The 56788-nt window shown below is 66.1% G+C and carries 50 protein-coding genes (1 of these 50 only partly in view); 17 read left to right on the top strand and 33 right to left on the bottom strand.

What is annotated here, in order from left to right:
• Positions 1–13: 13 nt before the first annotated feature.
• Together ACIGJB_RS02310 and ACIGJB_RS02305 are read right to left on the bottom strand one after the other, a co-directional pair.
• The gene (locus ACIGJB_RS02310) at positions 14–3988 is read right to left on the bottom strand and encodes a DUF3683 domain-containing protein (RefSeq protein WP_483731213.1); all 3975 of its coding nucleotides are present in this window, start codon (positions 3986–3988) and stop codon (positions 14–16) included.
• A gap of 160 nt (positions 3989–4148) precedes the next feature.
• Positions 4149–4727, bottom strand: a complete 579-nt coding sequence (locus tag ACIGJB_RS02305) for a YqaA family protein (protein ID WP_483731212.1) — start codon at positions 4725–4727, stop codon at positions 4149–4151.
• Positions 4728–5043: 316 nt separating this feature from the next.
• Here ACIGJB_RS02305 and ACIGJB_RS02300 point away from each other — a divergent pair, with 316 nt between their 5' ends.
• The 8 genes from ACIGJB_RS02300 (at position 5044) to ACIGJB_RS02265 (ending at position 13286) form a co-directional block, all read left to right on the top strand.
• Complete coding sequence (locus tag ACIGJB_RS02300) at positions 5044–5550, top strand: (2Fe-2S)-binding protein (protein ID WP_483731211.1); 507 nt, start codon at positions 5044–5046, stop codon at positions 5548–5550.
• A gap of 12 nt (positions 5551–5562) precedes the next feature.
• A complete protein-coding gene (locus tag ACIGJB_RS02295) occupies positions 5563–7938 on the top strand; it encodes a xanthine dehydrogenase family protein molybdopterin-binding subunit (protein WP_483731210.1) in 2376 nt (791 codons plus the stop codon).
• Positions 7939–7968: 30 nt separating this feature from the next.
• The gene (locus tag ACIGJB_RS02290; RefSeq protein ID WP_483731209.1) at positions 7969–8763 is read left to right on the top strand and encodes an FAD binding domain-containing protein; all 795 of its coding nucleotides are present in this window, start codon (positions 7969–7971) and stop codon (positions 8761–8763) included.
• 194 nt (positions 8764–8957) lie between these two features.
• The gene (locus ACIGJB_RS02285; RefSeq protein ID WP_483731208.1) at positions 8958–9854 is read left to right on the top strand and encodes an AAA family ATPase; all 897 of its coding nucleotides are present in this window, start codon (positions 8958–8960) and stop codon (positions 9852–9854) included.
• A 3-nt stretch (positions 9855–9857) separates the two neighbouring features.
• The gene (locus tag ACIGJB_RS02280) at positions 9858–11210 is read left to right on the top strand and encodes a vWA domain-containing protein (RefSeq protein WP_483731207.1); all 1353 of its coding nucleotides are present in this window, start codon (positions 9858–9860) and stop codon (positions 11208–11210) included.
• Positions 11110–11676 carry an SRPBCC family protein gene (locus tag ACIGJB_RS02275; protein ID WP_483731206.1) on the top strand — a complete coding sequence of 189 codons (567 nt, stop codon included), beginning with the start codon at positions 11110–11112 and terminating at the stop codon, positions 11674–11676. Before ACIGJB_RS02280 ends, ACIGJB_RS02275 begins: the two co-directional genes overlap by 101 nt.
• Positions 11649–12671: an XdhC family protein gene (locus ACIGJB_RS02270; protein WP_483731205.1), complete on the top strand. Its 1023-nt coding sequence runs from the start codon at positions 11649–11651 to the stop codon at positions 12669–12671. The genes ACIGJB_RS02275 and ACIGJB_RS02270 overlap by 28 nt, the downstream gene beginning before the upstream one ends.
• Before the next feature lie 9 nt (positions 12672–12680).
• Positions 12681–13286 (top strand): nucleotidyltransferase family protein, encoded by a 606-nt coding sequence (locus ACIGJB_RS02265; RefSeq protein ID WP_483731204.1) that lies wholly within the window; start codon positions 12681–12683, stop codon positions 13284–13286.
• Positions 13287–13412: 126 nt separating this feature from the next.
• Here the strand turns inward: ACIGJB_RS02265 and ACIGJB_RS02260 are convergent, their stop codons facing one another.
• From ACIGJB_RS02260 to otsB, 4 genes are all read right to left on the bottom strand, one after another.
• Complete coding sequence (locus tag ACIGJB_RS02260) at positions 13413–13766, bottom strand: 4a-hydroxytetrahydrobiopterin dehydratase (protein ID WP_483731203.1); 354 nt, start codon at positions 13764–13766, stop codon at positions 13413–13415.
• A gap of 32 nt (positions 13767–13798) precedes the next feature.
• The gene (otsA, locus tag ACIGJB_RS02255) at positions 13799–15190 is read right to left on the bottom strand and encodes an alpha,alpha-trehalose-phosphate synthase (UDP-forming) (protein WP_483731202.1); all 1392 of its coding nucleotides are present in this window, start codon (positions 15188–15190) and stop codon (positions 13799–13801) included.
• Positions 15191–15224: 34 nt separating this feature from the next.
• Positions 15225–16982 (bottom strand): glycoside hydrolase family 15 protein, encoded by a 1758-nt coding sequence (locus tag ACIGJB_RS02250; protein ID WP_483732238.1) that lies wholly within the window; start codon positions 16980–16982, stop codon positions 15225–15227.
• Between the two features lie 113 nt (positions 16983–17095).
• Positions 17096–17893 (bottom strand): trehalose-phosphatase, encoded by a 798-nt coding sequence (gene otsB, locus ACIGJB_RS02245; protein ID WP_483731201.1) that lies wholly within the window; start codon positions 17891–17893, stop codon positions 17096–17098.
• Between the two features lie 280 nt (positions 17894–18173).
• On the opposite strand from otsB, the gene ilvA reads away from it, so the two are divergent.
• Both ilvA and queF read left to right on the top strand, forming a co-directional pair.
• Positions 18174–19733 (top strand): threonine ammonia-lyase, biosynthetic, encoded by a 1560-nt coding sequence (ilvA, locus tag ACIGJB_RS02240; RefSeq protein WP_483731200.1) that lies wholly within the window; start codon positions 18174–18176, stop codon positions 19731–19733.
• Positions 19730–20563 (top strand): NADPH-dependent 7-cyano-7-deazaguanine reductase QueF, encoded by an 834-nt coding sequence (gene queF / locus ACIGJB_RS02235; protein ID WP_483731199.1) that lies wholly within the window; start codon positions 19730–19732, stop codon positions 20561–20563. The genes ilvA and queF overlap by 4 nt, the downstream gene beginning before the upstream one ends.
• A 364-nt stretch (positions 20564–20927) precedes the next feature.
• Here the strand turns inward: queF and ACIGJB_RS02230 are convergent, their stop codons facing one another.
• On the bottom strand, positions 20928–22301 hold the full coding sequence (locus tag ACIGJB_RS02230; RefSeq protein ID WP_483731198.1) for a carbohydrate porin: 1374 nt from the start codon (positions 22299–22301) through the stop codon (positions 20928–20930).
• Positions 22302–22517: 216 nt separating this feature from the next.
• On the opposite strand from ACIGJB_RS02230, the gene ACIGJB_RS02225 reads away from it, so the two are divergent.
• Genes ACIGJB_RS02225 through ACIGJB_RS02205 form a run of 5 tightly spaced genes read left to right on the top strand, consistent with a single transcriptional unit; the run spans position 22518 to position 27920 of the window.
• Positions 22518–23216, top strand: coding sequence for a TetR/AcrR family transcriptional regulator (locus ACIGJB_RS02225; protein WP_483731197.1), 699 nt, complete (start codon positions 22518–22520; stop codon positions 23214–23216).
• A 28-nt stretch (positions 23217–23244) separates the two neighbouring features.
• On the top strand, positions 23245–24234 hold the full coding sequence (locus ACIGJB_RS02220; RefSeq protein ID WP_483731196.1) for an HlyD family secretion protein: 990 nt from the start codon (positions 23245–23247) through the stop codon (positions 24232–24234).
• A complete protein-coding gene (locus tag ACIGJB_RS02215) occupies positions 24231–25259 on the top strand; it encodes an ABC transporter ATP-binding protein (RefSeq protein WP_483731195.1) in 1029 nt (342 codons plus the stop codon). Before ACIGJB_RS02220 ends, ACIGJB_RS02215 begins: the two co-directional genes overlap by 4 nt.
• Positions 25256–26404, top strand: a complete 1149-nt coding sequence (locus ACIGJB_RS02210) for an ABC transporter permease (RefSeq protein ID WP_483731194.1) — start codon at positions 25256–25258, stop codon at positions 26402–26404. The genes ACIGJB_RS02215 and ACIGJB_RS02210 overlap by 4 nt, the downstream gene beginning before the upstream one ends.
• 13 nt (positions 26405–26417) lie before the next feature.
• The gene (locus tag ACIGJB_RS02205) at positions 26418–27920 is read left to right on the top strand and encodes an efflux transporter outer membrane subunit (protein ID WP_483731193.1); all 1503 of its coding nucleotides are present in this window, start codon (positions 26418–26420) and stop codon (positions 27918–27920) included.
• A gap of 13 nt (positions 27921–27933) precedes the next feature.
• On the opposite strand, the gene ACIGJB_RS02200 is transcribed toward ACIGJB_RS02205, so the two are convergent.
• The 8 genes from ACIGJB_RS02200 to ACIGJB_RS02165 all read right to left on the bottom strand — a co-directional run bounded on the left by ACIGJB_RS02200 (position 27934) and on the right by ACIGJB_RS02165 (position 37675).
• On the bottom strand, positions 27934–29154 hold the full coding sequence (locus ACIGJB_RS02200) for a pyridoxal phosphate-dependent aminotransferase (protein ID WP_483731192.1): 1221 nt from the start codon (positions 29152–29154) through the stop codon (positions 27934–27936).
• Between the two features lie 423 nt (positions 29155–29577).
• Complete coding sequence (locus ACIGJB_RS02195; RefSeq protein ID WP_483731191.1) at positions 29578–32841, bottom strand: pilus assembly protein; 3264 nt, start codon at positions 32839–32841, stop codon at positions 29578–29580.
• An 80-nt stretch (positions 32842–32921) separates the two neighbouring features.
• Positions 32922–33467, bottom strand: a complete 546-nt coding sequence (locus tag ACIGJB_RS02190) for a pilus assembly PilX N-terminal domain-containing protein (protein ID WP_483731190.1) — start codon at positions 33465–33467, stop codon at positions 32922–32924.
• A complete protein-coding gene (locus ACIGJB_RS02185; RefSeq protein WP_483731189.1) occupies positions 33468–34511 on the bottom strand; it encodes a PilW family protein in 1044 nt (347 codons plus the stop codon).
• Entirely contained in the window at positions 34508–35110 is a 603-nt protein-coding gene (gene pilV / locus ACIGJB_RS02180) for a type IV pilus modification protein PilV (RefSeq protein ID WP_483731188.1), read from the bottom strand. Before pilV ends, ACIGJB_RS02185 begins: the two co-directional genes overlap by 4 nt.
• The gene (locus ACIGJB_RS02175) at positions 35107–35640 is read right to left on the bottom strand and encodes a GspH/FimT family pseudopilin (RefSeq protein ID WP_483731187.1); all 534 of its coding nucleotides are present in this window, start codon (positions 35638–35640) and stop codon (positions 35107–35109) included. Before ACIGJB_RS02175 ends, pilV begins: the two co-directional genes overlap by 4 nt.
• A gap of 2 nt (positions 35641–35642) precedes the next feature.
• The gene (locus ACIGJB_RS02170) at positions 35643–36083 is read right to left on the bottom strand and encodes a type IV pilin protein (protein WP_483731186.1); all 441 of its coding nucleotides are present in this window, start codon (positions 36081–36083) and stop codon (positions 35643–35645) included.
• Positions 36084–36349: 266 nt separating this feature from the next.
• Positions 36350–37675 carry an aspartate aminotransferase family protein gene (locus ACIGJB_RS02165; protein WP_483731185.1) on the bottom strand — a complete coding sequence of 442 codons (1326 nt, stop codon included), beginning with the start codon at positions 37673–37675 and terminating at the stop codon, positions 36350–36352.
• 313 nt (positions 37676–37988) lie between these two features.
• Between ACIGJB_RS02165 and ACIGJB_RS02160 the strand changes: the two genes are divergently transcribed.
• Positions 37989–38882, top strand: coding sequence for a MurR/RpiR family transcriptional regulator (locus ACIGJB_RS02160; RefSeq protein ID WP_483731184.1), 894 nt, complete (start codon positions 37989–37991; stop codon positions 38880–38882).
• 19 nt (positions 38883–38901) lie between these two features.
• On the opposite strand, the gene ACIGJB_RS02155 is transcribed toward ACIGJB_RS02160, so the two are convergent.
• The 3 genes from ACIGJB_RS02155 to ACIGJB_RS02145 all read right to left on the bottom strand — a co-directional run bounded on the left by ACIGJB_RS02155 (position 38902) and on the right by ACIGJB_RS02145 (position 40847).
• Complete coding sequence (locus ACIGJB_RS02155) at positions 38902–39801, bottom strand: glutamate/aspartate ABC transporter substrate-binding protein (protein ID WP_483732237.1); 900 nt, start codon at positions 39799–39801, stop codon at positions 38902–38904.
• A gap of 165 nt (positions 39802–39966) precedes the next feature.
• Complete coding sequence (locus ACIGJB_RS02150; protein ID WP_483731183.1) at positions 39967–40311, bottom strand: hypothetical protein; 345 nt, start codon at positions 40309–40311, stop codon at positions 39967–39969.
• A gap of 59 nt (positions 40312–40370) precedes the next feature.
• Positions 40371–40847, bottom strand: a complete 477-nt coding sequence (locus tag ACIGJB_RS02145) for an ion channel (protein WP_483731182.1) — start codon at positions 40845–40847, stop codon at positions 40371–40373.
• A 162-nt stretch (positions 40848–41009) separates the two neighbouring features.
• Between ACIGJB_RS02145 and ACIGJB_RS02140 the strand changes: the two genes are divergently transcribed.
• Complete coding sequence (locus ACIGJB_RS02140) at positions 41010–41258, top strand: hypothetical protein (RefSeq protein WP_483731181.1); 249 nt, start codon at positions 41010–41012, stop codon at positions 41256–41258.
• Positions 41259–41350: 92 nt separating this feature from the next.
• Here ACIGJB_RS02140 and ACIGJB_RS02135 read toward each other — a convergent pair whose 3' ends face one another.
• The 15 genes from ACIGJB_RS02135 to ACIGJB_RS02065 all read right to left on the bottom strand — a co-directional run.
• Complete coding sequence (locus tag ACIGJB_RS02135; protein WP_483731180.1) at positions 41351–41686, bottom strand: RcnB family protein; 336 nt, start codon at positions 41684–41686, stop codon at positions 41351–41353.
• Between the two features lie 154 nt (positions 41687–41840).
• Positions 41841–42605 (bottom strand): DUF4410 domain-containing protein, encoded by a 765-nt coding sequence (locus tag ACIGJB_RS02130; protein ID WP_483731179.1) that lies wholly within the window; start codon positions 42603–42605, stop codon positions 41841–41843.
• Positions 42606–42780: 175 nt separating this feature from the next.
• Entirely contained in the window at positions 42781–44109 is a 1329-nt protein-coding gene (locus ACIGJB_RS02125) for an ATP-binding protein (protein ID WP_483732236.1), read from the bottom strand.
• Complete coding sequence (locus ACIGJB_RS02120; protein ID WP_483731178.1) at positions 44109–44822, bottom strand: response regulator; 714 nt, start codon at positions 44820–44822, stop codon at positions 44109–44111. The genes ACIGJB_RS02125 and ACIGJB_RS02120 overlap by 1 nt, the downstream gene beginning before the upstream one ends.
• A 143-nt stretch (positions 44823–44965) precedes the next feature.
• Positions 44966–45892, bottom strand: a complete 927-nt coding sequence (locus tag ACIGJB_RS02115; protein ID WP_483731177.1) for a hypothetical protein — start codon at positions 45890–45892, stop codon at positions 44966–44968.
• A 559-nt stretch (positions 45893–46451) separates the two neighbouring features.
• A complete protein-coding gene (locus tag ACIGJB_RS02110) occupies positions 46452–46913 on the bottom strand; it encodes a cupin domain-containing protein (RefSeq protein ID WP_483731176.1) in 462 nt (153 codons plus the stop codon).
• Positions 46914–47117: 204 nt separating this feature from the next.
• Positions 47118–48320, bottom strand: coding sequence for a YadA family autotransporter adhesin (locus ACIGJB_RS02105; protein ID WP_483731175.1), 1203 nt, complete (start codon positions 48318–48320; stop codon positions 47118–47120).
• 858 nt (positions 48321–49178) lie between these two features.
• Positions 49179–50840 (bottom strand): cation acetate symporter, encoded by a 1662-nt coding sequence (locus ACIGJB_RS02100; protein ID WP_483731174.1) that lies wholly within the window; start codon positions 50838–50840, stop codon positions 49179–49181.
• Complete coding sequence (locus tag ACIGJB_RS02095) at positions 50837–51142, bottom strand: DUF485 domain-containing protein (RefSeq protein WP_483710370.1); 306 nt, start codon at positions 51140–51142, stop codon at positions 50837–50839. Before ACIGJB_RS02095 ends, ACIGJB_RS02100 begins: the two co-directional genes overlap by 4 nt.
• A gap of 325 nt (positions 51143–51467) precedes the next feature.
• Entirely contained in the window at positions 51468–52433 is a 966-nt protein-coding gene (locus ACIGJB_RS02090; RefSeq protein WP_483731173.1) for a Bug family tripartite tricarboxylate transporter substrate binding protein, read from the bottom strand.
• Positions 52434–52724: 291 nt separating this feature from the next.
• Positions 52725–53531 (bottom strand): TetR/AcrR family transcriptional regulator, encoded by an 807-nt coding sequence (locus ACIGJB_RS02085; RefSeq protein ID WP_483731172.1) that lies wholly within the window; start codon positions 53529–53531, stop codon positions 52725–52727.
• A gap of 85 nt (positions 53532–53616) precedes the next feature.
• A complete protein-coding gene (locus tag ACIGJB_RS02080; RefSeq protein WP_483731171.1) occupies positions 53617–54876 on the bottom strand; it encodes an MFS transporter in 1260 nt (419 codons plus the stop codon).
• Between the two features lie 63 nt (positions 54877–54939).
• Positions 54940–55695, bottom strand: a complete 756-nt coding sequence (locus ACIGJB_RS02075) for a maleate cis-trans isomerase family protein (RefSeq protein ID WP_483731170.1) — start codon at positions 55693–55695, stop codon at positions 54940–54942.
• Positions 55696–55739: 44 nt separating this feature from the next.
• Positions 55740–56189, bottom strand: a complete 450-nt coding sequence (locus tag ACIGJB_RS02070) for a thioesterase family protein (RefSeq protein WP_483731169.1) — start codon at positions 56187–56189, stop codon at positions 55740–55742.
• Positions 56186–56788, bottom strand: partial view of an FAD-dependent monooxygenase gene (locus ACIGJB_RS02065; RefSeq protein WP_483731168.1) — the 3' portion only. 558 nt of this gene lie beyond the right edge of the window; the window shows 603 of its 1161 coding nt (coding positions 559–1161); the start codon falls outside the window, past its right edge; its stop codon occupies positions 56186–56188. Before ACIGJB_RS02065 ends, ACIGJB_RS02070 begins: the two co-directional genes overlap by 4 nt.

The raw sequence follows: 56788 nt of genomic DNA, 5'->3' as shown, positions 1-56788 counted from the left end.
CCCGCCGCGCGTGTCACACCAGCACCCGCTCGATGCCGCCGGCGTTGGCCTTGGCCACGTACTCGGGCATCCAGTTCTCGCCCAGCAGATGCTTCGCCATTTCCACGACGATGTAGTCGGCCTGCACCGACGCATCTTCGTTGTAGCGCGACAGCCCCTGCAGGCACGACGGGCAGCTGGTCAGGATCTTGACGTCGCCGGTGAAGCCATCGGTGCGCAGCTTGTCGGCGCCCTTGGTCATCTCCTCTTCCTTGCGGAAGCGGATCTGCGTCGAGACGTCCGGGCGGGTCACCGCCAGCGTGCCGGATTCCCCGCAGCAGCGCTCGTTCTTCTCGATCTTGCCGGCGCCCGCATTGCCGCCCATCAGGTCATTGACCAGCTTGGTCGGGTCCATGGTCTTGATCGGCGTGTGGCACGGGTCGTGGTACATGTAGCGCGTACCGGTCACGCCTTCGAGCTTCACGCCCTTTTCCAGCAGGTACTCGTGGATGTCGATGATGCGGCAGCCCGGGAAGATCTTCTCGAACTCATACCCGGCGAGCTGGTCGTAGCATGTGCCGCAGCTGACCACCACCGTCTTGATGTCGAGGTAGTTCAGCGTATTGGCCACGCGGTGGAACAGCACGCGGTTGTCGGTGACCATCTTCTCGGCCTTGTCGTACTGGCCGTTGCCGCGCTGCGGATACCCGCAGCACAGGTAGCCCGGCGGCAGCACGGTCTGCACGCCCACGTGCCACAGCATGGCCTGCGTGGCCAGGCCGACCTGCGAGAACAGCCGCTCGGAGCCGCAGCCCGGGAAGTAGAACACCGCTTCGGTCTCGGGCGTGGTCGCCTTCGGGTCGCGGATGATCGGCACGATCTCGTTGTCCTCGATATCGAGCAGCGCGCGCGCGGTCTTTTTGGGCAGGTTGCCCGGCATCTTCTTGTTGATGAAGTGGATCACCTGCTCGCGCACCGGCGGCTTGCCCACGGTCGCGGGCGGATGCGCGGTCTGCTTGCGGGCGACCTTCTTCAGCACCTCGTTGCCCAGGCGCTGCGCCTTGTAGCCCCAGTCGATCATGACCTTGCGGGTCAGGTTGATCGTCTCCGGGCTGGTGGCGTTCAGGAAGAACATCGACGCGGCCGTGCCGGGGTTGAACTTCTTCTGCCCCATCTTGCGCAGCAGGTTGCGCATATTCATCGACACGTCGCCGAAGTCGATCTTCACCGGGCACGGCGTTGCGCACTTGTGGCACACCGTGCAGTGGTCGGCCACGTCCGAGAACTCGTCCCAGTGCTTGATCGACACGCCGCGGCGCGTCTGCTCTTCATACAGGAAGGCCTCGACCAGCAGCGAGGTCGCCAGGATCTTGTTGCGCGGGCTGTACAGCAGGTTGGCGCGCGGCACGTGCGTGGCGCACACCGGCTTGCACTTGCCGCAGCGCAGGCAGTCCTTGACGCTGTCGGCAATGGCGCCGATATCGCTCTGCTGCATGATGATGGACTCATGCCCCATCAGCCCGAACGACGGCGTGTACGCATTGCGCAGGTCCGCGCCCGGCAGCAGCTTGCCCTTGTTGAAGCGGCCTTGCGGATCGACCTTCTGCTTGTAGGCGCGGAAGTCGCCGATCTCGTCCTCGGTCAGGAATTCCAGCTTGGTGATGCCGATGCCGTGCTCGCCGGAAATCACGCCGTCGAGCGAGCGCGCCAGGTCCATGATGCGGGCCACCGCGCGGTGGGCATCCTGGAGCATCTCGTAGTTGTCGGAGTTGACCGGGATGTTGGTGTGCACGTTGCCGTCGCCGGCGTGCATATGCAGCGCCACGAACACGCGTCCGCGCAGCACCTGCTTGTGGATCGCCTGCGCTTCGTCGAGGATCGGCTTGAACTCGCCGCCATTGAAGATCTTGCGCAGCTCGGCCCGCACTTCAGCCTTCCAGGACACGCGGATGGTGCGGTCCTGCAGCAGGTGGAACACATTGGCATCGGGCTGCTGCACCAGGCGCGCGTCGAAGGCCTGGCCGAGCAGGCCCAGGCCGTGCCCGATCAGCGACGCCTTGGCGGTGGCCAGCGGCACATCGAGGTGGTCCTGCAGGTAGCGCCAGCGCGCGCGGATTTCGCGCAGCAGCGTGAGCGCGTGCTGCACGCGGTCTTCCAGCAGCTCGGCGCTCGGGATTTCGTTGGCATCGTCGCTGCGGCCCAGCGGCAGGTTGCCGCGCGCGAAGAAAGCCTCCAGCGCGTCCACCAGCCCCAGCTTGTTCTTGATCGACAGCTCGATGTTGATGCGCTCGATGCCGTCGGTGTACTCGCCCATGCGCGGCAGCGGGATCACCACGTCTTCATTGATCTTGAAGGCGTTGGTGTGCTTGGCGATGGCGGCGGTGCGCGAACGGTCGAGCCAGAATTTCTTGCGGGCCTCCGGACTGACGGCGATAAAGCCTTCGCCGCTCTTGCCGTTGGCCATGCGGATCACTTCCGAGGTGGCACGCGCCACGGCGTCTTCATCGTCCCCGACGATATCGCCGATCAGCACCATCTTCGGGAAGGCGTTGCGCTTGCTCTTGGTGGCATAGCCGACCGCGCGCAGATAGCGCTCGTCCAGGTGCTCCAGGCCGGCGAGGATGGCTCCGCCCGGCGTCTTCGACTCGGCGTCGAGGAAGTCCTTGATCTCGACGATGCTCGGGATCGCATCGCGCGCCTGGCCGAAGAACTCCAGGCACACGGTGCGGATGAACTTCGGCATGCGGTGCAGGATCCAGCGCGCGCTGGTGATGATGCCGTCGCAGCCTTCCTTCTGCACGCCGGGCAGGCCCGCCAGGAACTTGTCGGTGACGTCCTTGCCCAGGCCTTCCTTGCGGAACTTGCGGCCCTCGATGGCGAGGGTCTCGGTGCGCAGCACCTTCTCGCCCGGCGCACGGTTGCCGTCGGACCACTTCAGTTCGAAGGTGGCGACCGGCACGTCGTGGATCTTGCCGAGGTTGTGGTCCAGGCGCGTGACTTCGAGCCAGTTGCCTTCCGGATCGACCATGCGCCACCAGGCCAGGTTGTCCAGCGCGGTGCCCCACAGCACGGCCTTCTTGCCGCCCGCGTTCATGGCGACGTTGCCGCCGATGCAAGACGCGTCGATCGAGGTCGGGTCCACCGCGAATACCAGGCCGGCCTTGTCGGCGGCGTCGGCCACGCGGCGCGTCACCACGCCGGCGCCCGAGAAGATGGTGGCAACCTTGTGCGAGACATTCGGCAGGTCGGTCTGCTCGACCGGGCCGAGCTGTTCCAGCTTCTCGGTGTTGATGACCGCGCTCATCGGCGTCAGCGGCACGGCGCCGCCGGTATAGCCGGTGCCGCCCCCGCGCGGGATGATGGTCAGGCCGAGCTCGAAGCAACCCTTGACCAGGCCGGCGATCTCTTCCTCGGTATCCGGCGTCAGCACGACGAACGGATATTCCACGCGCCAGTCGGTGGCGTCGGTCACGTGCGAGACGCGCGACAGGCCATCGAACTTGATGTTGTCCTTCTGCGTGACCCGGCCCAGCACGCGCTGCGCGCGCTTGCGCAGGTCGTAGGCGGCGGCAAACTCGTTCTTGAAGTCCTCGATCGCCTGCTTGGCGAATGCGACCAGCTGCTCCACGCGGTGCGAGCGGTCCTCGGCGGCCGGCTCGGCGTGCTCGGCACGGTCGGCGGCGCGGCGCTTCTCGATCTCGCCCAGGCGGTGGTGCAGCGCGCTCACCAGCATCTGGCGGCGCTTGGGGTTCTCGAGCAGGTCGTCCTGCAGGTACGGGTTGCGGCGGACTACCCAGATGTCGCCCAGCACTTCGTACAGCATGCGCGCCGACCGGCCGGTACGGCGCTCGCCGCGCAGCTCGTCCAGGATGCGCCAGGCCTCTTCGCCGAGCAGGCGGATGACAATCTCGCGGTCCGAAAAGGACGTGTAGTTATAGGGAATTTCACGCAGGCGCGCAGGGGCGTCCTGCGCGGCCAGCTTGGCGTCGAGCACGAGTGGGGCGTTCATGGGGGGACCGCTTCCTGCGGGCGCACTGAAGGTGTGCGCCGATCGTTCATTAAAGCGCGATTGTACTGCATGGCACGGTTTCGCCGCGCCGCAACATGGCACAACCCGTGCCGGAACAAGGGTTTAGCGCCGCCTTGTGCACGGTCTGCCACATGCGGATTCAGAACCAGGCGCGGAACATTTGAACAATGTTGTGCCAAAAACTGTCCGGTATCCACAGCAGGCTGGCCGTCATGGCCAGGTAGCGCAGGAACTTGCCGATCGCCATGTACGCCAGGCTCGGCCAGAACGACAGCCGCAGCCAGCCGGCCAATGTGCACAATGGGTCACCAATGGCGGGGAGCCATGACAGCAGGAGCGTGGGCGGGCCGAGCCTTCGCATCCAATGGAAATAGCGCGCGTCCAGCTTCGGCTTGGTGGGCTTGCGCACATGCTTGCGATGTTCGAGGTGTTCCTGCTCATGTTCGCGCTCCCGGCGCCGCTTGTGGTAGCGCACCAGCGCAAGCTTGGCCGCGTAGCCGAGCCACCAGTCGATGGCGCCGCCTACCGTATTGCCGAGCGTGGCCACCACCACCGCCGGCCAGAACATGTGCGGATTGAGCTTGATATAGCCGAACACCGCCGGCTCCGAGCCGAGCGGCAGCAGCGTGGCCGACACCAGGCTGACGACGAAGATGGCGGGCAGGCCCACTTTCGGGAGGGCGACGATGTCGAACAGCCAGTCGAAGAAGGCTTCCATGTCGTTGGGCTGGTATCGGGCTAGGGCTAGTGCCGGGTGGTGTCGATCATTCTAGCTGTCCCCCTTTCGGGGCACGGGCAACCCGCATGGCAGTGGCCCGCGATTTGTGATTAACTGTTACAGCCCGTCGCGGCCAAACGTTCGCCGGCCGCCGGGGGGTTCCTCCCGCACGGCAATGGCCGTGGGCAGCACCGGCAGCACCAATATCACGAAATAGCCGTAGCAAACGGCAGTACCGCGTCGTGGCCAGTCCCGCGCTGTTTATTTTGCGATTTCGGGGAATTGGTCATGCGCGTCCACCCACATGGAGACAAGCATGGCGATTCCGATCCGCCTGACGGTCAATGGCAAGCCCGTTGACGCCCAGGTAGAACCCAATACCCTCCTGGTCCAGTTCCTGCGCGAACAGCTTCGCCTGACCGGCACCCATGTCGGCTGCGACACCGCGCAGTGCGGCGCCTGCACGGTCCACCTTGACGGGCGCGCGGTCAAGTCCTGCAATATCCTCGCCGTGCAGGCCGATGGGGCCGAGGTCACCACCATCGAAGGACTGTCCGGCACGCGCGTCGGCAACGGGGCGCCGATGCACCCGATGCAGGAAGCCTTCCGCGAATGCCACGGCCTGCAGTGCGGCTTTTGCACGCCCGGCATGGTGATGGCAGCCACTGCGCTGGTGCAGGCCCGCCCGGACGCGGATGCCACGGCCATCCGCGAGCAGCTCGATGGCAACCTGTGCCGCTGCACGGGCTACCACAACATTATCAAGGCCGTGCAGCAGGGGCAGGCCGCCATGCGCGGCGCCACCGCCACGAGCGCCGAGTAAGGGAGGCCAGCCATGAACGCACCCGAATCGCAGAAGTTCGTCGGCACGCCGGTCAAGCGCAAGGAAGACTTCCGCTTCCTGACCGGCAACGGCCAGTACACCGACGACATCGTCCTGCCGCAGCAGAGCTACGGCTATTTCGTGCGCTCGCCGCATGCGCATGCGCGCATCCGGTCGATCGACAAGAGCGCCGCGCTGGCCTCGCCCGGCGTGATCGCCGTGCTGACGGGCGAGGACATGGCCGCCGACAAGGTGGGCGGCCTGCCCTGCGGCTGGCTGATCCACAGCATTGACGGCTCGCCGATGAAGGAGCCGCCCCACCCTGTCATCGCGCAGGGCAAGGCGCGCCATGTCGGCGACCAGGTGGCACTGGTGGTGGCCGAGACGCTCGCGCAGGCGAAGGACGCCGCCGAGCAAGTCGTGGTCGACTACGAGGAGCTGCCCGCCGTCGTCAATGCTGCCGATGCCGCAGCGGCCTCCACGCTCGTGCATGACGACGTGCCCGCCAACACCTGCTACACGTGGGGCCACGGCGACAAGGCCGCGACCGATGCCGCGTTCGCGAAAGCCGCGCACGTGACCACGCTCGATATCGTCAACAACCGGCTGATCCCCAACGCCATCGAGCCGCGCGCGGTCAACGCCAGCTACGCGCGCCAGGACGACAGCTACACCGTCTACGTCGCCAACCAGAACCCGCACGTGGAACGCCTGCTGATGGGCGCCTTCGTGCTGGGCCTGCCGGAATCGCGCCTGCGCATCATCGCGCCGGACGTCGGCGGCGGCTTCGGCTCGAAGATCTTCCTGTATCCGGAAGACGTGGCGCTGACCTGGGCGTCGAAGAAGGTCGGCCGCCCGATCAAGTGGACCGCCGAGCGTTCGGAGTCGTTCCTGACCGACGCGCACGGCCGCGACCATGTGACCAAGGCCGAGCTGGCACTCGACAGCGACGGCAAGTTCCTGGCCATGCGCGTGCACACCACCGCGAACATGGGCGCGTACCTGTCGACCTTCGCCAGCAGCGTGCCCACCATCCTATATGCGACGCTGCTGGCGGGGCAGTACGCCACGCCAGCCATCTACGCCGAGGTCAAGGCGGTGTTCACCAACACCGCGCCGGTGGACGCCTACCGCGGCGCCGGCAGGCCCGAGGCCACCTACGTGGTCGAACGGCTGGTGGAAGCCGCCGCGCACGAGCTGAAGACCGACCCGGCCGAGTTGCGCCGCAAGAACTTCATCCGCCAGTTCCCGTATGCCACGCCGGTCGGCCTGACCTATGACACCGGCGACTACGAGCCGTGCCTCGCACGTGCGCAGGAACTCGCCGACGTGAAGGGCTTCCCGGCGCGCCGCGACGAGGCCAAGCAGCGCGGCAAGCTGCGCGGACTCGGCTACTCCTGCTACATCGAAGCATGCGGGCTGGCACCGTCGAATATCGCCGGCGCATTGGGTGCGCGCGCGGGTCTGTTCGAGGTCGGCGAGATCCGCGTGCATCCGACCGGCTCCGTGACGGTGTTCACCGGCTCGCACAGCCATGGGCAGGGTCACGAGACCACCTTCGCGCAGATCGTGGCGGACCGGCTTGGCATCGCGCTGGAATCGGTCGAAATCGTGCATGGCGATACCGGGCGCGTGCCGTTCGGCATGGGCACCTATGGCTCGCGCTCGCTCGCCGTGGGCGGCTCGGCGATCATGAAGGCGCTGGACAAGATCGAGGCCAAGGCCAAGAAGATCGCCGCGCACTTGCTGGAAGCGTCCGACGCCGACGTCGAGTTCAGCAACGGCGTATTCCGCGTGGCCGGCACCGACCGCACCAAGACCTTCGGTGAAGTCGCGCTGACCGCGTACGTGCCGCATAACTATCCGCTCGACAAGCTGGAGCCGGGCCTGAACGAGAACGCGTTCTACGACCCGACCAACTTCACGTATCCGTCGGGCGCCTATGTGTGCGAGGTGGAGGTCGACCCGGACACCGGCGAGTCGCAGGTAGTGAAGTTCACCGCTGTCGACGACTTCGGCAACATCATCAACCCGATGATCGTTGAGGGACAGGTACACGGCGGCATTGGCCAGGGCCTGGGGCAGGCCATGCTGGAGCAGTGCATCTACGACAGCGACAGCGGCCAGCTGCTGACCGGCTCCTACATGGACTACGCCATGCCGCGCGCCGGCGACCTGCCCGATTTCACCGTGGAGACCGCCAAGGGCACGCCCTGCACGCACAACCCGCTCGGCGTGAAGGGTTGCGGCGAAGCGGGCGCGATCGGCTCGCCGCCCGCGTTCATCAACGCGCTGGTCGATGCGCTGTCGCCGCTTGGCGTGAAGGACCTGCAGATGCCCGCCACGCCGCACCGCGTGTGGCAGGCCATCCAGGCCGCCCAACCCTGAGCCCGCCGACGAACCGTAAAGGAAACCGACATGTACACATTCCAGTTTGAACGCGCGGCGGATGCCAAGGCGGCGGTCGCCAAGCTCAAGGCCGATCCGGACGCCAAGTTCCTTGCCGGCGGCCAGAGCCTGCTGGCGGCAATGAAGCTGCGCCTGTCCGCGCCGTCCACGCTTATCGACGTGGCACGCATACCAGGCATGAGCGATATCCGCGTCGAAGGCAATGAGGTGGTGATCGGCGCCGCCGCCCGCCACGCCGATGTCGCGGCCAACGCGGAGGTACGCCAGCGCATTCCTGCGCTGGCCGCGCTGGCCGAAGGCATCGGCGACCGACAGGTCCGCGCGATGGGCACCATTGGCGGCTCGCTTGCCAATGACGATCCCGCCGCTTGCTACCCCGCTGCGGTGCTTGGGCTAGGCGCTACCGTGGTCACCGACCGCCGCAGCATTGCGGCCGATGACTTCTTCAAAGGCCTGTATGAAACCGCGCTGGAGCCCGACGAACTGATCACCGCCGTGCGCTTCCCGGTGCCCGAAAAGGCCGCCTACATCAAGTTCCGCAATCCGGCCTCGCGCTTCGCACTGGTCGGCGTGATGGTCGCGCGCACCGGCGGCAACGTGCGCGTCGCTGTCACGGGAGCTGCCGACAGCGTGTTCCGCTGCCAGCCGCTGGAGCAGGCGCTGGCGGCCAACTTCACCGCGGCAGCGGCGAAGGCGGTGAAGGTCGATCCATCGCGGCTCAATGCCGATCTGCATGCGTCGGCTGAGTACCGGGCACATTTGATTCCGGTGCTGGCGGCGCGGGCAGTGGAGGCGGCTGGATAGCTCGCCAACGGCGTCAAATACTGCGACTGTTGTCTCCCCTCTCCCATTTATGGGAGAGGGGCGGGGGAGAGGGCAGGAGCCTCCACGAAGTGCAGCGCCACGGTGCTTGCCATGCGCCTGCGCTCTCCCCGGGCCCCTCTCCCGCAAGCGGGAGAGGGAAGCAGACCTTGCCCTCTTCAGCACCGGCAGCCCCCATGCTTCCCACCTCCATCGACCACACCCAGTCCCTGCTCGAATCCCACCAATATTTCGCCGACCGCGAAACCGCGACGGTGCTCTACCTCGCCCTGCGCATGCAGCGCCCGCTGTTCCTCGAAGGCGAACCCGGCGTAGGCAAGACCGCGCTGGCGCAGGCCATGGCCGAAGTCATGGGCACGCGCCTGCTGCGCCTGCAGTGCTACGAAGGCCTCGACGCGGCCAGCGCGCTGTACGAATGGGACTACCCGCGCCAGATCATGGCCCTGCGCGTGGCCGAGGCGCGTGGCGAGCGGCCTGAAGCGCAATCGCTCTACCACGACGACTACCTGCTGAAACGCCCGCTGCTCGAAGCCCTGCTGCCCGATCCCGCCGCACCCGGCGCGCCGCGCGTGCTGCTGATCGACGAGATCGATCGCGCCGACGAGCCGTTCGAAGCGTTCCTGCTCGAGATACTGTCCGAATACCAGGTGTCGATCCCCGAAATCGGCGTGATCCGCGCCGAGCGTCCGCCGCTGATCATCGTTACCTCGAACCGCACGCGGGAGGTGCACGACGCGCTCAAGCGCCGTTGCCTGTACCAGTGGATGGGGTATCCGCAGCGCGAGCGCGAACTGCAGATCGTCGCCGCGCGCGCGCCCGAAGCCGCCGCGCGGCTGCAGGCGCAGGCGGTCGATTTCATCCACCGGCTGCGCGGCATCGACCTGTTCAAGGCGCCCGGCATCGCCGAGGCCATCGACTGGTGCCGCGCGCTGTCCGCGCTCGGCGTGACCGAGCTGGACCCGCAGTCGGTGCGCGACACGCTCGGCGTGCTGCTCAAGTACCAGGACGACCTGGCCCGCGCCGATGGCCCGACCGTGGCCGAACTGCTCGCGGGCGCATCCGCCGCGACCTGACCGATGGCCACGCTGCACCCCGCCCGTGCTTGCAAGCCCAGTCCCGCCCTGCCGGTGCTGGCGCGCAACGTCGCGCATTTCATGCGGCTGCTGCACGACGGCGGCTTCGCACTGTCGCCCGCGCATTCGGTCGACGCACTCGATGCGCTGCAATACGTGGACATCGGCCGGCGCGACGATGTTCGCGCGGCATTGGCCGCGCTGGTGTTGTCCGGCCCCGACCAGCGGCCGCTGTTCGATGCCGCGTTCGACCTGTTCTGGCGCGACCCCGACTGGGAAGGCAAGCTGCGCGCGATGCTGCTGCCGCGCGTCGATGCCGGCGCGCCGCCGCCGCGGCGCAGCAACCGGCTGGCCGATGCGCTGGCGGCACGCCAGCCTGAGCTGCCCGCCCGGCCTCAGCAGACCGAAGCGGAGCGGATGACGGTGCCGCTGACGTTCTCGGACCAGGAGCGGCTGGCGCAGCGCGATTTCGAGACGCTGACCGCGCAGGAATGGCGCGCGCTGCAGCACCTGGTGCGCAAGCGCCGCGCCCACCTGGCCATGGAACGCACGCGCAGATTGCGCCCGGCCAGCAGCGGCACGCGTGCCGACCTGCGCGCCAGCGCGCGCCTGGCCGTGCGCCAGCATGGCGAATGGCTGCGCTGGAAATACCGCCGCCATGCCGAACGCAAGCCGCCGGTGGTGCTGCTGCTCGACATCTCCGGATCGATGAGCCAGTACTCGCGCGCGGTGCTGTACTTCTGCCATGCACTGACGCTCTCGCGCGAGCGGTTATCCGTATTCCTGTTCGGCACGCGGCTCACCAACATCACGCGCGCCTTGCGCGAGCGCGATCCCGACGAAGCCGTGGCCGTCATCACCGGCCAGGTGCGCGACTGGGCCGGCGGCACGCGCATCGGCGAAGCGCTGGCGAGCTTCAACCGCCAGTGGGCACGCCGCACGCTGTCGGGACGCGCCACGGTGCTGCTCGTCACCGACGGGCTCGACCACGAGCACATCGACTTGCTCGGCCAGGAGATGGCGCGGCTGCGGCGCTTCGCGCACCGCATCATCTGGCTCAACCCGCTGTTGCGCTACCCCGGCTTCGCGCCGCAGGCGCGCGGCGTGCAGGCCATCCTGCCGCATGTGGATGCGCTGCGACCGGCGCACAATCTCGACAGCCTGCTCGCCTTGCAGACCTTGCTGTCCGAGCCGGACGCCGGCACGGCTTTCGCTTCACCTATGAAACCAATCACAAGAGACAAGGAGCGCCCCCATGGAAATGAACCAAAGCCAGCGCCTGCCGGTGCCCCAGCAAGTGGCATGGGAAGCGCTCAACGACACGGAGTTGCTCAAGCAGTGCATCCCCGGATGTGAGAGCATCCAGCCTGACGGCGAAAATGCCTACCAGCTCGCCTTGACTGCGGCGGTGGGCCCGGTCAAGGCGCGCTTCAAGGGCCGCATGGCGCTGCAGGACATCCAGGCACCGGACAGCTACACCATCCAGTTCGACGGACAAGGCGGTGCGGCGGGCTTCGGCAAGGGGTCTGCACACGTCACGCTGGCTCCCGACGGCGATGAAACGGTGCTCACTTATGCGGTCAACGCGCAGGTGGGCGGCAAGATCGCTCAGATCGGCTCGCGGCTGGTAGACGCCGCGGCGCGCAAGATGGCAGAAACCTTCTTCACGCGTTTCACCGAGGCACTGGCCGCGCCGGCGCCCGATGAAGCCGAACCACGACAAGACGCCGCCCCCGATGGCGGTGATACTCAACAAACAGAGCAACAAACAGAGGAACCCAAGCGGAAGCGATCATGGACAGCGTGGATCTCGAAGTCCTGAGAAGCAGCGTACGGTGGCAGCAGGAAGGCCACCGCGTGCTGCTGGTGACGGTAGTCAGGACCTGGGGCTCGTCGCCCCGCCCCGAAGGCGCGATGCTGGCCGTGCGCGATGACGGGCTTGTCGTCGGCTCGGTCTCCGGCGGCTGCATCGAAGACGATCTGATCGACCGCGTGCGCCGGCTCGGCATCACCGCGGATCATCCCGAATCGGTCAAGTACGGCATCAGCGCCGAGGAAGCCCACCGCTTCGGCTTGCCGTGCGGCGGCACGATCGAACTGGTGACCGAGCCGCTCGCCCCCGCGAGTGGCATCGCCGAACTGCTCGACGCCGTCCAGAACGGCCGGCTGGTGACGCGCACGCTCGACATGGCAACCGGCAACGCCACGCTGGGGCCGGCGGAGGCCACCGATGGCCTGGCCTTCGACGGCCAGACGTTGCGCACCATTCACGGGCCGCGTTATCGCATGCTGGTGATCGGCGCGGGGCAGTTGTCGAAGTACCTGTGCCAGATTGCCGTGGGCCTGGGCTTCCAGGTTACCGTGTGCGACCCGCGCGAGGAATACACGGAAACGTGGGACATTCCGGGTGTAAGCATGGTGCGGACCATGCCCGATGACACCGTGATGGAGATGAACCTCGACGAGCGTTGCGCGGTGATTGCGCTCACGCACGATCCGAAGCTCGACGACCTGGCGCTGATGGAAGCGTTGCGTACGCGCGCGTTTTACGTTGGCGCGCTGGGCTCGCGCCGCAACAACCAGGCACGGCGCGAACGCCTGAAGGAATTCGACCTGAACGACGTACAGCTGGCCCGCCTGCATGGCCCGGTTGGCATCTTCATCGGCAGCCGCACGCCGCCGGAGATTGCCATTTCCATCCTGGCTGAAGTCGTGGCCGCCAAGAACCATGTCTCGCTGCCCGACATCCTGCAGGTGGAAGGTGCCAAGGCGGCGCGGGAAATGGCGGCCGGCACCGGCAGCAGCTGCAGCACCTGAGGACGCGCCATGACTGCCGCCCGCAACGCTCCCCTGATCAAGACCGACCTGCCGACCGGGGTTCTCCTGGCGGCCGGGTTCGGCCGGCGCTTTGACGCCAACGGCCAGCGCAACAAGCTGCTGGAGAAACTGCCTGACGGCCGCACCATCGCGTGGCGCAGTGCGCGGACATTGGCCGCTGCGCTGCCTGACTCGATTGCCGTGATCCGGCCTGGCCATCCCGCTCTCGCCGAGGAATTGCGGCGCGGCGGCTGCCGGGTGGTCGAAGCGGCCGAGGCCGAGGCCGGCATGGGCGCTGCGTTGCGCGCCGCTGTCGCCGCCACGCCCGACGCGCGTGGCTGGGTGGTGGCGCTTGCCGATATGCCGTGGTTGCCGATGGAACTGGTCAGGGCGGTGGCGTTGACCATCACCACGCCAGACACCATCGCCGCGCCTTGGCGCGACGGGCAGCGCGGGCATCCGGTCGGGTTCGGGGCAGCCTGGCGGGAGGAATTGCTGAAGCTCGACGGGGACGAGGGAGCGCGAGCGCTGTTGAAGGCGCAGCCGGTGACGAGGATCTTGACGGAGGACGACGGGGCGTTTCGGGACGTGGATCTGCCCGGGGATTTGAACTAGCTGCACTGCAGCCGCGGTACCGCCTGTTTGCTCCCCTCTCCACTGCGCGGGAGAGGGGAGCCACGGCGTCACGAGGCGTCACGCCATCAGCACATCAGCACATCAGCATTCCAAGGCAAATGATGGCTAACTGGCCTCTGCCAACTGCTGCGCCACTCCCGAAGTCTTGGCTGCCATGATGAAATCATTCCTGTGCAATCCCTTGATCTTCTTGGTCCGCCACGACACCGTGGCATGCCCCCATCCAAAGCTGATCTCGGGATGATGCCCTTGCGCTTCCGCCAGTTGTCCCACGCCATTGGCGAAGGCCAGCGCCTGCGCGAAGTTGCGGAAGGTGAAGCTTCGCTCCAGCCTGCCAGCGTCATCGGTCAGCGTCCATCCGGGCGTGTCGGCCAATAGCGCTTCGGCCTCGGCACGCTCCAGCGGTGGAACGCCACCACGGCACGGCGTGCAGGTCTGAGTTTCGAGTTGCTCGCTCATGGCAATGCTCCTTCTGCAGCCGCAACAAATCTTCAGCCGCCCTCGGTTTCCGACAAGGCGCGCAGGTATTCCCGGCTCCACCAATGCACATCCTGGCAGCGGACCCGTTCCAGCAGCTTCTCATGCCGCGCCTGCCGCTCGGCCAGCGGCATGTGCAAGGCTTGCTGGATCGCCTGCGCGGTGGAGTAGGTGTCGTAGGGGTTCACCAGCAGCGCTTCCTTAAGCTGCTCCGCCGCGCCGGCAAAGCGGGACAGCACGAGCACGCCGGGATCTGAAGGATCCTGCGCCGCAATAAATTCCTTGGCAACCAAGTTCATCCCATCCCGCAGCGGCGTCACCAGCGCAACGCGGCTGGCGCGGCACAGCCCCGGTAGCCGCTTGCGCGCTGTAGTGCGGTGGATATAGCGCACTGGCATCCAATCCAGCTCGCCGAATTCCCCATTGATCGCGCCGCTTAAACGTTCCATCTCGCTGCGCAAGTCCGCATACGCATCCACCGATTCTCGCGATGGTGCCGCGATCTGTACCAGCGTCGCGCTCTTGCGGTTCTCCGGGTATTCGGCGAGCAGCCGGTAGAACGCCTTCAGCCGCTGCGGCAGCCCCTTGGAATAGTCGAGCCGGTCGATCCCAAGCAGCAGCCGGCGCTGCGCATACTGCGCGCACATCATCTCGAACGTTTCCTGCGCCTCCGCGCCACGCCCCAGTTCGGCGAACTCGTCCACATCGATGCCGATCGGAAACGCCTCCGCACGCACGGTGCGATGGAACGCACGGTAGCGATGCTCGCCCATCGGTTCGGCGAACGCTTCGTTCTGCACGTAGCGCGAGAAATGCTCGAGGTCGGTGTGGGTCTGGAAGCCGATCAGGTCATACGCAAACAGCGCCCGCATCAGCCAGTCATGCTGCGGGATGGCCGCCAGGATCAGCGGCGGCGGCAGCGGGATATGCAGGAAGAAGCCGATGCGCTGGCCACAGCCGATGGCGCGCAGCTCCGCCGCCAGCGGGATCAGGTGATAGTCGTGAATCCAGATGATGTCGTCGTGCTTCAGCAGCGGCGCCAGCTTGCGCGCGAACAGCTGGTTCACGCGGCGGTAGCCGTTGAGGTAGTTCGAGTCGAAGTCGGCCAGGTCCAGGCGGTAGTGGAACGCGGGCCACAGCACGCCGTTGCTATAGCCGAGGTAATACGAATCATGGTCCTCCCGGCACATATCCACCGTCGCCAGCGTGACATTGCCGGCTTGCTGCAGGTGCAGCTCGCCTTCGCCCGGCGTGCCGCCCTGGTTGGTCTCCAGCGCCTTGCCGCTCCAGCCGAACCACAGGCCGCCGGTCTGGCGCAGCGCTTCGGACAACGCCACCGCGAGCCCGCCCGCGGCAACGTTGCGCGGATCGGCGACGCGGTTGGATACCGCTACTAGTCTGGGCATATAGAGTTGTTCGTGTTAGTCATGCCACCCCCGTTCAGATCACGCTGTCCCACGGCGCCGACAGGCGCATGGCGCCATTGATCAACCCGACCATCGAATAGGTCTGCGGGAAATTGCCCCACATCTCGCCGGTGACCGGATGGGTGTCTTCGGACAGCAGGCCCAGCGGATTGCGCGCCGCCAGCATGGCCTCGAAAATCTCCCTCGCCTCCTCGCGCCGGCCGATGCGCGCCAGCGCATCGATACGCCAGAAGGTGCAGATATTGAAAGCGGTCTCGGGCTTGCCGAAATCGTCCGGCGCTTCGTAGCGGCGCATATAGGGACCGTCGCACAGGCTCTCTTCGAGTGCCTTGACCGTCGACATGAAGCGCGGATCGCGCGGGTCGATGAAGCTCACCTCTGCCATCAGCAGCACGCTGGCATCCAGCTCCTTTCCGCCGAAGCTTTCGGCAAATGCCTGGCGCGATTCATTCCAGGATTCGGCCAGGATGCGCTCCTTCATGCCTAGCGCATGGCCGTGCCAGTACTCCGCGCGCGCCTGCAATTCGAGCTTTTCCGCCACCTTCGCGAGCCGGTCGCAGGCGGCCCAGCTCATCAGCGCCGACGAGGTATGCACACGCGCCCGCGTGCGCAACTCCCACATGCCGGCATCGGGCGTGCCGAACACGCGCACGGCCTGCTCGCCCACCTCTTCCAACCGTCGGAATTCGGCCGGGCCGCCACGGTGCAGCAGCCGGTGGTCGTGGAAGGCCTGCGCCGCGCCCAGCACGACATTGCCGTAGACGTCGTGCTGGAAGTGTTCCTGCGCCTGGTTGCCCAGGCGCACCGGCCCCATGCCGCGGTAGCCGGGCAGGTGCTCGAGGATGCTTTCGGGCAGTTCGCGCTCCAGCCCGATGCCGTACAGCGGCTGGATATGCCCGTCCTGCGACTGCATCACCACGTTGGAGAGCCAGCGCAGGTAGTCTTCCATGGTGCCGACTTCGGACAGGCTGTTGAGCGCGCGCACCACGAAGAATGCATCGCGCAGCCAGCAGTAGCGGTAGTCCCAGTTGCGCCCGCTGCCGGGCGCTTCGGGAATGCTGGTGGTCATCGCCGCGACGATGGCGCCGGTCTCCTCGTACAGCGACATCTTGAGCGTGATTGCCGCGCGGATGACCGCGTCCTGCCACTCGCGCGGCACGGCAAGCCGGCGGCTCCACATGCGCCAATAAGAGGTGGTCTCCTGCTCGAAATCGCGCGCGGTTTCCTCGACGCCGTGATTGAGCGTTTCATCGGGACCGAGGATGAAGTTGTGGCTGCGCGTGACCAGGAACGGCGTGTGCGACAGCACATAGGCCAGCGGCGCATCGGTGGTCATGCGCAGCGTCATGCTGTCGCCGATGTAGCGCACATGGCTGCTGCCGCGCGTGATCTCCGGCACCTTGCGCCCCCAGTCGAAGCGCGGCGCCACCACCACGCGCACGCGCGGCGCGCCGCGCACCGGGCGGATGCGGCGCACGAGCGTGAGGGGCCGGAAATAGCGGCCCAGCCGAAAGAAGCGCGGCGCGAAGTCGGTGATCTCCAGGCAGTTGCCGTGGATATCGGTCAGCCGCGTGCGCAGCACGGCGGTGTTCGGTTCGTACCACTGGCTCGACGCGTGGAAGTCCTCGATCTCGATCGAGAAATGCCCGGCGTTCTCGCTCGGGTCGAGCAGCGCGTTGAAGACCGGCTCGCTGTCAAAGCGCGGCATGCATGACCATACGATCCGGCCGCGGCAGTCGACCAGCGCCGAAAACGCGCAGTTGCCGATCATGCCGAGCGAGAGCGACGGCTTGGCATGGCGCTTCCCGCCATCGACGGTCTTGTACACGCCGTCGGACGGCTGCTGGCCCAGTTCCGATGGGCTGCTTGGATTGCTTACAGTGCTCACAGCGAATCCCCCTCAAGATCTCGTTGTGGATCGGACGCCGGCGGAAAATCATCCGGGCCCGGTGTGCCGTCGAGCGCGCGCGCGGAGCGGTGCAGCCAGCAACGCAGCGCGGCCGGCCCGGTAACACTGACCGTGGCCATGGTGTCGCGCTGGCCGACCAGCACGCCGAGGCCGCCGAGCTTGCGGATCACGGCAAAGCCGGCCTCGTCCGTCACATCGTCGCCGGCAAAGACCGGCCCGCGTCCGGCGAATGGCGGCATGTTCATGAAAGCGGCAATGGCGTCGCCCTTGTTGATGCCCGCGGGCTTGATCTCCACGACCATCTTGCCGGGCATGCCCTCCAGGCCGTTCGCGTGGCGCAGCACGTCGGTGACGGCGGCGCGCACCAGCCCCTCCAGTTCGGGGGCTTCGCGATAGTGGATGGCAACCGCCACGGATTTGCGCTCCAGGCGCAGCCCAGGATAACGGCGCACCAGGGCTTCCAGCGGCGGGATCAGCGGCTCCAGGCCGGGCGCCGGCTTCATCTCAATGCGCGCTCCGGCGCTGCGGAGTTCGGCCCCGTGAATGCCGGCGGCCGGCAGGCACAGCGGCTGCAGGAAGTAGTCGAGTTCGACGATCGGCCGGCCGGATACGATGGCGAGCGCGCCGTCCAGGTGGTCATGGAGCCGGCGCAGCGTTCCGACGAGTTCGGGCTCGACCTGCACCAGCTCGGGACGGGGCGCAAGGTCGGCCAGGGTGCCGTCGAAGTCGAGAAAGAGCGCCGTATTGGGTTCGATTAGCGGTAACGGGGGCATCGCGTTAAACCGTAACATGGGGTCCCGGCGAGCGTCCACCGGGCGCTGTCCTACACGGCACACCCGTCACATTGGCCTGGCGCCGTCCGCCCCGCAGTGCGCGCGGCGCCACCCCGGCCGGGATGCCCATTGGCGTCCAAGGCCTTGAGCGGCGTTCCGATCCTTTATCATTGGCGGTTTCCGCCGAAATTTCCGGCCTTTTTTGCGCGCCCTTCTTGCGCCCCATTTTTGCCCTTTCGCCGTTTCGTCGCGCCGCCAGGGCTCTTCGCCAACCGCAGACATGAACCGCAAGCCCGCCTCCTCCAAACCCGACTATCTCAGGAAGATCCTGACCGCCAAGGTCTATGACGTGGCGCAGGAGACCGAGCTGACGTTCGCGCACAACCTGTCGGCACGCACCGGCAATTCGGTGTGGTTCAAGCGGGAGGACACCCAGCCCGTGTTCTCGTTCAAGCTGCGCGGCGCGTACAACAAGATGGCGTCGCTCACGCAGGACGAGATCAAGCGCGGCGTAATAGCGGCGTCGGCGGGCAACCATGCGCAGGGCGTGGCCTTGTCGGCCGCGCGCCTGCAGTGCAAGGCCATCATCGCCATGCCGGTCACCACGCCGCAGGTGAAGATCGATGCCGTGCGCGAGCGCGGCGGCAAGTGGGTGGAAATCGTGCTGCACGGAGAATCGTACAGCGACGCCTATAACCGCGCCGCGGAGCTTGAAAAGAAGCACAAGCTGACCTTCATCCACCCGTTCGACGATCCCGAGGTCATCGCCGGCCAGGGCACCATCGCCATGGAAATCCTGCGCCAGCATCCGGGCCCGATCCACGCGATCTTCGTTGCCATTGGCGGCGGCGGGCTGATCTCGGGCATCGCCTCGTACATCAAGGCCGTGCGCCCGGAGATCAAGGTGATCGGCGTGCAGACCGTGGATTCCGACGCGATGAAGCGCTCGGTCGAAGCCGGCAAGCGCATCGAACTGAAGGATGTGGGCCTGTTCTCCGACGGCACCGCGGTCAAGCTGGTCGGCAAGGAAACCTTCCGCATCACGCGCGAACTGGTCGACGAGATCGTGCTGGTGGACACCGATGCGATCTGCGCGGGCCTGAAGGACGTGTTCCAGGACACGCGCAGCATCCTGGAGCCGGCCGGCGCGCTGGCCGTGGCCGGCCTCAAGCTGTACGCCGAGCGCGAAAAGCTCAAGGGCCAGCACTTGGTCGCGATCGCTTGCGGCGCCAACATGAACTTCGACCGCCTGCGCTTCGTCGCCGAGCGCGCGGAAGTGGGCGAGGCACGCGAGGGCGTCTTCGCCGTCACCATCCCCGAAGAGCGCGGCAGCTTCAAGCGCTTCTGCGAACTGGTGGGCACGCGCAGCGTGACCGAGTTCAACTACCGCATCGCCGACAAGCGCATGGCGCACATCTTCGTCGGCGTGCAGATCGCCAGCCGCGCCGAAAACGACAAGATCGCCGCGAACTTCCGCCGCCACGGCTTCGACACGCTGGACCTGTCCAACGACGAACTGGCCAAGCAGCACATCCGCTACATGGTGGGCGGCATCTCGCCGCTGGCGCATGACGAACTGCTCTATCGCTTCGAGTTCCCCGAGCGGCCCGGCGCGCTGATGAAGTTCCTGTCGAGCATGAGCCCGAACTGGAATATCAGCCTGTTCCACTACCGCAACCAGGGCGGCGACACCTCGAATATCCTGGTCGGTATCCAGGTGCCCAGGAACGAAAAGCGCGCATTCCGTGCATTCCTTTCGACGCTGGGTTACGTACACTGGGACGAGACCGAAAACCCGGTCTACAAGCTGTTCCTCTCCGACCGCGCAGAACAAGCATGAGCCTTCCCGAACACTCGCCGCTGGGCAAGCCCTCGGCCTACAAGACCGAATACGATCCGACGCTGCTGTTCCCGATTCCGCGCCAGCCCAAGCGCACCGAGATCGGGCTGTCGGAAGGCAAGCCCGTGCCGTTCTTCGGCGTGGATATCTGGAATGCGTACGAGGTGTCGTGGCTGAACATGAAGGGCAAGCCGCAGGTGGCGCTGGCCACGTTCATCATTCCCGCCGGCACGCCCAATATCATCGAGTCCAAGTCGTTCAAGCTGTACCTGAACTCGTTCAACCAGAGCAAGATCGCGTCGCCCGAAGCGTTGCAGCAGCTGCTGCACCATGACCTGTCGGAAGCGACCGGCGGGACGGTGCAGGTGCGGCTGGTGACCGAGGCCGACCTGGGCAAGCAGAAGATGGGCGAGCTCGATGGCTTGCTGCTGGACCGGCTCGACATTGAAGTCGACCGCTACGAGCCTGCGCCGGATTTGCTGCGCGCGGACCAGACCGAATCGCCGGTGGAAGAGACGCTGGTGTCGCACCTGCTGAAGTCCAACTGCCTGGTGACCGGGCAGCCCGACTGGGGCAGCGTGCAGATCCGCTATGTCGGGGCGCCGATCAATCAGGAAGGATTGCTGAAGTACCTGATCTCGTTCCGCAACCACAATGAGTTCCACGAGCAGTGCGTGGAGAGGATCTTTATGGATGTGATGCGGGAGTGCAAGCCGGTGAAGCTCGCCGTCTATGCGCGATATACGAGGCGCGGGGGGCTCGATATTAATCCGTTCCGGACTAACTTTAATACGGCTTGGCCGGATAACCTTAGGAATGCCCGGCAGTAAGGGAATGGGTTGGTGGTCGGTTGTCGTGCTTGGCAGGCGCCGCTGTTTCGGCGGCGTAGCCGCCGAGTCACTTTTTGTCCGAGCGACAAAAAGTAACCAAAAAACGCGTTGACTTGCCCTAACGGGCGAATATTGATCGTAGCGTGCTAGGGGTGTTGTACGGGTACTCGCTTCAGAGTCTGCCCGGCTGCCTGCCGCGTGGTGCGCAACCGTATGCAGGCTCTCGGGCAATGATTGAACAAGCCCCGAACCTGTCCGTGGCCCGACACTGCCCACGCTATCGCATCATCGCCTTCGGCTGCTGCGCGGCTCACAAGTCGGGCGGCGGGACGACATCAACGGCCAGATGCTGCCAGGTCACCCCTCAAAACTCGGCATGAAACCGAATCCCATAAAACTTGGCAGGGCCGCGATCCGCGTTATATCCCGGATTCCTGACATACTGGAAATCCGGACTGATACTCAGGTATTTGAACGGCTGAAAGCTGTAATAGATTTCAAAGACCTGCTCAGGCGCATAGTTCAGCGCCCCATCCCCCAGGAACGCCCCCTGCCCGCCAGCGGCCAGATAAGCGCGATGGTTCGCGCCCAGCATGTTCACGGCAAGAGCCATCCCGACGGCATCGCGTGCCCGGCCCCATGAACTGCCATTGAGCACGCCGCCGAACGACACCTGCCGTCCGATCTCGGTGAAGGCATAGGTCTCGGTCTTGTCGTCCGACATGCTGGCGCGGAAGAACACTCCAAGCGAATCATTGACCTGCTGCAGCATCGTCAGGCCGACACCCATCTTGGCATGCTCCTGCCGCACGTCGGCCAGGTCGGGCGTGATGTTGTTGGCCTGCCCGAACTGGATCGCGTCATTGAACGCCCCCATGCGCGCCTTGTTGCGGAAGAACAGCAAGCGCGCCGTGCCGGGCCGCCCGTACACCGCGTAGCGCTTTTCGACTTCCAGCACATCGCCGTAATGCTCGAACATGCGCGTGTCGAGCTCCAGCCCGTTCGATTCGAGCGGCTGCAGGAAGCGGCCGATGCGCGCGGACCAGTCGTCGCCGATGTATTCGAGCGCTACGCCCCAGTTGTAGCCGCGCGCGTCGGCGGCGTAGTCGAACGCGCCATGCGTGAGGAACGACCAGTTCATGAACTGGGTGCGTGGATCGGAGCCGTAGTCGTTCTGATCGAATACGTCCAGCACGCCAAAGTTGCCGGCGGTCAGCACCACGCGGCGCTTGTCCACCGTGCGCGCGAACTGGTTGAAGTCCGCGTCGAGCTTCTCGGTCTCCCCCCCGAGTCCCCACGTTTGCCTGATGAAAGCGCGCGCGCGGTAGACGACGGGATTGGTGCTCGCGCCCTTGGCAAGCTCACCGTTCGAGAGCCCGGCCATGCCATGCAACTGCGAGAACGGCACACCCTGCGCAACTTCCGGGTTCAGGTGAAATTCCGCCCCTTGCCACAGACGCAAACCCAAATCGAGCGTACTCGTGAACGAGTAGCTCTTGGCGCGATCGGTGGTCAGGCTGTTCGGGCCCGAATAGGCGGCGTTGAAGGCCGGCTTGCGCTGCCAGATATAAGTGGCCTGGCCGTGGAAGGCGAACGGGCTTTCGGCCGCGGCGTCCGTGCCGGCTTCGGGCGCCGCGTCTTGCGACAGAGCTGGCGCACAAGCCCCCGCCGACAGCATGGCGGCAAGGCAGCGGGCAAGTATCTGGCTCGGCAATGCAGCCGGGAATCGAAAACGCATGGGCGCGGGGGTTGTTCTGATTCGAACCCTGGAACCAGACTATGGGCGGGTCGAAGAATAGCCAAGGCGATATGACGTGTCTACCGCCCTTGCTGCAACGCAGCATTCTGCCATGAACGCAGAGGTGACTGCCTATTAACGTTGTAACAAGCCTTGAATTAATTAACTCAAAAATTAATATCAAACGGCTTCCCTCGCCATTAGCGATTCCAGCCGATGCCACCACCAGCCGCCCGGAAAACCGCAAAGCCTCGCGCCGAACGCCGGGGTCCTGGCCGCCCGGCGGCAGGGAATCCTGGCCAGCGCGACCAGTTGCTCGACGCCGCCACCGAGCTGTTCGCACGCCACGGCGTCGCCGGGACGCCGATCCGCGCGATTGCCGAGCATGCGGGCGTGACACCCGCGCTGGTGCACTACTACTTCCGCGACCGCGACCAACTACTCGACGCCATCGTCGACGAGCGCCTGCAGCTACTCGTCGACGCGATCTTTGCGCCCGCGGCGGCCCCCGAAGACCCGGTGGCCATGCTGGTCGGCATTGCCGGCCGGATGATTCGCGTGGCCGCGTCCACGCCATGGTTTCCCGGGCTGTGGATCCATGAAGTGGCCGGCGCCGACGGCCTGCTGCGCGAACGCGTGCTGAACCGCTTCGCGCTGCAGCGCGCAGGCGCATTGAGCGCGCCGCTGGCCACGGCGATCGCCGGTGGCAAGCTCAATCCCGGCCTGGAGCCGGCACTGGTGATGCCGTCGCTGATCGGACTGACGCTGCTGCCGCTAGCCACCTCTCATATCTGGCAGCGGCTGCCGGGCGCGGAGCATGTCGATACCGAGACGCTGGTCCGCCATGTCAGCACGCTGCTGACCCAAGGCCTCGCATCCACTGCCAAGGCGCCGTCGGACGGCGCCAACGACTGACCGCACCCACGCCATGTCCCGAGCTGCCATGCAAGCCCCCTCCCCGACCGCCAGCCACGCCACCACACGTCGAACCTCGCGCACGCTGGCCCTGCTGCTACCGCTCGCGATCACGGCATGCAGCCAGGACAAGTCCGCCACGTGGCAAGGCTATGTTGAAGGCGAATTCGTCAGCGTCGCGTCGCCGTTCGCGGGCCGACTGGACAGCCTTGCGGTCAAGCGCGGCCAGCAAGTGGACAAGGGCACGGCGCTGTTCGTGCTGGAATCCGACGATGAACGCGCCGCGCGCCAGCAGGCAGCCGAGCAGGTGCGCGCCGCCGAGGCGCAACTGGCCGACATGAAGACCGGCAAGCGCCCGGTCGAGGTCGAGGTCAGCCGCGCCCAGCTCGCGCAGGCGCAGGCCACCGCGCAGCGCAGCGCCGCACAGTTGAGCCGGGACCAGCGGCAATACGACATCGGCGGCATCTCGCAGGCGCAGCTCGAAGAGTCGCGCGCCACGGCCGCCAGCGACGCCGCGCGCGTGCGCGAACTGCAGCGCGATATCGACGTCGCGCGCCTGCCGGGCCGCGACGCCCAGCAGGCCGCACAAGCCGCGCAGGTCGAAGCCGCGCGCGCGGCGCTGGCGCAGGCGGAATGGAAGCTTTCGCGCAAGGCGGTATCGGCCACGCAGGCCGGGCTGGTCTATGACACGCCGTATCGCCTCGGCGAATGGATCCCCGCCGGCAGCCCCGTCGTGCGCATGCTGCCGCCCGGCAACGTCAAGGTGCGCTTCTACGTGCCCGAGACCGTGGTCGGGGCGCTGCGCAATGGCCAGTCGGTGCAGGTGCATTGCGATGGCTGCCCGGCCCCGGTGGCCGCCACCATCAGCTACGTCTCGAACGAAGCCGAGTACACCCCGCCCGTGATCTACAGCAACGAGACGCGCCGCAAGCTCGTGTTCCTGATCGAAGCGCGCCCCACCGAAGCTGATGCGCCCAAGCTGCGGCCCGGCCAGCCCGTGGAGGTACACCAGCCATGAGCAGCACGCCTGGCGCAAACGGCACTCATCACGCGAATGGCAGGCATGGCGCGAATGGCGCAAACGGCGGCCTGGCCATCGACGTGCGCGGCCTCAACAAGCACTACGGCGACAAGCACGTGGTCAACGATCTCACCATGCAGGTCGCGCGCGGCGAGATCTTCGGCTTCCTGGGCCCGAACGGCAGCGGCAAGACCACGTCGATCCGCATGATGTGCGGCCTGCTGACGCCCGACTCGGGACAAGGCACCTGCCTGGGCTTCGACATCCTGCGCGAAACCGACGAGATCAAGCGCCGCGTCGGCTACATGACGCAGAAATTCTCGTACTGGGACGACCTGTCGATCCGCGAGAACCTGGACTTCGTCGCGCGCGTCTATGGCATGGCCAACCGGCGCGAGGCAGTCGACCACGCCCTCGAAGGCCTGGGGCTGGCCACGCGCTCCGCGCAGCTTGCCGGCTCGCTCTCGGGCGGCTGGAAGCAACGGCTCGCGCTCGCGGCCTGCCTGCTGCATGAGCCGGAGCTGCTGCTGCTCGACGAACCGACGGCCGGCGTGGACCCGAAGGCCCGCCGCGATTTCTGGGAGCAGCTGCACCTGCTGGCCGCGCGCGGCATCTCGGTGCTGGTCAGCACGCACTACATGGACGAGGCCGAGCGCTGCCACAAGCTCGCCTACATCGCCTACGGCAAGCTGCTTGCGCAAGGCACCGCCGAAGAAGTCGTCGCCAGCCAGAAACTCGTGACCTGGAGCGTCGAGGGCGACGACCTGGCCCAGCTCTCCGAGCAGCTGCACGGCGCGCCGGGGGTGGAGCAGACCGTCGTCTTCGGCACCGCGCTGCACGTGACGGGCCGCGACGGCGCTCTGCTCGGCGAGACCCTGCGGCGCATGGCCGGCCCGGACCGGCGCGTCGAGGAAACCCAGACCAGCCTGGAAGACGTCTTCATCCACATGATGAGCCGCGCGGAGGACAACATGAGCGCGGGCGCCGAGGCGGGCCGCAAGACAGGCAAGGACCAGTCATGAAACGCAACGGACGATTCGGCTTCTCCTTCGACCGCTGGTGGAGCATCGTGCTCAAGGAGTTCCTGCAGCTGCGGCGCGACCGCGTCACGTTCGGCATGATCGTGGGGCTGCCGATCATGCAGCTGCTGCTGTTCGGCTTTGCCATCAACACCGACCCGCGCCACCTGCCGACCGCCGTGATTGCCGCCGACCAGAGCGAGTTCACGCGATCGTTCATCGCCGGCATGGAGAACTCCACCTATTTCAAGATGGTGGGCACGCTGCCCGATGAAAACGCCGGGCGCGAGGCGCTGATGAAAGGAAGCGTGCAGTTCGTGGTCAGCATCCCGCCCGACTTCACACGCAAGCTGCTGCGCGGCGAGCGGCCCGCGCTGCTGGTCGAAGCCGATGCCACCGATCCGTCCGCAACCGGCGCCGCGATAGCCGCGCTCGCGCAGTTGCCGTTCAGCGTGGCACGCACCGACCTGAAGGGATCGCTTGCGCCGCTGGCCGGCGGCAAGGCGCCCTTCGATGTGCAGGTGCAGCGGCTCTACAACCCGGAAGGCATCACGCAGTACAACATCATCCCCGGGCTGATGGGCGTGATCCTGACCATGACCATGGTGATGATGACGGGCCTTGCCATGACGCGCGAACGCGAGCGCGGCACCATGGAGAACCTGCTCGCCACACCCGTGAAGCCGATCGAGGTGATGACCGGCAAGATCGTTCCCTACATCTTCATTGGCCTGATCCAGTCCACCATCGTGCTGATCGCCGCGCGCTGGGTGTTCCACGTGCCGTTCTTCGGCTCCGTGCTGGTGTTGTACATGGCGGCGCTGCTGTTTATCGCGGCCAACCTGACCGTGGGCATCACGCTGTCATCGCTCGCGCGGAACCAGTTGCAGGCGATGCAGCTCACGTTCTTCTACTTCCTGCCGAATATCCTGCTGTCCGGCTTCATGTTCCCGTTCGCGGGCATGCCGGGCTGGGCACAGGCGATCGGCAACATCCTGCCGATGACGTATTTCCACCGCATCATTCGCGGCATCCTGCTCAAGGGCAATGGATGGACCGAGCTATGGCCCAATGTGTGGCCGATGGCGCTGTTCATCGTGGTGGTGATGGCGATCGCGGTGCGCTTCTACCGCCGCACGCTGGACTGACGGAGCCCACGCCATGCGTTCACCTGTTCCGCTTCTTGGCTGCCTGCTGATGACGGCGTGCGCGGTTGGCCCCGACTTCCGCGCGCCGGCGCCGCCCGCCGACACCGGCTATGTGGCCGGCCCGCAGCCGCAGGCCACTGTTGCCGCTGACATGCCGCGCAATTTGCCGCACGGCCAGTCGCAGGCATTCGCTGCCGGCACCGATGTGCCCGCGCAATGGTGGGCGCTGTTCCGCAGCCCTGCGCTCGATGCGACCATCCGCGCCGCACTCGATGGCAGTCCCACGCTGGCGCAGGCGCAGGCGAAGCTGCGCGAGGCACAGGAAAACCTGGCCGCGCGCACCGGCGCCACGCGCTGGCCGACGGTCGACGCGAACCTCAACACCACGCGCCAGCAGGTCAATTTCCAATCGCTCGGCATCACGGCGATCCCGAGTCCCGGGCCATTCACGTTATACGGCGCGACGGTGCAGGTCTCATACGTGCTGGACCTGTTTGGCGGCCAGCGGCGCGAGCTGGAAGGCCTGCAGGCGGCCGTGGATTACCAGCGCTACGAGTTCGATGCCGCGCGCCTCGCGCTCGCCGCCAATGTCGCCACCGCCGCGATCCGCGAAGCGGGCCTGCGCGCGCAGCTGGCCGAGACCGTGGCGATTGCCGAGGCGCAGCAGCGCGAGGTGGGCATCGCGGAGGACCGGCTGCGCGCCGGTGGCATCGCGCGCGTCGACGTGCAGCGCCAGCGCGCCGAACTGGCGCAGACGCAGGCGCTGATTCCGGGGCTTGCGCAGCAAATCGAAGCCACGCGCCACCAGCTTGCGGTCTACACGGGCCAGACGCCCGCCGCGGCGCAGCTGCCCGAGTTCAGGCTGGAGGACCTGCATCTGCCCGATACGCTGCCGGTCAGCCTGCCCTCCACGCTCGCGCGCCGCCGCCCGGATATCCGCGCGGCCGAAGCGCTGCTGCACCAGGCCTCGGCCAATATCGGCGTGGCCACGGCCAATCTCTATCCGCAGATCACGTTCAGTGCCAGCGGCGGCTGGCAGTCCACCACGGCGCGCAACGTGTTCGACAGTTTCAATGTCTGGAGCCTGGCCGCGGGGCTGGTGCAGCCCGTGTTCCACGGTGGCGAACTGTTGGCGCGCAAGCGCGCATCAGAAGCCGCCTATGAGCAGTCGCTGGCGGCCTATCGCCAGGCCGTGCTGCAGGGCCTGCAGAACGTGGCCGACTCACTGCGCGCGCTCGAGGCCGACGCTGCCACGCTGCGCGCGCGCGCCGACAATGCGCGCGAGGCGCGCGCCACGCTGGCCATCGTCTCGGAGCAATACCGGCTGGGCGGCGTCAGCCAGCTCACGCTGCTCGATGCGGAGCGCCAGTCGCGGCAGGCCTCGCTGGACCTGGCGCAGGCGACCGCGAGCCGGCTCGCGGATTCCGCCGCGTTGCTGCAGGCGCTGGGTGGTGGCTGGTGGGAGGAAGAAGGGCAGTCCAGCGCCGCCGCTGCGGCGGCTCCGGCCATGCAATGAAGGATTGGCTCGCTCAGCGCGCGAGGAACCCAAGCAGGCGCCGCACGCCCTCGTCGAGCCGGGCCGGATCACAGGCATAGCACCAGCGCACGAAGCCTTCGCCTTCATCGCCAAACGCACTGCCCGGTGCCAGGCCCAGTCCTGCCTCGCGCACAAGGTGCTTGCACAAGGCCAGGCTGTCCGAGGCGCCGGCCAGGCGGAAGAAAACATACATCGCGCCATCGGGCGCCTGTGCATCCACGCCCGGCAAGGCGGAGAGTGCGCCGACCAGGTGGTCGCGCGCGGTGCGCAGTCGCTGCACCAGGTCGCGCGTGAAGGGCTCGCCGTCGCGCACCGCCGCCACGCCGGCCTCCTGCACGAACGACGGCGCGCATGAGGTGTTGTATTCGATCAGCTTGCCGAGATCGTCGATCATCGATGATGGCAGCACCATCCAGCCAAGCCGCCAGCCGGTCATGAGCCAGGCCTTGGAGAATGAATTGACGCAGATGACGCGTTCCTCGCGCGAGGCGATGTCCAGGAACGAAGGCGCGGTGCGGCTCTCGCCGCCGCCGGGCTCGTCGCCGTAGTACAGGCGCTCGTAGACCTCGTCGGCGATGATCCAGATGCCATGCCGGCGGCAGTGGTCCAGCACGGTCCGCTGTGCCGCGCGCGACATCACCCAGCCAGTCGGGTTGTTGGGCGAGTTGACCATCAGCGCGCGCGTGCCGGGGGTCAGCGCGGCCAGCAGCTTGTCGACGTCGAGCGTCCAGCCGTGCGCGCCATAGTCGAGCGAAACTGTTTCGACCGAGGCGCCGAGGATCTTCGGGATCTCCACCAGATTGGGCCACAGCGGCGTGACGGCCACCACACGGTCGCCGAGGCCGACGACCAGTTGCGCGGCCAGCATCAGGCCATTGACGCCCGCGCTCGTCACTGCCACGTTGTCGATGCCCGTCGCGCCATGCAGCGCGCCGACATAGTCGGCCAGCGCACTGCGCAGCGGCGCGATGCCGAGATTGTGGGTATAGAACGTGGCGCCACCACCCAGTGCGCGCGCCGCCGCATCGCGCACGAAGTCCGGCGTGGCCTGGTCCGATTCGCCGAACCAGAACGGCAGCACGTCAGGCAGGCCGATGCCGGCGTTGGCGACTTCGCGGATGCGCGAGGCGCGCAGGTGGCGGACGGTGGGGCGGGCTTGGGGGACGAGATGGGCGAGCGGATCGGACGGGTGGCGGCTTGGGCTGGCGGGCATGGGCATTCCTGCGGTGGGCACGAAATGCCAAGCGTAGCGCAAAGCCGCTGGCGATGCGGGAACGGCGTTACCTTGAGGGACTGTACAGGCCCGGCCTGCGCGCGCCGTCTTCCTGGGCCGCGCCGGATGGCCGCAGCTTCAGGCCGAAGCCGCTTTGTGCCCCGTCGTCATGGCTGGGGCGCAGCGCATACTGGTCGGAGCGGCTCGGACGTGGCGCCTGGACGGCGGAGGCCGCCGCAGGCGCACTCGCGCTCGCGCGCCCTCCCCCGGCTGAACGGGCAGGGGACGCCACAGCCAGCAACAGCAGGATCGAAATCAGGAATCTGGGGAACACGGGAAACGCCAATGTCGTGCCGCGACGACGATGCCCGTATTGTGACAGGGGCCTGAAGACGTCGCCAGCGACGCCTTCAGGCCGCGACCTTATTGGTCGATCTGCGAGTACCAGTAGAGCCGCTTGCGCTTGCCCACACCCGTGGGCACGACCTTCTGTCCGCCCAGCGGCGACGTATTGTTGCCACCGCCAGGCCCCGTCTGGTTGCCACCACCGATCAGGACGCCGACATTGCTCGTGACACCGGAGCCATCGGTGACCGAGACAATGCCGAACACCGGAGAGGGCGGCAGGCCGCCGCCGTCGAAGGTGACGTAGCGGTTGGCGTTCTGGCCCAGCCCGGTCAGGAACGACACGGAATATCCGCGGGCAATGCCCAGGTCCGGATAGCACGCGCCCGGCGTGGGCACCGACGGCGTATTGGTGCCGAAGTACGTATAACCCGACACCGTCAGCGGTGCGTTGACGATCTTCTCGCCCCGGCCCAGCGTGATGTAGAAGCCCTTGCCACTGGTCGTGTCCACATACTGCGTGGCGGTCGCATCGAACAGGCTCGCTTGCGTCAACGGTGTCCATGTCGCCGGTAAGCCGCCCGTGACGACCGTGTCCTTGATCACATAGAAGCGGTTGACTACGTTGTAGGCCGTGCCCGCTGTCGTCGACGCGGAATAGAGCGGATGCTCGCGGTCGCCAGTGCCCATCGCGATGGCGTCGTAGGTGCCGGTAGACACCACGTCGGGGGCGTAGAGGAACTTGCGCGCATCATTGGTATTGGCCGCGCCACCCAGCGCCGCCAGCATGCCCATGGTCCAGTTGGACGGCGCCGAACCCTTGCTGGTCTCGAAATCGACGCGCCAGACATTGCCGCCGACATCGCCGACATAGGCTTTATCAACATAGCCGTCGCCATTGCGATCGACGGCGGCCACGTCGGAAGGAATCGCGCGGCTCAGGCCTGTCGGGGTTGAACAAACGCTGCTGCCCAGACCGCCGCAGTTCCCCAGCCATGCCTGCACCACCGTGCCCTTGATGGCATCCAGCACCACCACGCCGCGTCCGACCGTGTTCGTGCCCGACGACGGGTCGCTGTCCTCGGCGGTGTCGTAGCCGGCGCCCATGACTAGTACCGGATTGGTGTTCCCTTTCACCAGCACCACGCGCGGCTGCGACCAGGTCTGGCCCAGTTCCGGAATCTGTGAATTCGTCACCGACCAGAGGTACTTCGGGTTGACGGGGTCGGTCACATCCATCGCGTAGAGCAACGCGCCGCCGCGCCGCGCGGTGATGTACAGGATCACGCGCGGATTCTTCGGATCGCGCATGTCCTGGTAGAGCGTCGTGGTGCCGTCAAAGAAGTAGTCGCGCGGCGTGCCGTAGGTGGATCCGGGCAGCTTGATGGCAGGCGTGTTGGCGTAGATGCGGCCGAGCTTGTTATAGAACTCGGGCGGCACGAATCCCCACAGCTCGCCGCCGGGCCGCACGCCGTTGATCCCGCTCGCCTGGTTGCCGTTGATGGCGCGGAACACGCCGTCGTTGGCCCCGTAGAACACCACGATACCGGTCGGGCTGCCGTAGTTCACCACAACCGGGCGCGAATGCAGCACATCGCCGTGGATCGACGGGCGCACCGTTACCAGGCCGCCGGGGCCGGGTTCGGCTTCCGCGCCGACCAGGCTGGTGGTCGTCGTGGTCGAGCCCTTGCCATTGCCTGAGGACGCTGCGGCGATGGCGGCATAAACGTCCGTGCCGCGCACCCAGTTGATCAGGTTGTTGACGTCCGTGGCGGTGGACTTGAGCGCCGTCTGGCCGCTGGTGCCGGTCAGCCAGCTGTTGCCGGTGTCGAACGAGGCCAGCGCCGTGCCGGCGGCGCATGCCCCGCCGGCGCAGGTCAGAAGACGGCGGCCGCTCTGGTCGGTCAGGAACTGCGCGCGCTGCATTTCTCCAGCGCCGCCCTTTTCGACCACTTCGCCGTCCGCCAGGTCCAGCGCCTGCGAATTGCCGGACGGGCTGCTCGACCAGAAGCCCGTCGATGGCCAGCTTGTGACCGCGGTCTTGCCATAGCCGGCCGTGCTGAACGTGAGTGGCGGCTCGGCGCTCCAGTAGCTCTTGGCGTTCGGCGAAATGAAGCCGGTGCCCGCATTGCTGATGGCGCTCTGCTGGTTCGGGCCCGCGGGGCTCGAATCCAGCATCACGATCTGGTTGTTCGCGTCATAACCGAGCTTGTACTGCTTCAGGTTGCCGATCCAGCGCGGTGCCGCCGTGGCATCCGGGCGGAACATGCCGATATAGACCTGGTTCAGGTAGGTGCCCTGGCTGTTCACGCTGACCGGCAGGCTGACCGAGGCGAACACGTTGTTGACCGCCTGCATTTCGCTGAAGATCTCCAGCAACGCATCGGTCATCGCCTTGATGTCGCCCATCTTGACGACATAGGACTTCCCCCCGCCATTGTTGGCCATGCTCTGGGTGAAGGCCACGTAGTCGGGGTTCGCGCCATCGGTCACGGCAATCGTGTAGGTGATGACATTCTGGTTGTTCGACAGGCTTCCGTTCACGTCGGTCTGGTACATGAACCGCGCCCACTCATCGCCCCAGTTGTCCTGGTACTTGGTGTAGGGTCCCGGAATCGTGATCTGCTGCTGTTGCGCAACGGTAGCACCGGCTGCAGCCAGTGTCGCGGCAGACAGCTGGCCGCCGTCCTGTGGCTTGCCATTGTTCATTGCGTTCGCAATATAGATGACAAAATTTCGCTGACAGGGATCGGTGATAGGCGATCGGCCCGCGTAATTCGTGCCCGATATGCCCGTCTTTCCAGCAAAGAAGGCCCATGCCTCCTGCATGCCGCCACCCACCTGAGAGCCGTTTCCCTTGTCGCCATTGCGGTCAATGGTCTTGAGATAGTTCATGAAGTTGGCGGTGCCGGTTGCGTCCATCAACGGCAGGGCGGGCGCTGGCGGCGGATTGGGCGGGGTCGCGGCCTGGAACTTGAATTGCCCGCCGTAGTTGCTGCTGGTGCCGAACATCATGAGGCCCATGTTCATGTTTCCCGCCATCGCCGGGTTCTGCGATAGCGTCGCCACTGCCGCATACAACGCGCACTGCTCCGCGCCGACGTTGCTGGTGCTGTTGCCGGATGCGACATAGCCGGGCGACGTGCAATTGACGGCAACGTTCGCATCCCAGGCCGCGGCATTGTCCAGGATGAGCAGGACATTGGGCTTGCCGGTCGTACTGGTCTGCAAGCCGGTGAACAGGTCGATATCTTCGGCCAGTGCGCTGCGGACGCAGGCGATGCTCAGCAAGGAGAGCGCGCACACCGCGTAGCGGCGGAAACGACGAGCCTGATTTGACATGCTGGATCCTGGAGCTTGGATGGTGGTACCGGCGACTGCGCCAACGCAACGCCATAAGAACAATCGGTGCGTTCCGTCCGTCAAGGGCATACCGCCGGTGCGGGCACGCGTACGCCAATGCCTTGATGAACCGTCACGGCCGCATTGGTCACGCCGGCATCGTTCACCGTGGACGCGACATCCCATTGCGTCGATTCACACAGGGAACTCCCCGCGCCGCTGGTCGAGCCGGTGAGGATGCCGGTGTTCTGGCTGCCCGAACCGACGAAGCAGGAAACGTCGTTGGGGTCATTCAGGTTCAGTTGCGTATTCTTGATCGGCAAGGCCGAGATACACGCCGGCGCGGCGACCTGGGCGGTGTAGTCCGCCTTGCCGTCGGCGTTCACATCGACGGGCACCGCGGCAGCGGCCGATGCCGGGGCGGCCGTAAAGTCCTGGCTGATGACCTGCTCGACGGCTTGCTGCGCCGCATTGCGCGCCTCCACCGTGTGCTGCTGGTTGGCGGCGACCTTGACATTGGTCAGGCCAGAATTGACGACGGCCAGCGTGATCAGCATGAACATCGCCAGGAAAATCAGCGTGACGATGAGCGTCACCCCGGACTGGCTGCGGCGAAAGAATTTCACTTATTGCTCCCGTGCGCCGGCCACATTGACCACCCGCGCAACCGCCGAGTACACGTGGCGCTTGTAGCGGTCATTGAAAGGCCCGCTTGCCACCGCGCGGCCCAGGTCGTATGTGCGGTTGTCCACCTGACCGTTCGACGCCTGGATGTTGCGCGCCAGCACGCTGGTCCGCAGCGTGGTGACATTGGACCAGTTGGTCAGGGCAACACTCCAGTCATAGCCAGGCACACTCGGGCAGGCCGCGGCATTGTTCACCCCCGGATCGTCGACGTAGCAATCCGCGGAGCCGTTGTTGTCGAGGTCCACGCCGTACTGCACGTGCATGTCCTGGATGCCCTGCGCGAGCGACTGGGTCTGGAAGGCGCCGTTGACCAGTTCGGCCATCTTCAGCGTGGGGATGCCGTCGCCGCCATTGGCGCACAGGTCGCACGCCGACAGGTAGAAGATGCGCACCATGGCCTGGCGCAACGGCGCGCTCACGGTCGGATCGCAAGTCTTGGTGCGCATGGTGAAGGCCGCGGCACTGGCATCAAACACAAAGAGCGCGCCATCGTCGGGGCACGAAGACACCTGCATGTACGGCACCCCGACGGCCGCCGCGGCAGCCACCGACGTCGAAACACGGCGCATCACCACGATCTCGGAGGTCGGCGCAAGGTCCGCAATGCAGGGCAAGGCGGTTCCGGGTGCGTACCCCATCACGGGCAGCGGAAACGTGACGGAAGGCGACGTGGAGAAACCCAGCGCGGCGACCGAGGTTTCGCACGGTGCCGGTTGCGGTTGCGCCGGCGTGGCGCCCTTGGTAATGCCGCCCGTGCCGAAAAAGCCCGCGAGCTCGGCGTCACGACGGATCAGGTCCAGGGCATAGCGCCCGTTCTCGATCTGCTCGCTCGACTTGACCAGTTCAGACCGGTTGACGCTGTTCGCGTAGTAAAGGCCGGCCAGCGCCGTCAGCAGCAGCAGGCCCAGCGTAATGCCGATCATCAACTCGACCAGCGAGACGCCTTGCTGGCGCAGCAAGAGCCTGCGGCGCGCCCCGGTCATGACAACACTCCGATCCGGACTTGCGTGCTGACCGCGCGGCGATTCGCGTCATTGCCATACTGTCCCTGCCCGCAAGGCAAGGACGGCGCAACCGTCTGCGTGAAGCCTTGCCACGCGACCGTGACGCGATAGACCTGGTTGGCTACATCGACGTTCTCGATGCAGCCGCGCGCGCCGATCATGGCGCCGACGGCTTGCGCGCCACTTGCACTGACCCGCGCTTCGGCACTGCCAAGCAATGCCGTATTCCAGGCCGCAAGGTCGCTGGTGGCCATGGCCTGTTGCGCCGCCGTGCCCTGCGTGCAAGCTGCGGGGGCGGCAGCGCCAGTGCCCAGGCTCATGCCGGTGGCGCCATTCGAATAGCAGGTGGCGATCTGCCGGTTGGCATTGATCCGCGTGGCCATGTCCTGCAGCAGGGCAAGCGCCTGGACGCGCTGGTAGGACTCCATCTCGGACTGGCTGGAGCGCGCGACCAGCCCCGCCGTTCCCATCAGGGCGACAAGCAGGATGACGAGCGCGACCAGGACTTCGATCAGCAGGAAGCCCCGCTGCCGCCGCGCCTTGCGCGCGCTCGATGCCCGCGTGGGGAAACGCCTCATGAACAAGCTCCTGCGGACGATGCGACCCGGCCGGTCTGGCTGATCTGTACGCATACGGTTGAGGCGCTGGTGGCGCCGCTCGAGGGCGCTACCTGGAAGGTCTGCGTGCCGCCGCCCGTGAGGCGGCCGTCGTTGCCCACGCTCAGCGTGTTGCCCGCGCTGGCGGCAATGGTGAGCCCGTTGTACGGGCCAAAGCTGCGCACGGTCTCGGCACCGACCGCGACGATCCAGCCGCCGGTCCACGCGGCGCCGGTCGCCGCCATGCTGACGGTGGCATTGCGCTTGACGGCCTCGCTGCGCGCCAGCACCAGCGCAGACGACACGTCAAGCGCCGCGCCGCGGACGCGCTGCATCGCGATCATCGACTGAAACGAAGGCGCCGCCATGAACGCGACGATCCCCAGCACGGTGACGACGGCGATCAACTCGACGAGCGTGAAGCCGCCACGCGGCGCGCGCTGGCGAATCACGCCGGAAATGCACGGATTGCCGGAAGTGCGGGACGCCACGGGCGAGACACGGGCGGACATGGTCACTTCCAGCAGCTGGTGCCACTGCCCGACGCTGACTTGACGCCGGCATTGGTCAGCGTCAGGGTGCCGCAGGCCGTATCAGCGCTCAACTGGGCGCCCTGAGGCGCCGCGACGATGCTGTAGCCGGGAGGAGGACCCGCGACGGGAGTGATCGTCACGGTGTACTTGGAAGCGACTTCGGGCGGCAGCGTGGTGTACCCGAGCGTAGTCATGTCGGGCGCATAGGCGCGGTTGTCCAGCAGGAACCGCTCCTGTGCGCCGGAAATTTCAAGCATCAGCGCTGCCGCTGCGGCCCGGTTGGAGCGCACGACGTACTGCGTGTAGGAAGGAATTGCGATCGACGCCAGGATCCCGATGATCGCCACCGTAATCATCAGCTCGATCAGCGTAAACCCGCGCGTCGGCCTTGTACGGCGCGCGCGTGCATGCCGGCATGGCATGCCGGCAGTCCCAGACCTGCTTACCCCAATGACCCGAAACGACAGCCCGAAACGCTTGACCCTGCTGTCGTGTCGCACTGCCGGGCTTCTATGTCCCATGCCGCGCTCCGATGCATATTATGTGCTGGATGACCTATTTCCAGCGCTATGGCGCGAAGTGTAAGCCACGCTTTTACACGGGTCAAAGAAATTACTATGTCGGGACCGCGGCGTTGCAGCGACAAGACAGACTGCGCAGGCAACCACAACCCCACGATCGACTGGTGTTATGCCGGCAAGACAGCCGCGACGGCGCCGGTAAAGCGTTCGACGATATTGTCGATGTCCTTCGCCGTGCAGATGAACGGCGGTGCGAACAGCACGTGGTCGCCGTGTACGCCGTCGACGGTGCCGCCCATCGGATAGACCAGCAAGCCGTTCCTGACCGCTGCAGCCTTCAGCTTCGCGTGGGTCTTGAGCTGGGGGTCGAGCGTCGCCTTGCTGTCGCGATCGGCGACGAATTCCACGCCGACGAACAGGCCGCGCCCGCGGATGTCGCCCACGTTCGGGTGGTCGCCGAAGACCTCGCGCAGGCGCGCGCGCAGCTGCTCGCCGCGCTCGCGCACATTGGCCAGCAAGTTGTCTTCGGCAATGGTGCGCTGGACGGCCAGCGCGGCCGCGCACGCCGTGGCATGGCCGATATAGGTGTGGCCGTGCTGGAAGAAGCCGCTGCCGGCGACGATGGTGTCGTAGATCCGGCGCGTGGAGATCATCGCGCCGATCGGCTGGTAGCCGCCGCCGAGCCCCTTGGCAATGGTGACGATGTCCGGCACCACGCCGTCCTCTTCGCAGGCGTAGAGATAGCCGGTGCGGCCCATGCCGGACATGACCTCGTCCAGGATCAGCAGCACGCCGTATTTGTCGCACACGGCGCGGATGCGCTTCAGGTAGTCCGCCACCGGCGGCACGGCGCCGGCCGTAGCACCGACCACGGTCTCCGCCACAAAGGCCGCCACGTTCTCGGGCCCGAGTTCCAGGATCTTGGCCTCGAGTTCGTCGGCCAGCCGTTGCGCGTACTGGACATCGGTCTCGCCGGCCGCCTGGTCGCGATAGGCGTAGCAGGGCGACACATGGTGGGCCGGCACCAGCAGCGGCAGGAACGGCTCGCGACGCCAGGCGTTGCCGCCAATGGCCAGCGCGCCGAGTGTGTTGCCGTGGTAGCTCTGGCGCCGCGCAATGAAGTGGCGCCGGCTGCCTTGCCCCAACTCGACGAAATATTGCCGCGCGAGCTTGAGCGCGGCCTCGACCGCCTCGGAACCGCCCGAGACGAAATAGACATGATCGAGGTCGCCGGGCGCGGCCTCCGCCAGCGTCTGCGCCAGCGTCTCGGACACCTCGGTGGTGAAGAACGAGGTATGGGCGTAGGCAATGGTGTCGAGCTGCGCCTTGATTGCCGCGATCACGCGCGGATGGCCATGGCCCAGCGACGACACCGCCGCACCGCCCGACGCGTCGAGGTAGCGCCGGCCTTCGCTGTCGACCAGCTCGATGCCGTGGCCGGCGACCGCGACTGGCAGGGCCTGGCGGGGATTGCGATGAAAGACGTGGGTCATGGCGATCGTTCCTGCAATGGGAAGAGGAATAGGGCAACGGGAATCGGGCAGCGCGCCGCCGACTTACAGCTTCCGGATCCGGTGGTCGATATACAGCCAAGCGCTGCAACGCGGTGCACGAAGTATAAGGAGAAGGCACCGCGAATTGCAACATATGTTTCACTAATGTCGCCACGGGAATCGGATGAATCACAGCCGGAAGCGCGCCGTGGCGCCCGCAGTCGGCCAATGCGCAGGCCGCATCACACAACCGGGGGATGCCGCGCCGCGCCCGGCTGTGCAACAATCGTTACAACCTTGATCCGGAGCTCTAATGTCGTCCACCAGCATCACCCCGCCAGAAGACCTGGACGCCCTGGAAGCCCGGCTGCGCGCGAGCTATCCGACGCTGAGCGTCCAGTTCCAGAGCGGCGCGCGCTACCTGCTCGACCATCCGCAGGATGTGCCGGTGCTGTCCATGCGCAAGATCGCGGTCAGTGCGGGAGTCCAGCCGGCCACGCTGGTGCGGCTGTCGCAGCACCTGGGCTTCGAAGGCTGGCAGGGCCTGCGCGAACTGTTTGTCGACGCCCTGCGCGGCAGCGCGCAGCCTTATGCGCGCCGGGCCCGCAAGGTCGTGAGCGAAGGCGGCACCAGCCGCATGCTCGGCGAGATGCTCGAAGCCCAGCACAACAACCTCGACCAGATCGGCGCCGGCAACGAGAAAGCCCTGCAGACCGCCGCGGAACTGCTGTCGGCCGCGGCCTGCGTGCATGTGGCCGGGTTCCGTTCATGCTTCCCGATCGCGTACACCTTCCACTACGTCTACCGGCTGTTCCGCAGCACCGTGCAACTGGTGCGCGGCGATGCGGGCAGCCTGGAGATGGAACTGCGCGCCCTCGGCCCGCGCGACGCCGTGCTGGTGGTCAGCTTTGCGCCGTATTCGCAGGAGATCATCCGCGTGGCCGGCGCGGCGCGCGAGGCCGGCTGCAAGGTCGTGGCCCTGACCGACAGCTCGGTCGCACCGATTGCGCTGGCCGCCGATTGCACGCTGCTGTTCTCGGTGGAAAGCCCGTCGTTCTTCCCGTCGATCACGGCCGGCATCGCCACGGTCGAAGCCCTGGTCGAGCAACTCCTCGCACGTAAAGGCAAGGGCGCCATCCGTGCGCTGGAACAGGCAGAAGGCGAACTGCACCGCGCCGGCGCCTACGTGCCGGCCGACCGCGGCTGAAATCGCGGCTGACCACGGGCTACTCGAACGCGTGGTCGTTCGGGTTGGCGTAGGCCTTCTTCACCGGCTCGCTCATCGGGAACTCGAAATTGATGTTCTTGGGCGGCACGGGCTTGAGGAACCACTTGTCGTAAAGCGTATTGATCTCGCCGCTCTTCATCAGGCCGGTCAGCACGCCGTCGACCAGCTGCTTGAAGCCGGGATCGTCCTTGCGCATCATGAACCCGTAGGCTTCGAACGATTGCGGCGTGCCGACCACGACCCAGTCGGCCGGATTCGGCGCGAGCGTGCGGGCGCCGGACAGCAGCACGTCGTCCATCATGAACGCGGCCACGCGTCCCGACTGCAGGATCAGGAACGATTCGCCGTAGTCCTTGGCGCTCTGGATCGTGATATTGGCGTGTTTCTCGTCGTTCAGCTTGCGCAGGATGCGCTCCGAAGTCGTCCCCGCATTGGTGACCACCGCCTTGCCGGACAGGTCGGAGAAGTCATGCACCGGGCTGCCCTTCTTCACCAGCAGCCGCGTGCCGGCCACGAAGAACGTGGTCGAGAACGCCACTTGCTCCTGCCGCGACTTCAGGTTGGTGGTCACGCCGCACTCCAGGTCGACCGTGCCGTTCTGCACGAGCGAGATGCGGTTCTGCGACGTGACCGGCACCATGCGGACCTGCAGGTTGGCCACGCCGGTCTCCTTCTTGACCTCGTTCACCACACGGTCGCAGAGATCCTGCGAGAAGCCGATCACCTTCTGGTTGCTGTCGTAGTACGAGAACGGGATCGACGACGTGCGGTGGCCGATCGAGATGGTGCCGGACGCCTTGATTTTGCTCAGCGTGGGGCTGCCGGCTACGTCGACCGCCTGCGCGGCGCCCGCGACCAGGGTGCCGGCCATGGCCAGGCTCAGGCAGGTGAGTTTCATGGGATGCATGGTGACTCCTTTGAAGGGCGATGTTGGGGGCGCCGTCGGGATGATGGGATGCTATGGGTTTAGCAACGTATGTTCCATCATGGATTACCATGAAACGCTTGTTCTATTCGACGGGTTCCCCTTCTTCGTCTTTCAGCCAGGGGCACAATCCAGGCTTCAATCCGTACACTTGGTCCGATAGGCCTCTTGCAGCTCCTTCTTGGGTCGTTCCCTTTCGAGTTCGGGCACTACCCTGCCCTGTGCGGTTTCAATGGACTGGCCACCGACCTGGTACTCGCGTTTGGGTGCCCCGCCGATCTGCGCCGCCAGTTCGCGGCATTCGGCGGCGAGCGATTCGCTGCGGGGTTCGGGCCGGTACGGCGACGCGCCTTCCTGTACTGCATTGCCGATGGCCGCGGCGGCGGCGTCCTTGCCGTCCTGCCGCTGCGCGTGGGCGCTGCAAACGGTGCCCAGCGCCAGGATTGCGGCAAGGCGGAACATCCCTTTGAATCGACTCTGCATGAAAGTTCTCCTTTGTTATGCGTGGCTCGCAGCACGTAGTATCGCCCAGCGCGGAAACGCTACGGCTCCGCACGCCTTTCCGCTTGTACCTTCTCATCGAACTGCCAGTCGCGCCGCATCATCACGTAGGTAAATGACGTCGACCAGCCGATCAGGATCAGGCCGACCAGCGGTTCGATGCTGGCGATCAGGCGGCTCGCGCCGACCGGGTAGATATCGCCCAGGCTCTGCGTGGTGTAGGTCTCCAGGGCGAAGTAGACATAGATCACCGGCGTGATCTCGCGGCTGCCGGTCAGGCCGCCCAGGCCAAGACCGTGGTCGCACAACCAGAACCCCAGCGCAAAGACCATGGCCTCCAGGCAGTGGACCACGATGATGCACATGATGAGCACGCCGATATTGACGCGCCCGCTCCAGCGACTGGGGTGCAGCGCCGAGAACAGCCGCAGCGCTTCATAGTGGATGGCCACCACCGTCACGGTCAGGATGGCGGCGCACAGCAAGGCGAGAGAGTAGTGCTCGGCGGTGGATTCCATGCGAGGTCAGGACGGTCGGAACGGTCGGGACGATGCCAGCCAGTGCGGTACCTCGAACATAACACCGGAATGCCTGCCGGGGCGCCTTAGCAGCAGGATCCCGGGCGCCGCCATCGCGCATCGACTATGCTGGATTTCCCAACCTCATGAACGGGAGGGAACGTGCGCAAGACTCTTTCTGTCCTCGCGGCAATCCTGCTGGCTGGTGCCAGCACCGTTGCCCTGGCCCATAACTGTCCCAACGAGATGAAGGCGATCGACGCCAAGCTCTCGACCAAGCCGGCGCTGTCGCCGGAAGACGCCGCGCGCGTGCAGAAGCTGCGCGCCGAAGGCGAGGCCTACCACATGGCCGGCCAGCATGATGACGCCATGAAGTCGCTGCTCGAGGCGAAGAAGATCCTCGGCATCTGACGCTGCCGGCACCACAAGGAAACGCCGCCCGCGCAGGTCAGCCCGCGCGGGCGTTTCTTTGTTGCGGGAGGATGAAGTGGACGCGATCCGCGTCAGGTTCCGGCACCCACCTGCTGGATCACGCCATTGGGCGCCACCAGGTAGTAGTTCGCACCGACCCCGACCCAGTGCGTGCCCTTGCGCGGCGCCGGCAGGCTGTATTGCTTCCAGTCATCGATCACATACTGGCGGTCGCGGAACTCGGTGGGAAGCCGGTCGCCCTTCTTCCATTCCTGGACCTGCATGTAGGGGGACGTAGCGGCGGCAGAAGCCGGAGCCGGTGCGGCGGGCGCGGCCGCCCTCGATTTGTGGTGTTGAGCAAAGCTGGCGGGAGCCGTCAGGACGCCAGCGATCAGCAACAGCGCGGGCAGCGCTCTTCTTATCTTCATGGTGATCTCCTTGCGTACGAAAACCGAACTGCCGGTGCAACCGGACAGCCTCTACCAGCTTAGTCACAAATCGCCGCATGCGCTTTCAGCAGCCGTTGGAGTGCCTCGCCGGATACCCATCACGAGAGTTCGCGACGCGGCACACGAACCACGCTCAGTTGCCTGCAGCGGCCGAGAGCCAGCCCTCTTCCGTGCTTGCAGCCGTTACCTGCCTGGCGATCGAACCCGCCAGCCGCGTGGCGTCGGCGTAGAGGCTGTCGCGCTTCGCTTCGGACACGCCATGCACACCCGTGCCTGCCGCCGCGGCCGTGGCAATGTGGCCAGCCGCAGCACCCACGCCGGCGGTCTCGGCAACACCGGGCATATGGCCGCTGTCTGCGGTCGCGACGAAGCTTTGCAGCGGCACCGGCGCACCGTTGGCGGGCTTGTACGAGATCCGCACGGCGACACCGACTTCGCTCTTGCCAGCGCCCAGGCCGATCAGCAAGCGACGGCGGCTGGAGCCTTCATCGATCTTGCTGAAATCGCCGTCGACGATCAGCGCGCTGGCATTGGCCGGGGCCGGGCCATCGGCACGCACGGCATGCAGCCCCTCGGCTTGCAACTGGCGCACGATCTCGTCCGCCACGTGTTCGCTGGCTTCCGCGGCCGTGCCGGACTGCGTGCTGGCGGACGCGCCGCCGGAGGCCATCGTCTTCAGCTTCTGCGCGAGACCACCGTCCAGCTTCACCTGCCCCGCCTCGGCCTTGAACGCATGCACATAGATGACGTCCGCGTGCACCGGCTGCATCAGGCCGGTTTGCTGGATGCCGGTCACGCCGGCGCTGGCGCAGCCGGCGGCAAGCATCGCGCTTGCAGCCACGGCTGCAACGGCCAGGCGCTTGGTGTTCAGGGCGAGGGCTTTGAAGGTGGTACGCATATCAGGTCCTTTGTCGGGGGGCGGGTGCATTCAGTGGTCGGGAACGCTGTCACCGCGAGGTTTTGCGGTGCGTCGCGTCTCGGTGGCCAAAGTATGGAAAATCCCCCCGCAAAGCGCCATGCGGCAATTATTTCGCGCGATGTCACGGCGTGGCGCCATGGTCTGCTCCGATGTGCTAAATGCCTGGCGTGTGCAACGGCAGCGTCACCACGGCCTCCAGGCCGCCGCCATCGCGCGCGCGGAACTGCAGCGAGCCGCCGTGCAGGCGCGCAATACGATCGACGATCGCCAGGCCCAGGCCGGTACCGCCCGAATGGCTGCGCGCATTGGCGCCGCGGCTGAACGGCGCCTTGAGCTGCTCCAGCTCCGCCGCCGTGATGCCGGTGCCGCGGTCGCACACGGCGATGCAGGCGTGTTCGCCGTCGCGCCACGTGCGCACGCCGAGGCCGGTCTTGCCGTAGACGACGGCGTTCTGCATCAGGTTCATCAGCAGGCGCAACAGGCTGACGGGCCGGTACGGAACCGGCGGCAGATCGCCGAGCGAGAGCTCGAACGCATGCCCGAGCCCGGCAAAGTCCGACGCGAGCTGGCCGACCAGCGCGTTGATATCCCCGGGCTGCGGCAGCTCTTTCTCGCCGCTGCCCGCATAGTCCATGAACTGCTGCAGGATGTTCTCGATGTGATCGAGATAGCCTTCGGCCGATGCCACGAAATTCTCATCGGCGCCGCGCGGGATCGACATGGCCATCGCCAGGCGCAGCTTGGTCAGTGGCGTGCGGATATCGTGCGAGACCCCGGCGAGCATCAGCGCGCGCGTCTGCTCGGCCTGCTGCAGCGCCTGCGTCATCTGGTTGAAGGCGCTGCTGACCTGGGCGATCTCCGTGGGTCCATCGGTCGGCAGCGGCGGCGGCGATTCGCCCGCGCAGATGTGGCGCGCGGCCTGCGCCAGGTCCCGCAGCGGACGGTTCAGGTGAAGCTGGATCAGGTAGCCCGTCAGCGCGGCCAGCAAGGCCAGCGCGGTCGACAACACCAGTGCGGTGGTGATGCCGGCCGCGCGCGCATCCTCGGTCATCGGCATGGCGACCCAGCGCGGCAGGTCTGCCACATGCAGCCGGATCCATAGCCGCTCGTCATCGCCGGACTGCCATCGCACCGGCATGTCGGGCGGCAGGTGGCGCTGCAGGGCCTGCAGGAACACGTCGCGCTGGTAAGTGCGGAACAGCAGCAGCACGTTCGGATCCGCCCGCGGCGGAGCCTGTTCGGGGTCCTGCAATTGCGCGCCGAGCCGCTGCGCCACCGCACCGCCCGAGCCCGCCGGCATGGCGCCGAGCACGCCGTCGAGCATCTTCACGTAGTCGGAAAAAATGACGGCCGCGCGCTCGATGCGCGGGCGCTGCACGAAATGCAGCAGCACGCTCAGCGAACAGGCCTGCGTGATCGCCACCAGCACGACCAGCAGCGCGATATTGCGCGCCAGCAGCGAGCGCGGCATCCCGATGCGCATCACGCCTCGACGCCGGCCACCAGCATGTAGCCGACGCCCCACACTGTCTTGATGAAGCGCGGCTTGGACGGATCGTCCTCGACGATCTGGCGCAGCCGCAGGATCTGCACGTCGATGCTGCGATCGAGCGCATCGTGATCGCGTCCGCGTGCGCGCGCGAGCAGGTTGTCGCGGCTCACGGCGCGGTTGGGCGAAGAGCCGAGCGCGTGCAGCAACAGCATCTGCGCGGAATGCACCTCCACCGGCTCGCCGCGCCGCATCAGCGTCTGCTTGCCGACATCGAAGCTGAAATCGCCGAAGCGCAGCGTCTGCGAGGTCACCGTCGGATCGCCCGCGGCCATCTTCTGGCGCCGCAGCAGCGCGCGCACGCGCGCGACCAGTTCATCGGGCACGAAGGGCTTGGCAAGGTAGTCGTCGGCGCCGGTTTCCAGGCCCGCCACGCGGTCCATCGGATCGCCCTTGGCGGTCAGCATCAGGATCGGCAGCGTCTGCCCTTCGGCGCGCAGGCGGCGGCAGATGGCGAGGCCGTCTTCGGGCTCCATCATCAGGTCCAGCACGAGCAGGTCATAGGGCTCGCGATGCAGATGGCGGTCGAGCTGCTTGCCGTCGGCGACCGCGCGCACGCGGAACCCGTGCCCGGTAAGGAAGCGTTGCAGCATATTACGCAGCTCGGCTTCGTCGTCGAGCACGATAATCCTGTTCACCTGCTCCATGGCGGGTTCTCCGGCATAGGCCTCGCCCCACGGCGTCCTGGAGAAACAATACACAAGACGGGCCCTGCCATCATCGTCTTCATAAGGTTCTCCGTGGTATAGCCGGCGCGCGCCGTCGAGCAGGACGCTGCGCGGGGTATCCGTTACACGATGTGCGCGGGCACCCACATGCCGCCGGCCCAGTGGCCCGGCACCATGACCGCCCTCGGCGGGCGTGCCACATACACCGTGCGAGGCGCGACATACACGGTGCGCGGCAGCGGAGCCGCGCCAACGACAACCGTGGTCGGGGGCGGCGGCACTGCGACTACCACCTTTGCGGGCGGAGGTGCGACATAGACGGTGGCCGGTGAGGGCGGGATATAGACCGTGGCCGGTGGCGGCGGGACAACCACCGGCGGCGTAGCCACGGCCACGACCGCATTGGCTGTCGTCACGGTGCCCGTGGCAACGACCGTGCTGCCATGGACGACGGTGCTGCCGCCGCCCGTGGTCACGACGCCCGGCGCCACGCTGGTCGCGCTGCCGGCGTGCGTAACGGTGCCGCCGTCCGCACCGGTAATCGTGCCCGAGCGTGCACAGGTCGCGCCGGCGCAGGTCGTCGAGGCCGAGTGGCCCACGGTGTTGCCATTCGCACCAGTCACAGTGCCTGACGAGGCGTACTGGCCGGCACCTTCGCGCGTCACCGATCCTGCGGTATTGGCGGTTTGCCCGTCCGGCCCGGTCAGGCTGCCGGTGTGCGAGCACGTGCCGCCGGCGCAACTGGTATTGCCATCGTGCTGCACCGAGCGGCCGTTCGGGCCGGTCGCGGTGCCGCTGTTCGAGAACTGCCCCGGCGCGTTGCGGGTCACGATGCCGGTGTTGGTAGCCAGGCCGCCGTAAGGGGCGGCCACGCCCCCGGCATGCGAGCAGCTGCCGCCACTGCAGGAGCCGAAGTGCGCGCCGTTGTAGGTGCCGCGCGGCGTGTAGGCCGTACCGTGGCCGGACCACCCGGCAAACGCCGGGGTGCTGGCCAGGACGATCAGCGCACCGGTGGCGGCGGCAAGCAGGCGGGGAAAGCGTGAGGTCATGTCAGGTCCTTCAGTTTCGGTTTCGGCCGGCCAGTGCGGCGGCAACGGACGGAACTATAGGAGGACATCCGGGGGGTGTCGCGGTGGAAAACATGTCGCGGTATTTCATGGGTCGTCGCTCTTGGCATGCGTGGCTGTTTCGCAGGCGTAGCCTGCGAGTCCCTTTCTGTCCGAGCGACAGAAAGGAACCAAAGAGCGGGGAAGCACCAGCATCGGCGCCGTTGATGTCGTCCCGCCCTCCGACTAGTGCGCCGCGTAGCAGCCGAAGGCGATGATGCGATATCGCGGGCAGTGTCGGGCCACGGACAGGTTCGGGGCTGGTTCAATCATTGCTGGAGAGCCTGCAGGCGGACGCGCTCCACGCGGCAGGCAGCCGGGCATTCTCTGAAGCGAATACCCGTACGAAATTCTTCGCACACTACGATCAATATTCGCCCGTTAGGGCAAGTAAACGCGCTTTTTGGTTACTTTTTGTCGCTCGGACAAAAGTGACTCGCAGGCTACGCCTGCGAAACAGCGGCGCCCGCCAATCACGCCGCCCCGCAATTCGCCGTGGGTTTCAGTCATGCGTCGAATCCCCCGCCGCCACCGTCACCCCGCACTCCCTCGCGACCGCGAGCAGCCTGGCGATATCGGGCGGACCGGGCGGGATCTCCTCGTCGATTCGCTGGAACAGGCGGGAAGCATTGCCGCCGTGGCTGGTGACGGAGATCATCTCCCCACCGCCGACGCCGAATCTGAAGTGATGCATGGTTCCTGCAGGCACATGCACAAACGTCCCCGGCGTGGCGGTGATGACCCGGTCGTCGTAGCCAATGTCGATGGTGCCGCGCGTGATGTAGAACGACTCGTCCCAATCATGACAGTGCGGCGGCGGTCCGCTGCCCTCTTCGCCCTGTTGCAGGAAGACCTCATAGCCTTGCGTGGCGGTGTTTGGCGCCAGCACCGTGATCTTCTCCCCAACCACGTTGAGCGCGCGCGCATGCGCGTCGGGAGTCACTGCGAAGGGTTGCGGCTTCATGGTCGGTTGCCTCCGGCAACGCAGGACCCGTAGGGCCTGTGCCGTGTACAGAAATGACCACCGGCGTCGTCGGTTGCGCGCGGGGCCAGCACCCGCATTGCCTGATGCAGCCGACGGCGGGACGTTGCTGATCCTCGAACCAAGATAGCAGACGCCCCGCGCCGCGCACACCTTATGTGCGTGCGGATCGATGCGTGAGCGGGCTTACCAGTGGAAGCCAGCAGCCACGCTCGCGCCGTACGTGCTGCGCGCCGTGCTGCCGGTCAGCTTGTACACCCAGCGACCGCCTGGCGACATCAGCGAGGCGCCGATCGCGAGCCCGTTCTGTCCACGGTAGGTGGCACCGCCCATGGCGATCATGCCCTTGCCCGGGATCGTCGACTGGGGCAGCCCGGCCATGGCCATGGCCGCTGCGGTGCCGGCGTTGGCTTCGCGCCCCAGGGCATCCACGCGCTGGTCGGTGTAGCCGTTGGCCTGGCTGACAGCCTGCCGGCCCGCCTCGCTGGAGACATCCCGCAGTTGCCCGAGGTTGACGGCGTCAGTGTCCTGCGTCGCAGCGGCGACGTTGGTGACCTGTCGCTCAACACCCGCCGACCCCACCGATACCGAGTTGGCCCGGTCTGCCACCGAATGCGTGCCGATCGCGACACTGCCTGGCGCCGTGGCCTGTGCATTGGCACCCAGTGCCGTGGCGTCGCTGGCCATGGCGCGCGAACTGGCGCCGATCGCCACGGTGTTGCTAGCCTGTGCCTGCGCATGGGAGCCAGCCGCCACGCCCAGCGTGCCGGCGGCAACCACGGCGGCATCGCTGCCATCGGATTGGCCGTCGGCACGGAAATAGGCACTTGCCGATGCACCGCCGCCGCCCTGCTGCTCCAGATGGACCATCCGGCCATCGAGGTTCGTCAGGGCCGAGCCGACATCGCGGAACATGCTGCCGCCGACCGTGTACGTCGGTGCGGTAATCGTGCCATCCGCGGCGATGCCGGCACCACCGCCCAGCGCCGCGAGCGCGCCCTTGAGTTGTCCGGCGTTGACGGCGTCCTGGTCCGCGGTGCCGGCGGCGAGCTGGCTCAGCCTGGTGCCCGCCATATCGACCCCATTGAAAAATGTCGCGCGGTTCCAGACATCGAGATAGCCGCCGATTGCCAGGGAATCGGGGCCGTCGCCCGAGGCTTGCGTCTGATAGTTCGTGTACATCACGACATTGGAACCCGGACTTCCCGCCGTCGATGCTCCCGGACCGTTACCGGGAAAGGCGCAGCCCGGCACCCCAGGACCATTGCCCCCGCCGGTGATCAAGCCGTTAGCGCTGATGATGCTGCACGTCGTGCCACCGACCCCGGTCTGACCGGCATCCACGTACACGCCGGCATTCGCCTCGCCCATGCCGAAGGTCGAGAGCAAGACGGCAAACAGGCTTCCTGGAATGCCGGAAGAACCATGCCGGGACCTTGCCCGCCTCATAAATTTTCCAACTTGACCCTTTCTCATACACTCACGCTCCTTCATCGATTGCGCATTACGTTCAGATCCTTCCGTTCCATGCGCGGCGGATTGCAGGCGCAAGCGCCCGGGCAATTGAACGGAGCCACGCTTCCCAAAGAATGGCTGGCGCAATGATTCGTTATTTATGCCGTGGTGTTTTTATGAATTCACGGATTCATTCCGCGATGAATCCTATTTCATAACGAGATAATTCAGATTTAATAATTTATTAAGCCGTTAGTCATAACTATAAGGGAATGGCTATTGCGGAGTTGATGACGAATTTTTCACTCCGTAAAAGTGAAAGGCTCTTCGGCGAATTGCGGAGGCGGCGTGCTTGGCATGCGCTGCTGTTTCGCCGGCGTAGCCGGCGACCTACTTTCTTGTCCAAGCGACAAGAAAGTAGGCAAAGAAGCGCGTTTACTTGTCCTAGCGGACGAATATTGATCGTAGTGTGCGAAGAATCTCGTACGGGTACTCGCTTCAGAGAATGCCCGGCTGCCTGCCGCGTGGAGCGCGTCCGCCTGCAGGCTCTCCGACAATGATTGAACCAGCCCCGAAACTGTCCGTGGCCCGATACTGCGAACGCTATCGCATCATCGCCTTCGCCTGCTGCGCGGCTCACTAGTCGGCCGGCGAGACGATATCAACGGCGCAGATGTGGCCCGCAATTCAGGAAAGAACGAAGAAAAAGGCCCGCGCCTTGCCGGCGCGGGCCATGATGAAAGCGTTAGCAGGCGAAGCGCGATCGTCCTCGCCCCGTTTATCCCGGCATTTTCAGTGAGACGCTCCTTCCACCGCGCCAATCCCGGTCTCCGAACGCAGCTCCTGCGCCTCGAAGCCCGCCTTGTCCACGCGAGCGCGTGTGGAACTGTCCGTCAGCGAGAAGATCCAGATGCCGACAAAGCCGATCGTCATCGAGAACAGCGCCGGCGAGGTGTAGGGGAACGGCGCGTCCTTGAAGTGGAACACGTCTACCCAGACCGCCTGCGACAGCACGGTCAACACGACCGCCGACAGCAGGCCGAGGAAGCCGCCGATCGTCGCGCCGCGCGTGGTGCAGCCCTTCCACAGCACCGACATGAACAGCACCGGGAAATTCGCCGAGGCCGCGACGGCGAACGCCAGCGACACCATGAACGCGATGTTCTGCTTCTCGAACACGATGCCCAGCACCACCGCAACAATGCCCAGCACGATCGTCGTGATCTTCGACACGCGCAGTTCCTCGGCGCTGGTTGCCTTGCCGTGCTTGAAGACGGTCTGGTACAAGTCGTGCGACACGGCCGATGCGCCGGCGAGCGTCAGGCCCGCCACGACCGCCAGGATCGTCGCGAACGCCACGGCCGAGATAAAGCCGAGGAACACATTGCCACCCACCGCGCTGGCCAGGTGCACTGCCGCCATGTTGATGCCGCCAAGCAGCTTGCCGCTGCCGTCCTGGAAGCTCGGGTTGGTCCCGACGAGCACAATCGCGCCGAAGCCGATGATGAACGTGAGGATGTAGAAGTAGCCGATCCACGTGGTGGCCCAGAACACCGACTTGCGCGCTTCCTTGGCGTTGGGCACGGTGAAGAAGCGCATCAGGATGTGCGGCAGGCCAGCCGTACCGAACATCAGCGCGATGCCGAACGAGATCGCGGAGATCGGGTCCTTGATGAAGTTGCCCGGGCTCATGATCGAGTCCTTCTTGGCATGCACCTCGACCGCCTTGGCGAACAGCGCCTCGGGGCTGAAGTGATACTGGGCCAGCACCATGAAGGCCATGAACGTGGCGCCGCCCAGCAGCAGGCAGGCCTTGATGATCTGCACCCAGGTGGTGGCGGTCATGCCGCCGAACAGCACATACACCATCATCAGCGCGCCGACGATCACCACCGCGACCCAGTACTCCAGGCCGAACAGCAGCTTGATGAGCTGGCCCGCGCCGACCATCTGCGCGATCAGGTAGAACGCCACCACCACGAGAGTGCCCGATGCCGCGAAGGCACGAATCGGTCCCTGCTTGAAGCGGTACGCGGCGACGTCGGCAAAGGTGAAGCGGCCAAGGTTGCGCAGCCGTTCGGCCATCAGGAACGTGATGACCGGCCAGCCCACCAGGAAGCCGATGGAATAGATCAGGCCGTCATAGCCGTTGGCATAGACCGCCGCGGAGATGCCCAGGAACGAAGCCGCGGACATGAAGTCCCCGGCAATCGCCAGGCCGTTCTGGAAGCCCGTGATGCCGCCGCCGCCCGTGTAGAACGTCGCGGCCGACGTGGTCCGCCTGGCCGCCCACTTGGTGATGAACAACGTGCCGATCACGAACAGCACGAACATGCCGATGGCGGTCCAGTTGGTCGGCTGCTTGACCGCTTGGCCAAGGTCGCCCCCTGCCGCGAGCGCGGCCGTCGAGAGCAGCAGCGTGCCGCTGGCGAGGATTGCGTGGTTCGCTTTCATGCCACCTCCCGCTTGATCTGCTCGGTCAGTTCGTCATAGGCGTGGTTGGCATGGCGAACATAGAGACCGGTAATGACCACGGTGAAGATAATCACGAACAGGCCGATCGGCATGCCCCATGTCATCACGCCCGCGCCTGTCTTCGTGGCGAGCAGGTCCTTGTCGAAGGCGATCAAAAGTACATACCCGTAGTAGATCACGAGCATCACCGCGGTCAGCGCCCAGCCGAGGCGCGAGCGCTTCTGCACAAGCTCGCGATACGTCGGGTTGGCCTTCAGTCTTGCGACCAGTTCTTCGTTCATCCGTGTCTCCTGCCAATCGTGCTACGGCCTTGCCGTGGGCTGACAGTGCATGCGCCAGCAGCGCATGCATGGTGGTCTCAGCCCCGGTCCGTGACGATAAGGTAAGGCCTGCCCCTTACCTGCTTCTTACACGGGCGATGCCATCGCACCGGGGAAAACACGTAGATGACGCGCGTGAAGGAGACTGCGGCGGCACTGGCGGCGGCACTGGCAGCGGCGCGCATGCGCGCAAGTGCGGCAACGGACATGCGCGGCAGGCACGCCGCTGACAGCGCGCGCCGCTGTCAGCAAGCCGTAAGCGTTGTTGTGATGTATCGGGTCGCACTCATTCAGGCTTCACGCCGGCGTCAGCGATCACCTTCTCCCAGCGGGCCTTCTCCGCCTCGATGAACCGTGCACCGTCCGCGCGCGACATCGGCATCGGATAGGTGCCCAGGTCTTTCAGGCGATCGATGAAGGCTTGCTGAGAGAGACTCTGGTTGACTGCCGCATTGATCCGGTCGAGCACTGGCTTGGGGGTGCCTTTCGGCGCGAAGATCGTGAACCACCCTTTGGCAACCAGTCCCGGTGCGGCCTCTTTGGCCAGCGCAATGCCTTCCAGGCCAGGCAACGGCGCATCGGAGGTCACGGCGAGCGCCTTGAGCCGCCCCGCGCGAACGAGCGGCAGCAGCGGCGCGATGCCATCGACGTAGACCGGGATATCGCCTTTCACCACGGCCTGGATTGCCTGCGTCGTGCCACTGAAACTGACCTGCCGGAACTTCGTGTTCTGCAGCTGGCCCATCATCTCGGCCGTCAGGTGCGGCACGGAGCCGCGCGTGGGGCTGCCGATCACCACATCGTCAGGATGCGCCTTGCCGTCGCGCAGCACGTCGGACAGGTTCTTGTACGAAGTGGCAGGGCCCGCCACGAACATCATCGGCGTGTAGGCCACCGTGGCGGCCACGGCGGTATCGCGCTGGATGTCGAACTTCGCCTCCTTGTACATCACCGGCGTCGTCACGGCCGCGGCCGCGTGGAACAGGACGAGCGTGTGGCCGTCGGCGGGCGCCTGCTTCAATGCGCCCATCGCGACGATGCCGTTGCCGCCCGGCTTGTTCTCCACGATTACTTGCTGCCTCCATGCGCTCGTCAGGCGTTCCGCCACTTGTCGCGCAATGATGTCGGGCGCGCTGCCCGCAATGGAGGGGACGAGGATGCGGATCATCCGGTCCGGATAGGCGTCCGCGTGCGCGCTCGGCGCAAGGATGGAGCCGGCCAGCAAGGCCAGCGCAAGAAGGGGGCGCTTCATGTTGTCTCCGACGTCTGTTGCGCCTGACCCGATGGCCGGCGCTTTATTTGACATGCAATCAAATAAACATTTTAGTTTTATTGGCTGCATCTCAAATAAGTAGATACCACTAGCGCCTGGCGCGCTGCGAAAGTCGGTGGGGGGAAATCAGTAAGAGGGAGTGTGGCCGCCTATGTAGGGGCTGTTTGCTGACAAGTCCGGAAGGACCGGTCGGCTGGCTCCCCTCTCCCGCTTGCGGGAGAGGGGAGAAAACAATCGCGACGTCTTGCCGTAGTGCGTCGTGTTGCTTGGCTACGCAGCGCGCGCGCCCTTCTTCTTTGCGGGCTTCGCATTGCGCGGCCAGCCTTCGATGCCATCGAGCGTAATGCGCAGCCCTTCTTCGAAGGCCGTGTCGGAAGACAGTTTCGAGAACGCCTTGCTGACGAAGCGTGCGCCGGGATATTGCTCCGCCGATACGCCGTCGAGCTTGCTCTGGATGAAGGCCTGGTGATAGGCCGGCAGTTGCCGCGACGCTTCAGCCATGCTGGCGGAGACGAGGTATTGCGCCAGCAGGTGATACGCCAGCGCGACCTGCTCCGCCGAAAAATCGCCCTGCATAAGGGCCGACGTCATGCGGTTGAAGAACTCCAGGCCATAGTCGGTTTCACCGGGCTGCACATCCTGGAACAGGCGGTACCGGTTATGCGACGCCACATAGTTGCTCACGCCAGGGTTCTCGATCGCGACCTGGAAGCTGAGCCGCGAGATCCGTTCGACATCCGCGCGCCAGTCGCCGGTCAGCGGCTGCAGGCGCAGCGTCCGCTGGCGGTAGTAGTCATTGAGCACGCCGGTGACGAGCTGGTCGCGGCCACCGAGGTAATAGTGGATCAGCCCAGGCGCCACGCCAAAATCCTTGGCGAGCTGCACCATGGAAATCTGATCCAGCGGCGTGGTTTTGGTCAGCTCGATCGCGTGCTGCAGGATCGTCGTGCGGCTGAGCGTCGGTTCGGCGCCGATCGGCGATTCCGTCTTGGGCGGACGCCCGCGCCGGCGCGGTACGGGGCTGGACGGCTGCGGTGCGGCGGCCTTGGCTGCGGGCGATTTGCGTGCGGCGGGCATGATGGAGAGGCGAAGCGGGCCGGCTCGGAATTGGTGGTGTGCCAATTCTATCCGCGTTCGCCGGTTCTGCCACGTCGCCGCCTTGCTACGCGGACGCCGCCGCCGCTGCTGGCTCGACCCGCTGCGCGATGCGATAGCGGCCGAGCGACAGCACCAGGCCGGACGCCGCCAGCAACATGCAAGGCAACACGAGCAAGGGCACGTCGTAGCTGCCATGCCGGTCGAACCACGCACCGAGGCCGATCGGCCCGATCACCGCGCCAAGCCCATAGCCCGAGAACGCGATGCCGAACAGCGAACCAAACGAGGTCAGCCCGAAGTAGGAACGCACCAGATAAGAGATCAGGTCACCTTCCGCGCCAATGGTCAGGCCGATCAGCATCGTCGCAACCAGCAGCGTGCCGTAGTCGTGCGAGCCGCGCAGCAGGAACACGCCAACGGCGCCGCCCACGAAGAACACGCCGGCGACCAGCGGGGCATGAATACGGTCGATCAGCAGCCCGGTCATCAAGCGTCCGATCAGCAGGCCGACGCCCATCATCGACGCGCTGCGAGCCGCCATGGCCACGTCGAAGCCGCGGTCCGCGAACAGCGATGGCAGGTGTGGCCCGAGCGACAGCGTGGCGGCCGAACTCAGCACGAAGACCACCCAGATCGCCCAGAGCCGATAGCTGCGCACCGCGGCCGACAGCGGCACGCCGGCCGGCGCGGACAATGCCTGCCGCCCTGCCCGGCTGCCGGCGGGAAAGCGCTCGCGCAGCAGCCCGCACGCTACCAGCGACAGCACCACCGAACCCGCGCCGAGGACCAGATAAGCCGTGCGCCAGTTGAACATCGTCACGAGGTACTGCGCGGTCATCGGCAGGATCACCGTGCCCGCGCCGAGGCCGCACATCGCGATGCCCAGTGCCAGCCCCAGGCGCCGGTCGAACCACTGCGGCAACACGGCCAGGTAGCCCAGCACCGACGTGGCGGCGCCCGACACCCCGACGACAATCGATAACCCGACCCAGGCCAGCATGCTGCCGTCCTGAAGCGACATGGCGCACGTGGCAACGCCGAACACGATGGCAGAACACGCAATCACGCGGCGGATGCCAAAGCGATCCATCATGGCGCCGACGACGGGACTGACGATGGCCAGGCCGAACATCGACGCCGCATAGGACAGCGACGCCTGCGAGCGCCCCCATCCGAACTCGGCGGCAAGCGGCCGGACGAACACGCCGGCCGTGGCGTTGAACAGCGGCGCATAGCCGGCCAGCATGCCGAGTGCGGCGCCAAGGATGATGCTGGCATAGATGCGGATGGACACGCGCGGCAGCGCGTCGGGGGCGGTTTGCATGGTTTGTCTCCGGGTGGGTGGCGCCGCCATCTGCGGGCGGCTGCCGAAGCGAAACGGCGCCGGTCAGCGCAATCCGGTCTGGCTGCCGAGGTAAGCGCCCGCGCCGGGCGCCGTGGCGGCAAGGCCGAGCCGGCGCAGCATCTGCCGCGCCGTGCAAACGGCCGTGGATGTCACGGGAATACCGAGCGCCTGTTGTGCAAGTTCGATGGCGGACAGCGACGGCATCTGCACGCACGCCGACAGCACCACGGTATCGACGCCACGGACGTCGAGCCGCTTCACGTCCTCCAGCAGTTGCAGCGGATCGCGCTCGCCAACCTCGAGGTTGTCGAGGATCGAGAAATTGATCGCATCCTTGACCTCGATGCCTTCGTGTTCGATGTACTCGATCACCGTCTTCGTCAGCGCGTCGCTGTACGGCGCCATCAGCGAGATGCGGCGCGCGCCGAAGTCCTTCAGTTCATCGACCAGCGCGCCCGCGGAAGTCATGATCTGCGGCCGGTACAGTGCCTCCGCCATCGCGTGGCCGAGATCCTCGATCACTTGCCGGTGGTAGCCCATGCCCATGCTCATGGTCGCCACCAGGCAGGCCGTGCTCATGACATCGACACGCGCATCGGCCAGCTCCAATGCGCAGCGGCCCATGTCGCGGTTCATCTTTTCAAGCTCCTCGGCCACCACGCGGTGCATGCGCACACGGCTCGAATGGAAGCTGAACTGCTCCGGCAGCACCTGCATGCGCGCGGCGAAGATGGCGGGGACCTCGCGCTCCATCGTGATGTTGGAGCTGGGCACGATCTGTCCGATTCGATACTTCATCGTTGAAAATTCCGGAAACGTTCGAGGGGGTGTTGAGGCTGCGGCTAGAGAGCGGGCGCAAGGAAGCGTTTCAGCACGTCGCGCAGCGCATCCGGGATCGGCGTGCCTTCGCGGCGATCCAGGCGCACGCAGATCGGCGAGAACATCGCGTCGAACACGGGCGCGCCGTCGGGCCGGCGGGCCACGCAGCGGATGTCGAACGAGCGCGTGCGGATGGCTTCCACCGTGCAGGTGATGTCGATCACATCATCGGGCCACAGCGTGCCGATGAATTCGAAGCGCATCGCCTTGCACGGCGTGCCGACGCCGTGGACTTCGCCAAGCCTGCCGTCGCCGCCGGCCATATGCGCGGTATAGAGTCCGACCGCGCCCAGCAGGTAGTCCGTGAAGCGCCCGGTGTAGACCACGCCGGCGGGGTCGCAGTCGCCCCAGCGCACGCGCCGCCTGACGACGAACGGGCGCTCACTGAGCACGTACTCCGTGGCGTTGATCATGGCTGCCCCACTGCGGCGTCGCCGGTGACGCCACCGGCGGCAAGCTCCGCCATCAGCGCCGGGAACTGCGCACGCAGCCGCTCGGCATCGACGCGGCCGGTGCGCGTCATGAAGCGGAACACGAACTCGTGCGGCGTCGGCAAATCCATCCACTCTCGGATGTGCTCGTACCAGTTGTACGAAGCCTCCGACGCGCTGATCAGCTTGGCCTTCTCTGGCTTGCGCACGGCTTCGTACTGCAGCAGCGCGGCCGGCACATCGGCGGGATGCGCGACGATGGCATCGGCCAGCGCCATGGCGTCTTCCATGGCGATGCGCGTGCCCGAGCCGATCGAGAAATGCGCGCTCGTGAGCGCATCGCCAATCAGCACCTGGCGGCCGACATGCCAGTTCGCGTTGAGGATGACCGGGAACTGGCGCCACGCAGAGTTGTTCGACACCAGCGCGTAGCCGTCCAGCTCCGGCGCGAATACGCGCTCGAACAAGGCCTGCCGCGCTTCGGCGCTCATGTCCTCCATGCCGAAGTCGAGCCACGTCTGGTGGTCGCACTCGGCGACGAACGTGCTCATCGAGTCGGAGTACGGGTAATAGTGCGCGAC

Source organism: Cupriavidus sp. C2SS-8b (genome assembly GCF_057073745.1).
This window is presented reverse-complemented; position numbering and strand designations above follow the sequence as displayed.

Excerpts from the sequence above, each read along its gene's own strand:
- otsA (WP_483731202.1), bottom strand. The coding sequence starts at position 15,190 with ATGCCCAGACTAGTAGCGGTATCCAACCGCGTCGCCGATCCGCGCAAC.
- ACIGJB_RS02295 (WP_483731210.1), top strand. The coding sequence starts at position 5,563 with ATGAACGCACCCGAATCGCAGAAGTTCGTCGGCACGCCGGTCAAGCGC.
- ACIGJB_RS02195 (WP_483731191.1), bottom strand. The coding sequence starts at position 32,841 with ATGTCAAATCAGGCTCGTCGTTTCCGCCGCTACGCGGTGTGCGCGCTC.
- ACIGJB_RS02260 (WP_483731203.1), bottom strand. The coding sequence starts at position 13,766 with ATGAGCGAGCAACTCGAAACTCAGACCTGCACGCCGTGCCGTGGTGGC.
- ACIGJB_RS02155 (WP_483732237.1), bottom strand. The coding sequence starts at position 39,801 with ATGAAACTCACCTGCCTGAGCCTGGCCATGGCCGGCACCCTGGTCGCG.
- ACIGJB_RS02285 (WP_483731208.1), top strand. The coding sequence starts at position 8,958 with ATGCTTCCCACCTCCATCGACCACACCCAGTCCCTGCTCGAATCCCAC.
- ACIGJB_RS02310 (WP_483731213.1), bottom strand. The coding sequence starts at position 3,988 with ATGAACGCCCCACTCGTGCTCGACGCCAAGCTGGCCGCGCAGGACGCC.
- otsB (WP_483731201.1), bottom strand. The coding sequence starts at position 17,893 with ATGCCCCCGTTACCGCTAATCGAACCCAATACGGCGCTCTTTCTCGAC.
- pilV (WP_483731188.1), bottom strand. The coding sequence starts at position 35,110 with ATGAGGCGTTTCCCCACGCGGGCATCGAGCGCGCGCAAGGCGCGGCGG.
- ACIGJB_RS02120 (WP_483731178.1), bottom strand. The coding sequence starts at position 44,822 with ATGGAGCAGGTGAACAGGATTATCGTGCTCGACGACGAAGCCGAGCTG.
- ilvA (WP_483731200.1), top strand. The coding sequence starts at position 18,174 with ATGAACCGCAAGCCCGCCTCCTCCAAACCCGACTATCTCAGGAAGATC.
- ACIGJB_RS02210 (WP_483731194.1), top strand. The coding sequence starts at position 25,256 with ATGAAACGCAACGGACGATTCGGCTTCTCCTTCGACCGCTGGTGGAGC.
- ACIGJB_RS02125 (WP_483732236.1), bottom strand. The coding sequence starts at position 44,109 with ATGCGCATCGGGATGCCGCGCTCGCTGCTGGCGCGCAATATCGCGCTG.
- ACIGJB_RS02290 (WP_483731209.1), top strand. The coding sequence starts at position 7,969 with ATGTACACATTCCAGTTTGAACGCGCGGCGGATGCCAAGGCGGCGGTC.
- ACIGJB_RS02160 (WP_483731184.1), top strand. The coding sequence starts at position 37,989 with ATGTCGTCCACCAGCATCACCCCGCCAGAAGACCTGGACGCCCTGGAA.
- ACIGJB_RS02110 (WP_483731176.1), bottom strand. The coding sequence starts at position 46,913 with ATGAAGCCGCAACCCTTCGCAGTGACTCCCGACGCGCATGCGCGCGCG.
- ACIGJB_RS02115 (WP_483731177.1), bottom strand. The coding sequence starts at position 45,892 with ATGACCTCACGCTTTCCCCGCCTGCTTGCCGCCGCCACCGGTGCGCTG.
- ACIGJB_RS02275 (WP_483731206.1), top strand. The coding sequence starts at position 11,110 with ATGGAAATGAACCAAAGCCAGCGCCTGCCGGTGCCCCAGCAAGTGGCA.
- ACIGJB_RS02280 (WP_483731207.1), top strand. The coding sequence starts at position 9,858 with ATGGCCACGCTGCACCCCGCCCGTGCTTGCAAGCCCAGTCCCGCCCTG.
- queF (WP_483731199.1), top strand. The coding sequence starts at position 19,730 with ATGAGCCTTCCCGAACACTCGCCGCTGGGCAAGCCCTCGGCCTACAAG.
- ACIGJB_RS02130 (WP_483731179.1), bottom strand. The coding sequence starts at position 42,605 with ATGCGTACCACCTTCAAAGCCCTCGCCCTGAACACCAAGCGCCTGGCC.
- ACIGJB_RS02215 (WP_483731195.1), top strand. The coding sequence starts at position 24,231 with ATGAGCAGCACGCCTGGCGCAAACGGCACTCATCACGCGAATGGCAGG.
- ACIGJB_RS02170 (WP_483731186.1), bottom strand. The coding sequence starts at position 36,083 with ATGCCATGCCGGCATGCACGCGCGCGCCGTACAAGGCCGACGCGCGGG.
- ACIGJB_RS02220 (WP_483731196.1), top strand. The coding sequence starts at position 23,245 with ATGCAAGCCCCCTCCCCGACCGCCAGCCACGCCACCACACGTCGAACC.
- ACIGJB_RS02230 (WP_483731198.1), bottom strand. The coding sequence starts at position 22,301 with ATGCGTTTTCGATTCCCGGCTGCATTGCCGAGCCAGATACTTGCCCGC.
- ACIGJB_RS02165 (WP_483731185.1), bottom strand. The coding sequence starts at position 37,675 with ATGACCCACGTCTTTCATCGCAATCCCCGCCAGGCCCTGCCAGTCGCG.
- ACIGJB_RS02175 (WP_483731187.1), bottom strand. The coding sequence starts at position 35,640 with ATGTCCGCCCGTGTCTCGCCCGTGGCGTCCCGCACTTCCGGCAATCCG.
- ACIGJB_RS02075 (WP_483731170.1), bottom strand. The coding sequence starts at position 55,695 with ATGAAGTATCGAATCGGACAGATCGTGCCCAGCTCCAACATCACGATG.
- ACIGJB_RS02265 (WP_483731204.1), top strand. The coding sequence starts at position 12,681 with ATGACTGCCGCCCGCAACGCTCCCCTGATCAAGACCGACCTGCCGACC.
- ACIGJB_RS02205 (WP_483731193.1), top strand. The coding sequence starts at position 26,418 with ATGCGTTCACCTGTTCCGCTTCTTGGCTGCCTGCTGATGACGGCGTGC.
- ACIGJB_RS02305 (WP_483731212.1), bottom strand. The coding sequence starts at position 4,727 with ATGGAAGCCTTCTTCGACTGGCTGTTCGACATCGTCGCCCTCCCGAAA.
- ACIGJB_RS02085 (WP_483731172.1), bottom strand. The coding sequence starts at position 53,531 with ATGCCCGCCGCACGCAAATCGCCCGCAGCCAAGGCCGCCGCACCGCAG.
- ACIGJB_RS02250 (WP_483732238.1), bottom strand. The coding sequence starts at position 16,982 with ATGATCGGCAACTGCGCGTTTTCGGCGCTGGTCGACTGCCGCGGCCGG.
- ACIGJB_RS02150 (WP_483731183.1), bottom strand. The coding sequence starts at position 40,311 with ATGCAGAGTCGATTCAAAGGGATGTTCCGCCTTGCCGCAATCCTGGCG.
- ACIGJB_RS02270 (WP_483731205.1), top strand. The coding sequence starts at position 11,649 with ATGGACAGCGTGGATCTCGAAGTCCTGAGAAGCAGCGTACGGTGGCAG.
- ACIGJB_RS02300 (WP_483731211.1), top strand. The coding sequence starts at position 5,044 with ATGGCGATTCCGATCCGCCTGACGGTCAATGGCAAGCCCGTTGACGCC.
- ACIGJB_RS02080 (WP_483731171.1), bottom strand. The coding sequence starts at position 54,876 with ATGCAAACCGCCCCCGACGCGCTGCCGCGCGTGTCCATCCGCATCTAT.
- ACIGJB_RS02225 (WP_483731197.1), top strand. The coding sequence starts at position 22,518 with ATGCCACCACCAGCCGCCCGGAAAACCGCAAAGCCTCGCGCCGAACGC.
- ACIGJB_RS02095 (WP_483710370.1), bottom strand. The coding sequence starts at position 51,142 with ATGAACGAAGAACTGGTCGCAAGACTGAAGGCCAACCCGACGTATCGC.
- ACIGJB_RS02185 (WP_483731189.1), bottom strand. The coding sequence starts at position 34,511 with ATGACCGGGGCGCGCCGCAGGCTCTTGCTGCGCCAGCAAGGCGTCTCG.
- ACIGJB_RS02200 (WP_483731192.1), bottom strand. The coding sequence starts at position 29,154 with ATGCCCGCCAGCCCAAGCCGCCACCCGTCCGATCCGCTCGCCCATCTC.
- ACIGJB_RS02145 (WP_483731182.1), bottom strand. The coding sequence starts at position 40,847 with ATGGAATCCACCGCCGAGCACTACTCTCTCGCCTTGCTGTGCGCCGCC.
- ACIGJB_RS02135 (WP_483731180.1), bottom strand. The coding sequence starts at position 41,686 with ATGAAGATAAGAAGAGCGCTGCCCGCGCTGTTGCTGATCGCTGGCGTC.
- ACIGJB_RS02070 (WP_483731169.1), bottom strand. The coding sequence starts at position 56,189 with ATGATCAACGCCACGGAGTACGTGCTCAGTGAGCGCCCGTTCGTCGTC.
- ACIGJB_RS02090 (WP_483731173.1), bottom strand. The coding sequence starts at position 52,433 with ATGAAGCGCCCCCTTCTTGCGCTGGCCTTGCTGGCCGGCTCCATCCTT.
- ACIGJB_RS02100 (WP_483731174.1), bottom strand. The coding sequence starts at position 50,840 with ATGAAAGCGAACCACGCAATCCTCGCCAGCGGCACGCTGCTGCTCTCG.